Here is a 54668-nt window from a genome sequence, read left to right as displayed (position 1 = left end):
CCGGCCGGCGAGACGCGCGATCCGGAGCGCAATATCCCGCGTGCGCTACTGCTCACCGTTGCCGGCGTCACGCTGCTCTACGTGGCTGTCCAGATGGCCTATTCGGCGTCTGGGCTGGGCGAAAATGATGCGCCGCTCGCGGCGCTTGCGGCAAGGTCGATCGGACCCGTCGGGGCGGTCATCCTCGGTTTCGCGGCGATCGCGTCGGTCCTGGCCAATCAGTTGAGCGCGGTCACCTCGATTTCGCGCATTACATCGAGCTTTGCCGATCAAAGCCTGCTTCCGCGATGGTTCGGCAAGATCTCGCCGCGCTTCGCAACTCCGGTGAACTCGATCCTTGCCGTCGGCGGCATCGGGCTGGCGCTGGCATTGTCCGGTTCGTTCATCTCGCTGGCGGTCATCAGCACCGTTTCCCGGCTGTTTGCCTACTTCGCCTCGATTGCCGCGATCCCGCGGCTGGATTATCTTGAGGGTAAGATGCGATGGGGCCGAGGCATTATCTTGCCGCTGGTTGCCGGCGCGCTGATCCTGTGGGCGTCATCCCATTCCAACCTGGCCGAATGGCAGGCGTTTGGGGCGTTCCTGGCGATTGGCGCCCTGCTCTACCTGATCGCCGGAAAGGGCCGGAGATCGGCACAATGACCCTGGTAGTTGCCGAAACGGCCCGTCTGCGGCTGCGCGAATGGGGTCCGGGTGACGGTGAGCGCTTTTATGCGATCATGAACAAGCCGGCAGTCATGCGGCACCTCGGTGGGCTTCAGGACCGGGCAAGCTGGGACGCTGCGGTCGATCGGCTGACTGGGTATCAGCGTGACTTCGGCCACACATTCTGGCTGGTCGAGCGCCGGTCGGACGATGAGCTGCTCGGCTTCTGCGGCCTGAAACGGGTCAATTCGCCCGGCGGAGAAGGGCTGAGCGGCCAGTTCGAGGTCGGCTGGAGATTGCGCGAGAGCGCCTGGGGGCAGGGCTATGCCAAGGAGGCGGCGATAGCGTCGCTGGACCTGGCCTTCGATCGTTTGGGGGCGCCGCATGTGGTGGCCCTTACCATCAGCGCCAATGTCGAAAGCCAGGGGCTGATGAAACGGCTTGGCATGACTCGCCGCGAGGATCTCGATTTCATCGACACGCGCTTCGGCCCGGAAATGAACCCGTCGATCGTCTATCGCATCGATGCGGCGGAATGGCCGGCCGCGCGCGCCGCCGCGCTCAGCTAGCGTTCGAGCTGGGCTTTAAGGCGATCGATCGCCCCGGATTGTTCATCACTGATCGCCGCCACTTCGCCGGCGGCGCTGGCGATCGCTTGCTGGTCCGCCGGACCGATCCAGTGCTGGCGTTCAAGCTGGCCGGCACTAATTGCATCGATGTTGGCGGCGACCTGCGTCGTCACTCCATATTGCTCGATCAGTCGCGACAGCGCCTGCTGCGCCGCGATCCAGCTTTCACTGGCCATTGGGCCGGCAGCGGCGGCAAGCCGATCGGCTTCAGCCTGCCTCGCATTGAACTGGGACGTACCGGCCTGGGCCTGCCTGACCAGTTCGGCCAGCTGCGCGACGAGCGCCGCATCGACCGCGCCCGGCGGCGCATCGCTCGGTATTGGAACGCGGGGATCGATTGCCTCCGCCGATCGGGGCGCCAAGCTCGGCTCCGTCCCTGCGTTTGGGGTCGAACAAGCCGTGGCGAGGGAGGCGGCGACAAGGGGAGCAACGATCCGCATGGCTTTCCGTCTAGGGGGCCGGCGCGCCCGGCGCAATTGTCGGCAAGGGGGTTGCGTGCCGCCGCCCCGGCCCCTAAGGGACGCCCCGGCACGCGCCCGTAGCTCAGCTGGATAGAGCATCAGACTACGAATCTGAGGGTCGGACGTTCGAATCGTTCCGGGCGCGCCATTCTTTTCGCAGATTTCTGCCACGAATCAGGGCGCTTTTTGTCGGGGGTGACAAGAAAGTGTGCCATCAATGATTTCAATGACTTAGCGAACGCACAAGTTCCGAGCCAATCGCTTCGAATTGGCGGGTGAAGTGCCATTTGACCCCAATGGCAGCTTCCGACCCATTGCGGTCATTAGAACCAAGGCCCAAAAAGGCTTTATGCTGGACAATGACACGACGCGCAGGCTGAAATGCTGGTTACCAGTCGTTGTTGTCGGCATCCTGTCCATCGCAGTCGCGGCCGCGACTTTCCATTGGCCCGATGGTCCGGTCTTTCTCCTAATGGGTTTCGCAGGTCTGGTGACCATTGTGGTAGCCGTACTTTTTCTAGCCACGAGCCGGGGAAGACGGAGTGCGGAAAGCCTCGGCTTTGAACGATTAAGGGACGCCGTTGCCTACGCGGCATCCTTTCGTGGGATTCACCCGCTAGTGTTCTTCCTCTCGCTGGGCGCTCTCGCCGTTTTTCTATTCGCTGGAATGGGGACTGCACCTTCGATGTTGGCACTATTTTCTTTGCCGCTAATCGGAATCTATCAAGCAGTTACGAGGATATACCCGGCCGACAGAGCCTGACTGGTAGCGTCCGCTTTCCACCCATTGCGGACATTGAGCATGGTCGGCAAACATATGGCATGAACTCAAGACAAGCGTTCGAGGCTATCGAGAATAAGATAGCAGCCGACCCAGAGAAGCGGATTGTCGATAGCTTTTACGACAACGAGCACTTTGGAAATTTCTGGATAACCTACGACCAAGCCGGGGATCGGCTGTCCGTTGTCAACGACCGCAGCCAGCTGTTCCTCCACAGTGGTCCGCCGGACCAACATTGCCTGACGATGCTCGTGAAACATCTTGAGAGCGCCGACGAGCAAGCAATTCTCGACGTCGTTCCATAACGACCGCTTTCCATCCATTGCGGACATTAAGAGCAGTGCTAGAACATCGAGATGATACGCTGGGCGCTCCGCATTATCGCAGCCGCATTTATTCTTGTCGGCCTCTATCAACAATTCTTCGGCTGGAATTACGCATCTACGGGCTCCGCGGAAGGATACCTGAGGGTCTGGCTGCCTATCTTTCTGGGAGTGCTCTATTTCGCTTTAGACTTCCGGCTGAAATGGCGCGCTGACCAGCGGGCTGATCGAGCGGAAGCAAGGGAAATTGAATTTCACAGGCGGCGAATGGATGATCGAGACTAGTAGCGCCGGCACACCACCCTCTTTTCGCGGGAGGGGTGCCAAGCTTTAGGCCTCGATGTGTGCCTAAAAGGGTGACAAAGTGTGCCAACGACATCGCCAACAGGGGTGCCAGCTGTCACCCCCGCGTTTTGGCTTGTTTTGTGGCGGATTACTGCCGATAATCTGGCACCGGGCGCGCCATTTCCCGTCTTGTCTGGCTTCACTTGAAGAGCCGCGCCTTCCGGCGCTAGTTTGCCGGGCGCAACTGCGGACAGGACCCGACATGCGGACCTTCAAGAGCCTGCTCGTACTACTGATCGGCCTAACCGCTCTGATGTACGCACTTCAGAATCTGTCTAACGTCGGCGAAATGCGCGGGCAGATGGAGGTGTTGCGGCCGCCCCCTAATTCACCCGCCCTGGCATGGACCGGTTTCGCGCTGATCGTCCTTTGCCAGCTTGCGATTGTGGCAGCCGCCGGGAAAGGCGCGTGGGACCTGTTCGCGGCCCGGAAAGGCTCGGCCGAGGAATTCAGGCAAGCGAAGACGCCCGCGGTCTGGGCCGGAGCATTGTCGCTGCTTTTATGGTTCGCCATGTCGCTTTTCGTTGGCGCCGGTCTTTTCCAATGGGGGACCGACAGCGGCACGATCGCGCTGGCGAAGGCCTTTTCCTTCGCGACCACATCGGCGCTGACCATCCTCTTCGTCTGGGGCACCACGGACTAGGCTAGCCGATGATATTGGCGCGGAGCGGCCCCCGCTGCCCACGCAAAACGGCCCGGGAATTTCTTCCCGGGCCGTTCCTGCCCCCAGAGCGGCGAAGCTGGCTGGCCGCCGCTCTTTGCAGTTGGTTACTTAACCCCGTTCCGGCTCCGGCGGAGGCGGCGGCGGAGGTGGCGGCGGTGGCGGTGGCGGACAGGCGTCCGTCGCCAGGATCACCGAACCATCCGGGCACGTCTGCGTCGCCGGTGGAGGCGGCGGCGGCGGCGGCGGTGGTGGCGGAGGCGGAGGCGGCGGCGGCGTGTAGAAGTTGTACGTCAGCGTCGCCAACAGCGAGTGCGAGTGGAACCGGCTTTCGAAGAATTCGTCGTCGGTGCCGAACACTTCCTGCTTGATCTTATGCGGATGGAAGTAGCGATACTTCAGGCCGAGATCGACATTCGGGTTGAGGGCATAGCGAACGCCGGCAACCAGCTGCCAGGCGAACCCGCCCTGGGTGAAGGATTCGTCGAACTCACTGTTGCAGCACTCGAAATTATACTTGCCCCAGGCGAAGCCGGCGCCAGGGCCTGCATAGAAGCTGAAACCATCTTCATTGCCGAGATCGAGCAACAGGTTCGTCATGATCGCGATATAACGGGTATGGCCACCGCCTTCGTCAGGATCAGCGCAAGGCCCGCCTTCGCATTCGAACGTATATTCGTCGTGCGAAGCCCGCTTGTAGGACAGATCCAGCTCGGCACGGACGATGCCCGCATCATAGCCGAAGATCACTCCGACATCGTATCCCATATTATGGTCGACATCCATAAAATCGACGTCGAATGACCCTTCGCTATCTTCCCCGGCCAGGTCGACATCCATGTCCTTGGCCCACATCGGGCCTGCTTCAATTCCCAAATAGAGTGTCTTGTCGCGAGCGACCGCCGGAGAGGCGATCATCGCGGATGCCAGCAATGCAGCGGCACAAGTTCGACGTAGCATGGTAACCCCCGTTCTTCGTGACGAACCCCGTTTATTTAACAGAGTTAAACTAGGACCGCTATAGGGACTTTTAATGACCCAAAAATGTCAAATTTCCGGGACAAATCGGCCCGGCCATCGCGATGGATAATTTGGCGAAATTCGGCGGTCAGGCGTTGAGCGCGACCGCTCCGCTGTTGGCACCGCATTCAATGGCGCGTTGGGCGAAGTCCTGGGCTAGCTTGCTGTGCCATTCCCGGGCCTGCGGCGTAATTGCGCGCTGGGCAGCCGTCCGTTCTTCTGCTGCACGGCGCAGATAGAAACGCTGGTTGGACACCATCCGTCGCACTCCCCCGACCATCACTTCGGCGGCAGCTACACTGCGCGCAAAAAGTAAAGCGATGGTTAATATCCACAGGGAGCTGCCCGTCCCCCGGTGGGACATCAGGTTTGCCCTGTGGTGACACCCAAGGCGAATCGACTTATCGTTGAAACCTAACGACTCGTCGCACGTTCATGCCGGTTATTGGAGAGTGATCATGCTGAGTTCCAAGGTAACGGAGTTTAATCCGGCCCGGCGCGGGTACCACGCCGTGTACCGCGACAATGAGGTCAATCATTGTCCAGGTTGCGGCCGGACCCACTGGTATGTTGGCCGGACCCTTGCCGAATGCGGCTTTTGCTCAACAGCCTTGCCGCTCAACGAGAGTTTCCGGCAGCCGGCGGCCGCGGTGTTCATCAGCCGGTCGCGGCCGCACAGCCCTTCGGCCTTCGCGGCCTAGCTGCGAGGCTCTGGCGCGCGCCCGACGAGCGGGGAGGGCGCGCGCCAACCGTTTGAATAGCGAGAGCATCCCGATTATATTGCGCATATGAAGAGCATCATCGCCCCGTTGCTTGCCGCGGCGATTTTCGCCGCACCGGTCCCCGCTGCGGCGGCGGCAGGCAATTTCACCCTGGTAAATCGCACGGGTGCGGCCATCGCGTCGCTCCAGATCAGGCGGGTCGGAACGAGCGCGTGGCAATCCCTAGGTGGAAACCCTGCCAGCGGGTCGCGGGTCGCCGTAGCCTTCGCCAACCCCGACTGCGCATTTGATATCAAGGCCAATCTGGCGGACGGCCAGTCGGCAACCTTCACCGGAGTCAATCTGTGTGATGTGACGACGGTAACGCTGAACCGTGGACCGAGCGGGGATGTCTGGGTCGATTACGATTGATCCCGCGTGTCGAATGACGCGGCGCTAATTTCAATTCAGCTACCGAGCCGGCCGTGATCGGGCGGACGCTGTCGAGCAGCTTTGCTCCGGCGACAAAAGGCACACCCAGGCAGGCGGCGGCAAGCAGCCAGCCGCCGTTGCCGGGATATTGCTGAAGATAGTGGACGCCGCGCTCGACCGAGCCGACGGCGATCGCGTAGGTGACAAGATAGGCCTCAAGGCGCGTCTTGATGACAAACAGTCGGCCGATCTTGCGAATCTTCATCATGATTAACCCAACGCCACTGGAATGGCGCCGTTCCGCCCTTTCCCGATTAAGGACAATGGTTACCTGTCCTTTAACTCTGCATTGCTAACCGAGAAAATGAGTCGGGTCGAATGGCCTTGTCACGGCTGTCCCAAAACGGACTAGCCGAGTTCCGATAGCTCCAGCGCATCCAGCAGCGCCGCACGCGCCTGGACAACCGCACCGACGAGCGATTGAGACTGGATCTCGTCTGACGCGATTTCATTCGGCCAACGGTCGCCGATTACCTTGGCGAGGCGATCCAGCTTGGCATCGTCGACCAGGAAGCGAGGGTCGACATCGGCCGGGTCGCACTGGACCCGAAGGCGAAGGCATGCCGGCCCGCCGCCATTGGCCATCGACTGGCGGACATCGACGAAATTGACCTGGCGGATGGCGCCATTGGAGGCGAGGTGCCGCTCGATCCAGGACGCCACCGATGGCGTATCGCGGCATTCGGTCGGCGCGACCAGCGTCATGGCTCCATCAGGCGGGGTGACCAGCTGGGCGTTGAACAAATAGCTTTTGACCGCGTCGGCCAGCGGCACTTCCGCATCGGGCACTTCGACCAGCTCGAAATGAGGCAGGCTGGCTGACAATTGGGCGACCAGCTCGTCGCGATCCGCAAATGCCTTCTCGTGAGCGAACAGGACGGGCCCATTGGCGACTGCGACGACGTCGTTGTGGAAGGCACCGGCCGCGATCGCTTCCTCGCTCTGCGCGGCGAAGATCGTCCGTCCGGGATCGAGCCGGTGGAGGCGAGCGATCGCCTTCGACGCTTCGACATGCTGGCGGGCGGGGAAGGGGCCGCCGGATACGCCAAAAACGAATACCTCGACGCCCGGTTCGCCATGCGACGGCGCTAGCCGCATGTGATTGGCCGCGCCTTCATCGCCGAACGCCGGCGGGACCGGTCCGTGGACCGCGAACGCATCGCCGGCAAAGGCGAGACGCAACTGCGCCAGCGTCGCTGGCCATTCGTGGCTGCGGTGCGGCATGGTCTTCAAATTGGCGACCGTCAGGTGGCACTTGCCGTCGGCGGTATCGGGCGAGGGGCTGACCGTCGCGGCGTTGGCCGCCCACATTGACGATGCGCTCATCGCATTGGCCGCAATGTGCCGATCGGCGCCTTCGATGGTCGTACCCAGATCGGATAGCCATTCGCCGGCCGGGCGCGGTTGCGGCACGAAGAGGCCCTGAACCAGCCCCAACGCCAGGTTCGACCTCATCTTGTCGATGCCCTGCAGCGCGGCGGCGCGGGGCCGCGACACATGACCGGCGTTGCGGGTCGCGGCGAGATTGCCGAGGCTGAGGCCCGAGTAATTGTGGCTTGGCCCGACGATTCCGTCGAAGTTGATCTCTCGGATCATCGACTGACTGCCAGCACGCGGTCGCCTGGCCCGACGCCGAGCATTTCCATTGCTTCGGCATCGATGATCAGCTCGCCGTTTTCGTTCTGGGACGCGTGGCTGTAGCAACAGACGAAATCGTGCATCACGCCGGTGGCCAGCATCATTGTATTGTCGCCGCCGCCGTTGGTGCCGCCGACCAAGAGCCAATCGCCTTCGACAACCGTCTTGATCTTGTCGGTCCGCGCCGTGACCGTCGGCCCGCCGTCGAATATGTCGACGTAGCCGTCCCAGTCGAAATTCTCATTCTCCAGCATCTTGAGCGCAGCCCGGCCGGTCGGGTGCGGCTGGCCGATGACGGCCTTGGCGCTTTCCGGAAGCATGGAGACGTAGATTGGCGACTTCGGGAAAAGGTCAGCGATGAATTGGGTCCCGTGTACCGCGTTGAATTCGTCAGCCTCGGGAAAGGTCATGCCGAAAAAGCGCCCGCCGAGCGCATCCCAGAAGGGCGAATGGCCGGCCTGGTCCATCACTCCGCGCAACTCCGCCAATACGGAGTCGCCGAACCGCGGACGGTGCTGCTTGATGAACAGGTAACGCGACCGGGCGAGCAGCATGCCGAGGCCGCCGGCACGTTCCTGCGGATGAAGGAACAGCCCGCCGACTTCGCTGAACCCTTCAAGGTCGGTGGTAAGGTTGAGCGTCTGGTTGCGAAAGATCCGCCCCAGCTCTTCGCTCTTTTGTGTGAGGGTCGAAATCAAATAGCTGTAGAATGGCCGGTCAGTGCCGACCGCACCGAAAATCTGGCACGTGCCGCGGATCGCACCGGTGCGGAAATCCTCGAGCATGAAGACATAGAGATCGTCCGACGGATTTTCGCCGACGCGGCTGAAACCGGCTTCGGACCGCTCCAGCTTGGCCTCGAGTGTCGCCTTTTCGGCGGGCAGGTTGGTGAACCCGCCGCCGGTCAGCTTGGCGAGGTCGTAGAAGGCGCGAAAATCGTCGGGCCCGGCGGCGCGGATGCGATAGCTCATGCGCCCTCCGCCAATCGCAGGATCGTAAGCGCCGACAGGGCTGCGCGCTCGGCAAGGCTGTCGACGATCAGATATTCCTCCATCGAATGAATGCTTCCACCGCGCACGCCCATGGTGTCGATCACGGGCACGCCGCAGGCGGCGATATTATTGCCATCGCATACCCCGCCGGTCGACTTCCACCCTATCGATTGACCGAGGTCGGCGCCGGCCTGCTTCACCAGGCCGAACAAAGACTCCATCTCGGGGGTCATCGGCTTGGGCGGCCGGGCGAAATGGCCGTGGGAACTGATGGTGAGATCATGCTCCTTCGCAATGGCGGCAACGGCAGCATCAATCAGCTGCTGCGCCCGGGCCTGGTCATCGAGCGTTTCGGGTCGAACATTGACGCGCAAGATGGCGAGGTCCGGGACCACATTGTTGGGCGACCCGCCGTCGATCCTGGCCGGGTTGACGTTGAGGCCCGGACCGACCGCCGCCTTCAAGCGCATGGCGAGGTCCGCCGCGGCGATCAGCGCGTTGCGGCCATCTTCGGGATTGCGGCCGGCATGGGCCGACTTGCCGTGCACCGTGAACGAGAAATTGCCGCTGCCCGGACGCGCGCCGGCCAATGTGCCATCCGGCAGGGCGGAAGGTTCATAGGTCAGTGCCGCGCGCTTTCCGCGAGCGGACTCGGCGATGAGGGCGGCGGAGCCCAGCGAGCCGACCTCCTCGTCCGAATTGATCACCACTTCATAGCCGAGCACGCTTGCTGCCGGGCTTGCCTCGATCGCCTTCAGCGCCGCTAGCATGACTGCGATTCCGCCCTTCATGTCGGCCACGCCGGGGCCGCCCAGCACCTTGCCCGGCTCCAGCCAGCGCAGCGATTGGAACGGGTGATCGATGGCGAACACCGTGTCCATGTGGCCGGTGAAAAGCAGCTGGACCGGCGCGTCCGGGCGGACCTTTAGGTGGAGGTTCTTGCCGTGGGGAACGTCATAGGCCTTGCCCGACGCATCGATCGCCTCGACCTGTGCCGGATCGCGCATGGCGATTTCGCCCGGCAGATCGGCAAAGGCGCCGGCGAGGCGCGCGCCGATCGTCCCGAGACCCTCGATATTGCGCGAGCCCGAATTGACGTTGGCCCAATTCTCGACCTGCGCGAGCATGTCCGCGGCAGATGCCGCGTCGACGCAATCGCGTTCCTGGCTTGTCAGCGCCCCCATGGGCTGCGCTCTAGCGTGGCAAAATGCGCTTTACCACCCGTCGCCCCAGCGCCGGCTGGGGCCCATGTCGGACTCGGCGTTCAACAGGTATTGCTGCTTCCACATGGATGCCAGCCTTCGCTGGCATGACGGGCAACGGTCTTGCAGGAGGGGGTCTGTGTATTATATATATAATACAGAAATAGGAGGCTCGACGATGTTGGAGAATCCATTGGCCAAACGCACAGCCATCGCCGCAGCGATCGGCGCGGTGGTCGCCATTCCGCTGCCCTTTATCGGCCCGATCCTGGGCGCCATCGTCGGTGGCGGAATCGGTTACTTCACCGCCGATCAGAAGCGAGCCTAGCTCAAAGATATTCGGCGAAGCCGCGCAATAGCTCGCGGTAAAGGTCGCGCTTGAACGGCACGATCAACTCCGGGAGCAAATGAGGCTCGGCCCATTTCCAGTGGCTGAACTCGGGATGCTTGGTGGCGATGTCGATGTCGTCGTCGGTGCCGAGGAAGCGGGCAAGGTACCAGTCCTGGAGCTGTCCTATCCACTTGCCGTCCCACAGACGCAAGGCGATCGCGTCGGGAATTTCGTAGCGCAACGGCTGGGGATGGCTGGCGATTTTCTCGACCAGCCTGGGCCTGATGCCGGTCTCTTCTTGCAGCTCGCGTAGCGCGGCCGGCCAAGGCTTCTCGCCCTTGTCGATCCCGCCCTGCGGCATCTGCCATGCCTCGTCGCGATTATCGATCCGCCGTCCGACGAACACGAGGTTGTCGGCATTCAGCAGCATTACGCCGACCCCGCGGCGATAGAGATGGTCGTCGGTCATCCGGATTGCTTAGCGAAGGAGCCAAGCTACGGCCACCGGTCAAGCGGACTTATGTTCGATCCGGTACAGCAAGTCCCGGGTCAGCGCCTCAACAGCGCCCATGTCGGCGAGGAACCCCGCGACGCTGGATTGATGCCAGCGGAGGTCCCCGGCCAGTTCGGGGCGGGTTCGGAGCTCAGCCGCTGCTGCGGCAAAGCGCGCGGGTTGCAGGTCGAGGTCGCAACTCGCCGGCAACTGGACGTTTAGCGGCTGGTTCGGGATTGGCCTGTCGCCGCAATGCGACCGGATCGCGTCCTGGATGTCCTCCGGGATGACCTGCCGCACATGTTCGCGATAGACCGTCGAAAGCTCCGCTTCGATCGACTGGTAATTGAGCGTCATCAGCGAGGCGAGCTCGTCGCGCACCTCGCCATCGTCAATGTTGGGAAGTCGTTCACTACCGAAAATGGCCGTCCAGCTGCTGCCATTGAGTCCCAGAACATAGATTTGGCTGGCCTGATAGGCGGCGATGACGAACTGCTTGTCGCTGACGCTGGGATCACGGCGCCATCCGCCGAAAGCGACGTCTGCATAGCGGCGCGTGGTCTCATAATAGGGTTTGGCTGTATCGAAATAGTTCACGAAATTGTGGAGAGCAGGCTTTAATTCGCCCAGCAGGCGCTCGGCCTCGCGCTTTTCTGCTCGGGACTGATTCCAGTTGGCGGCTTGAATGCCGACGAACACGCCGATGATGACGATCGCAAGTTCGATTGCGATTGCCACCCAGTCTTGCGCGCGAAGCTTCGCGACGGCGCGTTTGAAGATCATTGCCTTCGCCCCACCCGGAAATATTGATTTAACTCCATTCACCCGCTGGAGGGAAGCATGGCGGCGGCGTACGGGGCGGACGATAAATTAGCGGATCGGGAGGGATAGGATGACCTTTGAAGAAATGCGCCTCGACTTCATCACCCGCCGCAATGGCTCGCTGGCGCTGCCGATCACCGGCATCATTGCTTACTCGGCGGCAGCGCTGCTGAGCCTGCTAGTCGATCCGCGTTGGCACAATCTGGTCCTGACTCTGTGCTTTTGGTCGATCATGCCGATCGGTGCGCTGATGATGAAGCTGCGCGGCGAGGAATTGGGCGATCCGGTTGCCAACCCGCTGTTCGGCCTGGCGGCCAAAGGGCGTTGGATGGCACTGGCAACCTGGTCGGTGCACATCATGGTGTGGATCTACGCGCCAGAGCTCTTCCCGGTCACGATCGGGATCTGCTTCGCGCTGCACTGGGTGATCTTCTCCTGGACCCTCAACCACCCCGTCGGATACATCCACCTCGCCATGCGGATCATGTTCGTGATCGCCGCCTGGCATCTGGTCCCCTCGAACCGCATGGGCGCGGTCGCGGCAGGGATTGCGCTGGCTTATGCGATTTCGGTTATGATGTTGAGCCGGATCGACTGGAAGGCCCGGCTGGCGGTAGCCTGATTCTATCTCACAAGCCTGATTCTCTCTCACAAGAAGGTGGCGGAATCACCCGCGCAGTCCTATTGTGGAAACAAAGCCAGACATCTGAAGGACTAGCATGGCCACGGCCACCCACAACGTTACCGACGAAGAAGCACGATCCCATCCGCCACAGGAAGCGGTCGTTGTCCGCTTTGCCGGGGATTCCGGCGACGGAATGCAGCTAACCGGTGGTCAGTTCACGCTCTCGACCGCACTTGCCGGCAACGACCTCGCGACCTTCCCCGACTTCCCGGCGGAAATCCGAGCGCCGCAGGGCACGACTTTCGGCGTTTCCGCCTTCCAGATCAATTTTGGCTCGTCGGCGATCGATACGGCAGGCGATGCGCCCGACGTCCTGATCGCGATGAACCCGGCCGCGCTCAAGATGAATGCCAACGCGCTGCGTGAGGGCGGGTTGATCATCGCCGATGAAGGCGAGTTCACGCCCCGCAACCTGACCAAGGCGGGCTATGAGCAAAATCCGCTCGAGGACGGCAGCCTCGCCAAATGGCAGCTGGTCCATTTCAATATCTCACAGCTGACCCTCGATGCGGTGAAACCGTTCGGCCTTGGCAACAAGGAGGCGCTGCGCTGCAAGAATATGTGGACGCTTGGCCTGGCGCTGTGGATGTTCGACCGCGACCGCCAGCCGATCGTCGACTGGCTCATCTCGAAGTTCGCGAAGAGCCCCGAACTGGCCGAAGCCAATATCGCGGCGCTCAATGCCGGCCATGCCTATGGAGAAACCGCCGAGATTGGCGGCCAGGTTCGCCAGCGGCACGTCGATCCGGCACCGGCGGAACCGGGCCTTTATCGCACGGTAACCGGCGCGGAATCGCTGTCGCTGGGCCTGATTGCGGGCGCGCAGCTCGCCGGACTCAAAATGTTCTTCGGCGGCTATCCGATCACGCCGGCCTCGGCGATCCTGCATCATCTGTCGCGGCTCAAGGAATATGGCATCACCACCTTCCAGGCGGAGGATGAGATTGCCGCGATCTGCGCGACGATCGGCGCCAGCTACGCCGGGCAGTTGGGCGTCACGTCGTCGTCCGGGCCGGGCATTGCCTTGAAGGGCGAAGCGATGGGGCTGGCGGTGATGACCGAGCTGCCGCTGGTGATCGTCAATTCGCAGCGCGGGGGGCCGTCGACCGGCCTTCCGACCAAGACCGAACAGAGCGACCTTTACCAGGCGGTCTATGGTCGCAACGGCGACGCGCCGATGCCCGTGATCGCCGCCCGTTCGCCGGCCGATGCGTTCGATTGCGCGATCGAAGCCGTTCGGATCGCCACCCGCTACATGACGCCGGTGATGCTGCTGACCGACGGCTATATCGCCAATGCGGCCGAGCCGTGGAAGGTGCCGGACATGAGCGGCTATACGCCGTTCCCGGTCAAATATGCCGCCGCTCCCGCCGCGGACAACGACCAGGTCCTGCCCTATGAGCGGAACGATGACCTGGCGCGGCCGTGGATCAAGCCCGGCACGCCCGGCCTTGAGCATCGCATCGGCGGGATTGAGAAGAACCCCGGCAGCGGCAATATCGACTATTCGCCGGAGGCCCATGCCGAGATGACCCGGCTGCGCGCGGCCAAGGTCGCGGGGGTGGCCAACTCGATTCCGGACCAGGACATCTGCCTCGGCAACGAAGGCGGCAAGCTGGCGGTGGTCGGCTGGGGCTCGACCTTCGGCCCGATCCACCAGGCGGTTCGCCGGGCGCGGGCGCGCGGGGCGGACGTCGCGCACATCCACATCCGCTACATCGCGCCCTTCCCGAAAAATCTCGCTGTCCTACTCAAGGGATTTGAGCGCATTATCGTGCCCGAAATGAACAGCGGCCAGTTGAAGACCGTGCTGCGCGACCAGTTTCTGGTCGACGCTCGGCCGGTAAACAAAGTGTCGGGACAGCCCTTCACCATCGCCGAGATCGAAGCGGCGATCGAGGAGGCGCTGGCATGACTCGCGCGCGCACGCCTAGCGCGCGCGTCGTGAGCGCGACTTTTGCGACGTTTGATCGGGACGCACGGCAATGAAACCGATCAATCCCTGGCCGCTGATCGCCATGCTGCTGCTGGTGGTGTTCCTCTATCTCTGGCTCAACGGTTATTTGGTATGAACGAAGTCACAAAAGTTACCACCGCCAAGGATTGGGCCAGCGATCAGGAAGTGCGCTGGTGCCCGGGCTGCGGCGACTATGCCGTGTTGAAGGCCGTGCAGCGGACCATGCCGGACCTCGGCTCGGCGCGCGAGAAGACGGTGTTCATCTCCGGCATCGGCTGCTCGAGCCGCTTTCCTTATTATATGGCGAGCTACGGCTTCCACACGATTCACGGCCGTGCCTGTGCGGTGGCGACCGGGACCAAGCTCGCTAATCCAGAGCTCGATGTGTGGATCATCACCGGCGATGGCGACGCGCTGTCGATCGGCGGCAACCACACCATGCACCTGCTGCGCCGCAACCTCGATTGCCAGCTGCTCCTGTTCAACAATGAGATCTACGGCCTGACCAAGGGCCAATATTCGCCGACCTCGCGGATCGGAACGCGATCGCCCTCGACTCCGTTCGGATCGGTCGACCGGCCGGTCAATCCATGTTCCTACGCGCTGGGTTCGGGCGCGCGGTTCGTTGCCCGCGGCATCGACGTTCACAAGAATCTGGTCGACGTATTGAAGGCTGCGCATGCGCATCGCGGCGCCAGCTTCGTTGAAATCTACCAGAATTGCGTCGTCTACAATGATGATGTGTTCGCGCCTTTCACCTCGAAGGAGGTCGCGGCGGAAAAGCAGCTGTGGCTGGCTGCGGGTGAAAAGATGCTGTTCGCCGGCGGCACAAAGGGCATCGCGCTCGACATGGAACACCATCGGCTGAAGGTGGTTGAAGGCGACAGCCACGAGGTGATTGTCCACGACCCAAGGAATCGCTCGGTGGCCTATATGCTGGCCGAGCTCCCGCCGGTCGGATTCCCGGTCGCGCTCGGCGTGCTCTACGAAGACCCGGCACCGACCTTCGACAGCGCGGTGATCGAGCAGAATGAAGGCGCGGCGAAGGGCAAGGCCGCTGACCTCCAGGCATTGGTCAGCAAGGGCCAGACCTGGATGGTCGAGAAAGAACCGAGAGCCGAATAACCCAATCGACAGGAGCGACAAGCATGGCGAAAGCGACGACGAAGACGCCGAAGGCGAAAAAGAAAGTTGCCAAGGCGGTGAAGGCCGTCGCCAAGGTCGCTCCCAAATCCAAGCGCAAGACCGTCAAGAAGGCGGCGGGCAATGCCGCTGACGCGCTGTGGAAGCTGGCCGATCACCCGCTTGTCGGGGAACTGCTCGCCCTCGGCGCCACTGCGGCAGTCGTCGCGCTTGCCGATGGAGGGTTGTCGGGCAAGAAGAAGGTTTCGTCAAAGTCGGTGAAATCCGCCGGGAAGGCTGCCGCTGCGGCAATTGGCGCTCGGCTGATCAGCGAGTTCACCGACGTCAAGAGGCCCTCGAAGCCGTCGAAGCCGTCGAAACCCTCGAAGCCGGCCAAATCGGCGAAGCCCGCCAGGCCTGCGAAGTCGGCCAAGCCCGCTAGGCGCGCAAAAGCGTAAGCCGCGCCCGGCCGACATCGCGCTCGGCATCGATCTCCCAGCCCTTGGGCGGCGCGACTGCGTCGCCTCGCTGGGTCTCGATCGCCATCAAGCCACCGGATGCGAGCCAATCGGCCCGGGCCACTGCCTGGGCCACCGCGCTGCCCGATCCTGCTTCGTAAGGCGGGTCGGCGAACACAACATCATAGGCCTGGCCGGTCGGAAGGGCCGCAGCAGACATTGCCCGCATCGAAATGCGCGCGGCGGCGCCTAATGCCATGACATTGGCATCGATCGCCTTCAGCGCGGCCCGGTCATTTTCTACAAATGTGGCGTGCGCCGCGCCGCGCGACAGGGCCTCCAGCCCCAATGCGCCACTTCCGGCGTAGAGGTCGGCGACCCGCAATCCTTCGAAACTGCCGAGCCGGCTGGCGAGCATCGAGAACAAAGTCTCGCGGGTGCGGTCCGCGGTCGGACGGGTCTGGCGCCCTTCCGGCGCGACCAGCTTACGGCCGCGCCATTCGCCAGCGACGATTCTCATTTCAGGGTCTGGCGGAAACGAAACAGATCCTCGCGCTGCACTTCGCCGACCTGGCCGGGCGCCAGTCCTTCAACGGTGAAAGGGCCATAGCTGGTGCGGATCAGCCGGGAGACCTGCAGGCCTAGATAGGCCAGGACGTTACGCACCTCGCGGTTCTTGCCTTCGGTCAGCGACAGCTCAATCCAGCAATTGCGGCCGGTCCGCCGCTCAAGATTGGCATCGATCGATCCGTAGCGGATCCCCTCGATCGTGACGCCTTCGGACAAATCCTCGAGCTGGGCCTGGGTCACATCTCCGAACGCGCGCGCCCGGTATCGCCTGACCACGCCCGTGCTTGGAAGCTCAAGCTGCCGCTTCAGCTCCCCGTCGTTGGTGAGGAGGAGCAACCCTTCCGTATTATAGTCGAGCCGTCCGACCGGCATCAGCCGCGGCAGGCCGGGCGGCAGCTTGTCGTAGATCGTCGGCCGCCCTTTCGGATCCCGCGCCGCGGTCAGGCTGCCCGACGGCTTGTAAAACAGGAACAGTCGCGCTGCGCCGGGAGCCTTTACCGGCTGCCCGTCGACCGTCACACCCTTCAGATCGTCGAGCAGCGTGGCCGGCGTGGTGAGCTTCTCTCCGTTGAGCGCGATCCGCCCCTCAGCGATCATACGCTCGACGTCTCGGCGCGACGCGATGCCCGCACGTGCCAGCAGCTTGGCAATGCGCTGCGGCCCTTCTTCGCGCGCCGGGCCTGGCTTGGGACCCCGAGGTTTGGCCGGCCGCCGTCCATGCGGCACCGGTCCACGTTTCGTTCGTTGCGGAGGAGGATTGTTTTTCATACGGGGTCTGAATGCTGTTCGGGAAGCGCAAGCGCGTCGTCAATAGAATCCTGATCGTCGAGGACGAGCCGCTGACCGCGTTCGACAGTGAAAATCTGATCAGCGGCGAAGGTTACGAAGTGGTCGCCACGCTCGATCGCTATGCCGATGCGATCGCGACTCTCGATCGGGAAACGGTCGACCTCATCCTGTGCGACGTTCGGCTGACCGGGCAGCGCACCGGCATTGATCTCGCCAGGGAAGCGCGTCGGCGCGGAATACCGGTGCTGTTCGTAACCGGCGCGGCTCCCGACAATGCCGAAGAGCTGGTGATCGGCGTTCTGATGAAGCCCTATAACCACCGCACCTTGAGATCGGCGCTGAGCTGTATCGACTGCTATTTGGCCGGAGAGAAGGCGCGACCGCCGAAGGGCCTGACGCTCTACCCCAAGGCGACGGTTTAGAGCGCTGCTTCGACCTTGCGGTGGAAGTCGGCGATCCCCGCTTCCAATGTTCCGAGGACGATATGGTCGATCCGGCCCGATGCCAGCCCCTTGTGGCACAAGGCAGCGGCGTAGAAATCCTCCGCTCCGAACGTGCCGCCGTCGAGCAGGTCCCAGCTGCGTTGCCAATGTGCCTCGGCTTCATTGGTGGCCGGCTTTTCCGGGATCAGCATGAAATCCTCGACCAGCGTACGATCGACCGACTGCGGCATGCCGACCAGCAAATTAATATAGTCGGGACTGACGATAATCACCGAGGCCGGGAACAGCTGATAGGTATAGGTTAGCGCGGCACGAAGCTGGGTCCAATCGTCTCGGTCGATGTCCGCCAGATAGGATTCGCGCCCGACCACGGCCCGTTGGTGCTTGCCGACAAAATCGGCGGCGGTGATCCCGTCGGTGAAGAATGGCGCGATCGTATGCGCGTGAAGCCGCTGGACGTGATAGCTTTCGAGGAAGGCGTCGACGAACAGCTTCCAATTGCCGGCAACTTCATGGGTCTTGCGCTTGTAGAGGTAGTGATCGCCCAGCCCGAAGGCGTCCAGATCGGGACCCAGCGCCTCGGCGTCGCTGAAATCGGCACTGTCGTCCTTGGCCCACCAGATCAGCCCCCCCGCCTCGACGCACGGAAACTCGCTAAGGCCATGGGTCGATTTGTCGAAGCCGGGGAAACAGTCGGCGCGCGGCATGCCGGTTAGCTGGCCGTCGGGTTTGTAGGCCCAGGCATGATAGGGGCAGACGATCCGCTTGGCGGGCGCAACTTCATAGCTATCGATCAGCCGCGTGCCTCGATGGCGGCAGACATTGGCGAAAACATGGGGGCGGCCATCATCGTCGCGGGCCAGGATCAGCGGCGTGCCATAGCCGTCATGCGCCACCGCCGTCCGCGGTTCCGGCAGCAGGGCCGACGGCGCCAAAAGGTGAGGGACTCGATCGAAGATGCGGCTTTGCTCGGCCTCGTACCGCTGCGGGTCGATGTAGATGCTCGCGGGGAGGGTCTCGACGCGCTCGCCAAGGATTGCGTCGCCGTGAGCCAGAGCCTCGGCCAGGGCGCGCTGTCCCGGCGTTGGCCGGCGAGGCGTTCGGGGCATGTCCATGGCAATGGAGTCTGCGCTTCCACACGGTGCGTTTCAAGGGCGAACCGAGTGTAGATTGCCCTTTCCCTTGGGATCGAGGCTGCTAGGCTTTGCTCTTCGACCAAAGCCGGGGGAGAATGGCGTGAGCGAGACAGCAGCAGTCCCGACCGATGGCCAGGCACGCAACTGGTGGGATGGGATAAAGCCTTATTTTGAAAAGGCGCCGCTGGCCGCGCTGTTCCTCGGCATTTCATCGGGTTTTCCATATGCGATGATCGGCGCGACGCTGACCACTCGGCTGAAGCAGGATGGCATCGACAAGTCGACGATCACCGCCTTCACGCTGATATTCCTCGCTTATAACTTCAAATTCCTCTGGGCGTGGATCATTGACGGCGTGAGATTGCCGGTAATCGGCCGGCTAGGTCAGCGTGTCTCCTGGATGCTGGTTACCGGCCTGCTAGTCATGGCGGCGGTGGCCAACCTGGCAATCGTTGATCCGACCACGGACGGCATTGGTGCGGTGGTGACCGCTGCAATCCTGCTCGGCGTGGCTGGAGCCAGCTTCGACATTGTGATCGACGCCTATCGAATCGAGGCGCTGGAGCCGCGCCAGCTGGGTGTCGGATCGGGCATGAGCCAATATGGCTGGAGGATCGGCTCGGCCGGCGCCGGTGCCCTGGCTTTGGTCGTGGCTGCGCGGCAAGGCTGGGAAGCAGCTTATCTCGCCTGCGCGATGCTGGCGTTGCCGGCGATGCTGACTGCGCTGTTGTTCGGCGAACCCGAACGGCATCGCCAAGCAGCAACAAAACCCGGCTTTGCCGGCACCATGGATGCGGTGTGGAAGCCCTTCGTCGAGTTCTTCTCGCGGCAGGGCGCGTGGCTCGTCCTGCTGTTCATCCTGCTCCACAAGATCGGCGACACGCTCGCCAATCTTACTTTCCGCCTGTTGTTCGACGACCTCAAATTCACCAACGATGAGATTGCGCTATGGGATGTCGGTGTCGGCTTCTGGGCCTATCTGATCGGCATCTTCATCGGGGGCCTCCTCTATTCACGCCTCGGCCTGAAGCGGTCGGTGATGATCAGCCTGATCCTGATGGCGATCAGCAATTTCAGTTTCGCGTTGCTCGCTATGTCGGGCCATTCGAACATCGGCATGGCCGCGGCGATCGGCTTTGAAAATACCGCGAGCGGCATCGGCGGCGTATGCGTTGTCGCCTATTTTTCGGCGCTCTGCGACCTGCGCTTCACCGCCGCTCAATATGCCCTGATTTCCGCGGCCGCGAGCATCGTCGGCAGGTTCCTGACCGGCACCACGGCCGGAGCGCTGATTGACGCATTCGGCTATGTGAACTTCTATCTGCTGACGACGGCTGCGGCGCTGCCTGGCATCCTGCTGTTCTGGATCATGATGCGCAGTGGCCTGGTCGATTCCTCGATCGGCACTGCCGGAACCCAGGCTGAGGACGGCTAATCCGGCAGCGGGCCGTTAAGCGCCAGCAGTTCTCCGGCAAGGTACAGCGATCCAAACACCAGGACGCGGGCGGGCTTGCGCAGCGTTGTCATGGAGTCGGCCAGGCCCGAGCGCGCTCGCGCCGGAAGTCCCATGCTTTCGGCCATGTGCGCCAGATCTTGCGGAGAACGGCACTCGTGACCGTCAATCGGCACCGTCAGCACTTCGGCCGCGATGCCCTTGAATGGCCTTAGCGTTCCAGCCGCATCCTTGCTGGCCAGGCTTGCGAACAGCAGCACCAGCGGGAGGCCGTCGTTCCAATGCTGCCTGGCATAGTCGGCCACAAGCCGGGCCGCGCTGGGGTTGTGCCCCCCGTCGACCCATAGCTCGCTGCCCCTGGGAAGCATGTTGAACAAGGGGCCGTTATGCAGCTGCTGGAGCCGTGCGGGCCAGTTCGCCCAGCCCATCGCGGCGGTCAGGGCCGAATGGGGGATCGCGATCGTCGACTGATGCCGCAACATCGCCACGGCCAGGGCAGCGTTCAGCGCCTGATGCTTGCCGGGCAGGCGGGGGAGCGGCAGCTCCAGCTCGCCATGGATATCGCGATAGCGCAGCCTTTCCCGGCGAGCCGAGGCGTGCCAGTTGAGCCCGCGCGGCTCCCAAATCGCTTTGGCCGACTTCGCAATCGCGCCGATCCGGTCGGCGACGGCAGGTGGATAGAGCTGCGTCACCAAGGGAACGCCGCGCTTGGCGATGCCTGCCTTTTCCGCGCCGACTTCAACCATGGTCTTGCCGAGGAATGCCTGGTGATCGAGCCCCAGGCTTGCGATCCCGCACACCAAAGGCTTTTCCACCAAATTGGTCGCGTCGAGCCGCCCGCCCAGCCCGACTTCAAGGATGCAGGCGTCGGCCGGCGTCTCGGCAAAGGCAAGGAATGCGACGGCGGTGTTGACCTCAAACAGGCTGGCGCCGACCTCGTCATTGGCGTCGACCACCATGCCCATCAGCTCGGCCAATTTCGTATCGCCGATTAGTTGGCCCGCAATACGGATCCGTTCATTGTAGCGGACCAGGTGCGGGCTGGTGAACGCATGAACACGCTTGCCCGCCGCCTCCAGCGCGGCGCGCAGGAAGGCACAAGTCGAACCTTTGCCGTTGGTTCCGGCGACATGGATTATTGGCGGCAGGCCGTCCTGCGGGCGGCCGAGTTTGTCGAGTAGCGCCGCAATCCGATCGAGGCTCAAATAGTCGCTGTCGACATATTGGGTCGCCTGCCGCGCGATCAATGCGGCGATCCGCGGATCCGCCGAGCGGATCACTTCCTTCATGCTATGCGGCTTTCTTCTTGTCCCTCTCGGGCGCCAGATAGCCGATCAGCCTGCCGATCCTGTCTTTCAACGCATGGCGGTGGACGACCATGTCGATCATCCCATGCTCGAGCAGATATTCCGCCCGCTGGAAGCCTTCCGGCAGCTTTTCACGAATGGTCTGTTCGATGACCCGCTGGCCGGCGAATCCAATCAGCGCTCCAGGCTCGGCGATCTGGACATCCCCGAGCATCGCATAGCTGGCGGTTACGCCGCCCGTGGTCGGGTCGGTCAGCACGACGATGTAGGGCAGGCGACACTCACGCAGCTTGGCCAGCGCGACCGTCGTCCGCGGCATCTGCATCAGCGACAAAATGCCTTCCTGCATGCGCGCGCCGCCTGCCGCCGTGAACAAGATATATGGGCAGTTTTTCGCAATCGCCTTGTCGACTCCGGCGACGAACGCCGCGCCAACCGCCACGCCCATCGACCCGCCCATGAAGGCGAAGTCCTGGACGCCGACGACGGCCTGATGGCCCTCGATCTTGCCGATTGCATTGATCAGTGCGTCGCGCTCGTCAGTCGCCGAGCGGGCAGCCTTGATGCGGTCGGTATAGCGCTTGGTATCGCGGAACTTGAGCGGGTCCTCGCGCACCTCCGGGCTGGGCAGTACCTCATATTTCTTGCGGTCGAACAGCGCATCGAACCGCACGGCCGGACCCACCCGGTCATGATGGTCGCAGCGCGGGCAGACATATTGGTTGTCCTCCCACTCCTTGGTGAAGACCATCGATCCGCACTTCTTGCACTTGTGCCACAAATTGTCGGCCGACTGCCGCTTGGTCAGCGACTGAATGCCTTTGCGGACGCTGCTCAACCAGCTCATTCTTACCTCATGGATGTTCGGCGCGGGAGGTAGGTCCGCCGCGAACCGATGTCTACCTAAAGCGTCGCCGCGATTGCCCTCAGGGCCTCGTCAGGATGTTCCGCGGCGGTCACCGGCCGACCGATCACCAGGATAGACGCCCCAGCATCGATCGCGCCGCGCGGGGTCATCACGCGCTTCTGGTCGCCCACAGCGGAGTCCGCCGGACGGATTCCGGGAACGACGAAGAAGCCGTCCTTCCATTGCTTGCGGGCGGCCTTAACTTCGTTGCCGGAGCAAACGATTCCATCGAGCCCGGCTTCCCTTGCCAGTCCCGCCAACCGCTCGACCTGGCTGTGGCTGTTGCCGTTGATCCCGATCGAATTGAGGTCGTCGCCGTCGAGACTGGTCAGGACGGTGACCGCGACCACCTTGGTACCGGCAGGCGCCGCCGCCTTTGCATCTTCCAGCATCGCACGGCCACCTGCGGCGTGGACGGTCAGAACCGCCGGCGTGATCGGCGCCAGTGCCTGCACCGCCTTGGCCACGGTGTTGGGAATGTCGTGAAGCTTCAGGTCGAGGAAGATCGGCAGCCCAAGGTCGGCCAGTTCGAGCACCCCTTGGCGCCCGTTATGGCAGAAGAACTCCAGTCCCAGCTTCAACCCGCCGGCATGTCGCTTGACCGCCGCCGCAATTGCCCTGGCACGTTCCATGTCGGGTGTATCGATGGCGACGAAGATCGGGCTACTCATATCTCGTCTTCTTCGGACGCGGTCGCCGGTAACGGTGCGGCGGGGATCGGCGCCACCGCAGGCCGCTCGGCCAGCGCGAGCTTGCGGCGCAAATTCCATATCCGTCCGCGCAGGATCAGATAAATGGGCAGGAAACCGATCAGGAAGGTTACCAACAGCAGAATCGGTACCTTCACGTCGGCCTGAAGGTTGCCCCACAAACTGATGGTGACGTCGTTCCAGTTGCGGTTTGCGAAGATCGCCAAGGACACCGCAACGACCACCCAGAATAACGTCTTCAGAAATTGCATTTCTGTCTCCCCGCCGAGGCCTTTAAGCGACTGTGGCGACGCTGACCAGACGCTAAGAGCCCGAGCATAAGGGAGCAATTGCGCCAGCAATCGTGAGCTCATGCCGAAGAGTGCGCGCAAGCCGGCCAGCGGGTAGTCATTCACCGCTGGAAAGAGTCAGCTTGCCGCATGGAGATTCCCCGGGCAGTTGAGCGTTGTCGGCTGGTGCGCCACACCGAGCTGGGGAGGTCGCGTCAAGCTTTGGAACGACAGTTAAAGATTGGCTTGGGCGTTTTCGCGCTGGCACTTGCAGCGCTTGCACTGGCCCAGCCACATGGAAAATCCGACGCGTCCGGAACCGACCAGGCACAGGCGCGCGTAACCGCCCGGTTGGCGACAGTTGACCCCGCGGCGCGCAGCCGGATCGACTATGGCAGGCTCGACGCGCGGCTGCAGCGGATGGTCGCAAAGCCGACCATGGTCGGAATGGCGGTCGGCATTGTCGAAAACGGCCGCATCACCTTCCTCAATGGCTATGGCGAAACGCTCGAAGGCTCGGGCGAGAAAGTCACTCCCGAAACCGTGTTCAGATGGGCCTCGGTCTCGAAAGGCGTCGCCGCGACGATGGTCGCCAAGCTGGCGGAAGAGGGCAAGTTGAGCCTAAACGAGCCGGTCGCAGAGGCCGCACCGTCGCTGCACTTGCCCGGCCGCAATGAATTCAAAGCAACCGTCGGCGATGTGCTTAGCCATCGCCTCGGCCTTTATCGCAACGCTTTCGACAACAAGCTTGAAGAGGGACAGGATGTCACGTTCCTCCGTGGAACGCTGGCGACACTGAACAGTATCTGCCCTCCGGGGAGCTGCTGGAGCTATCAGAATGTCGCTTATGACGCCGCCAGCGAGATGGTCACGCGCGTCAGCGGCATGCGCTACCAGGAGGCCGTCGAGCGCGATCTGTTCGCGCCGCTTGGCATGACTTCGGCCAGCCTCACGATGAACGGCCTGACCAGATCGAAAAGCTGGGCCAGGCCGCACAGCGTCGGGCGGCGGCCGCTCGAGCTCAACGATGATTATTACCGGGTTCCCGCTGCCGGCGGCGTCAACAGCGATATCAAGGACATGGCAATGTGGATGCTCGCCCAGATGGGCGAGATGCCACAGGTGTTGAGCCCGCAATTGCTGGAGACGATTCACCAGCCGCGGGTCAAGACCCCCGGCGAGCGAGCACGGATGCGCAAGTTCCTCGAGCGGCTGGGTGACGCCGAATATGGCTATGGGTGGCGCAGCTACGATTATGCCGGGCATCATATCATCGGTCATCGTGGGGGCGTGGCCGGATATCGTTCGCTGATCTTGTTCGATCCACGGATGAAGAGTGGGGTGGTGGCCCTGTGGAACAGCAACACTTCCCAGCCGGGCGGACTGGAGTTCGAAGTGATGGACATGCTCTATGGTCTCGACTTCCGTGACTGGATGGAGCTGGACAAATCCGGACCGCGCGCGCCCGATCCCAGCGAAGTGGCCGAACGACGGGGCGGCACCCGGCGCGGCTGAGCTGGACTCATCAGCGGCCCATTTTCATGGTATTGAGCAAACTGCGAGGCGGCATCGTCGCCAAGCGGGGGGACGGACATGGGTATTGAAGACGACCGTGCGTTCCACTTGGAACGCGCCCGGCAATGCCGGAGGATGGCGGAGGAGGCGGGCGACCCGGCGGTTCGCAGCCTTCACGAGCAGCTGGCCCAATTCCACGATGCCGAAGCACTCCGAGAGATTGGCGAATTGGTTGACGATGAGGACGGCGCCTAACCAGGCGGAACTAGCGCCACCTCGCCTCGTTGAGCCTCCAGTCGCGTAACAGGAGGCCTAAATGGCGGAATTCAAAGCAAAAGATGCGGTGGCGCTGCTCAAGGAAGACCATCGCGCAGTGAAGGAATTGTTCGCCGAGTTCGAAAAAGCGAGCGGCGAGGGACGCAAGCAAAAGCTGGCCACCCAGATCTGCCTCGAGCTTTCAGTTCATGCCAAGATCGAGGAAGAAATCTTCTACCCGGCCTGCGAGGGCAAGGTCGAGGAAGACCTGCTCAAGGAAGCTTATGTCGAGCATGACGGCGCCAAGCTGCTGATCGCCGAGATCGTCGCGGGCGATCCGAGCGACGATTTCTATGATGCCAAGGTGAAAGTGCTCCAGGAACAGATCGAGCATCACGTCGAAGAAGAGGAGAAACGGCTTGAAGGCCTGTTTGCCCAAGCGCGCAAGGCGGATCTCGACATGGACGCTCTTGGCGAGAAGCTCGCCGCCCGGAAACAGGAATTGATCGCGGAATATCAGGCCAATGGCATTCCCGCGCCCGAGCTCACGACCATGGAGGAGGTCTCCGCCAAGTAGCGTGAGGCGTGAAGGCTTGGGCGGTCGATCCGTCCAAGCCTTTCCTTTTGGAATTTGGGGATCAGTGGCGCCCAACAGAAATGGGGGCCGGTATTGCTACCAGCCCCCACCTGCACCGACCTAGGATCTGCCGGTGTTCGCTAGCTTGACGGGCCGAAGCCCCTCCGCTCCTCGATCCTGGCTCACCAGATCAGGCGTCGCTTCCAGTTTCTGGTCCTACCCGAAGGTAGGTTCAGAGACCTTCCGCGGCCCTTCTTGGGTTGGTTCCTTCGCGTCGCCTGCCCCCAGGGGGAGCCGCGAACTGCGACTGGAAGACCAACTCTTCCGGCGCCTCTTCCGGTGGTCCGACTTGGGCCGAAACCCTCCTCATCGCCATCCGGTGGAGATCGGTCCTTCGGCCACCTGCCGCCTTTCGGAGGCGGGGACTTCCGTCCCGATCACCCATGTAACTTGGCGGACTTTTTCGAGTCGCGAAAGCGAAAAAATCGAGTCTTTGCCTGTGGATAACGGGGATATCGTGCACAACTCGTCGCAATCGAAACGAATCGACTCGAATGCGCTCGACCGGGACAGCGTTCGAAAGCCCGAATTGCTCGACTCCTGCATGCAGTCGCCGGGTAGCCTGAGCCGGTTTTATCGGCACCGGCCAACGGTTGCCGTTTCGTTCGCTTCGCCCTAGCTCCGATCCGTGCCCGAATCCGCTTCTCCAATGGCCGAACCTGCCTATTTGCAAGGCCTTAACCCGCCGCAACGCGAGGCCGTCCTGACGACCGAAGGGCCTGTGCTTGTGTTGGCCGGCGCAGGAACCGGCAAGACCGCCGCGCTGACCGCCCGGCTTGCGCACCTGATTGCTACTCGAAAGGCATGGCCAAGCCAGATCCTCGCGGTGACCTTCACCAACAAGGCAGCGCGCGAAATGAAGCAGCGGGTGTCGGCCATCTCGGGCGGCGCGATCGAGGGGATGCCATGGCTCGGTACGTTCCATTCGATCGGCGCGCGAATGCTGCGCAGCCACGCCGAGCTGGTCGGCTTGCAGTCGAACTTCACAATCCTGGACACCGATGACCAGCTGAGGTTGCTCAAGCAGCAGATCAGTGCTTCGAACCTGGACGAGAAGCGCTGGCCGGCACGGCAGCTGGCAGGCCTCATCGACCAGTGGAAGAACCGCGGACTGACGCCGGCCCAGCTTGGCGCCGCCGATGCGGAGGCTTTCGCCAATGGGAGAGGGCAGGAACTCTATCGCGCCTACCAGGATCGCCTGCGCGCGCTAAACGCCTGTGACTTCGGCGACTTGCTGTTGCACATGCTGACCATTTTCCGCGCACATGCCGATGTGCTCGAAGCCTATCGTGACCGGTTCAAATATATCCTCGTCGACGAATATCAGGACACCAATGCATCGCAGTATGATTGGTTGAAGCTGCTTGCTGAACCGCGACGCAACCTCTGCTGCGTCGGGGATGACGACCAGTCGATCTATTCGTGGCGCGGGGCCGAGGTCGCCAATATCCTTCGCTTCGAGAAGGATTTTCCCGGAGCGAAGATCGTCAGGCTGGAGCAGAACTACCGCTCCACGCCGCACATCCTCGCGGCCGCGACGGGCCTGATCGCGCACAACGCCGGGCGCCTCGGCAAGACGCTTTGGACCGAAGTCAACGAAGGCGATCGGGTCAAGGTTATCGGCGTGTGGGACGGACCGGAGGAAGCCCGCCGGATTGGCGAGGAGATCGAGGCACACGAACGGCGTGGCGGATCCCTGAACGATGCCGCAATCCTGGTGCGTGCCCAGTTCCAGACGCGCGAATTCGAGGAACGATTCATCGCCATCGGCCTGGCCTATCAGATCGTCGGCGGGTTCCGCTTCTACGAACGGGCCGAGATCCGCGACGCGCTGGCTTATCTTCGGCTTGTAGCGCAACCGGCCGACGATCTGGCGTTCGAGCGGATCGTCAATCAGCCCAAGCGCGGCCTCGGCGACAAGGCGCTCGCTTCTATCCACGCGTGCGCGCGCGCGACGGGTCAACCGCTGCTGCTGGCAGCTGCCTCGATGCTCGACAGCGACGAGCTTCAGTCCCGCGCCCGCAACAGCCTTGCCCGCTTCGTCGCCGATGTCGCCCGGTGGCGGCAGATGGCCGGCGAAATTTCGCATCCGGAGCTGGCCCGCATCCTGCTCGATGAAAGCGGCTATACCGCCGTGCTCCAGGCCGAGCGCAGCGCCGAGGCAGCCGGACGGCTCGAGAATCTCACCGAACTGACCCGGGCGATGGAGGAGTATGAAAGCCTCGGCGCGTTCCTTGAACACGTCAGCCTGGTGATGGACAATGACGCCCAACAGTCGGGCGAGAAGGTCACCATCATGACCATCCACGCCGCCAAGGGCCTGGAATTTCCAATCGTGTTCCTCGCCGGGTGGGAGGAAGGCGTGTTTCCGTCACAGCGCGCGCTCGACGAGGGGGGCCTCGCCAGCCTCGAGGAAGAGCGGCGGCTGGCCTATGTGGCCATCACCCGCGCGCGCCGGAAGGCAACCATCCTTCACGCCGCCAATCGCCGCATCTACGGTCAATGGACCAGCAGCATTCCATCCCGGTTCGTCGCCGAGCTTCCAAAGGACCACACCGAAGAAGAGACTACGATGAGCGGCGGCGAGAGCCTGTGGCGGGCGCAGTGGAGCGAACGGGGCGATCCCTTTGCCCATGTCGCCAGGCCATCGCGCGGGCCCGGCTGGCAGCGCGCCGCGGGCGGCAACTTCAATGCCCAGCCTCAACGGGTGGTTGAAGCCCGCGCTTCCGCCGTCAGCCTTGGCAACAAAGGGCGCGATGATTTGTCGGTCGGCCAGCGCGTCTTTCATGGAAAGTTCGGCTACGGCACGATCGAAGCAATCGAGGGCAACAAGCTGGAGATCGAATTCGAAAAGGCCGGGCGTAAGCGAGTGCTGGATAGCTTCGTTTCGCTATCCTGATCCCGGGTCGCTAGAAAATACGATCCTTTGCCGGCCCGGCGGCCGACCAGGACGCAGACTGTGTCGCCGCCTTAGGCCGAGATGGCGTAAACCAAGGCTCCTCCAACCACGCAAACTGTCATCAGCAGGGCCATTAACTGCGTCTTCTTTGCGCTTGCGTCGTCCATCATGCTTCCCCTCGATGGGCGATTATCGCCCGCTTCCATCATATCATCGCGGAGTCGGCCAGACTCGGTGAGATATTCGACAGAAGACAAGGGATTCTAGGCGGTTAGTAGACGTGGGTGGTGCAGTCATCGCAGCGTGACTAAGCAGTGACGGTGAATTCGGCGCCAATCATCAATGACAATGCTGCACGACACCGTTTCGAGATCGACCTCGGCAACGGGGAGTTCGCTTATGCCGAGTATGACCTGCCGCCGGGGGCAATTCGTTTCTATCATACCCTCGTTCCGGCAAGTCACGGCGGCCAGGGGCTAGGGACCGCCCTTATCAAAGCCGGACTTTCCGCGGCCCGGAATCGCGGACTCAAGGTCATTCCGACCTGCCCTTTCTTCCGCGACTATCTGAAGAAACATGTCGATGAGCAGGACATTGTCGATCCCGCTCATCTCTACCTGCTGTTGGATTAGGGGGCATTTTCTTACCGAAAGGCTCTCTTTTCCCTAAACAAAGTTGGACTTTGCGGCCGGGCCAGGTCCCGCCGTGTATTGGCGAAAGGGCAGGCGGATGATGGACTGGTTTGAAGGTGCGGCGTCAAATGTGGCTACCGCGGCAGGCCGGCCAAGGGCCTTTCTGCTGGCAGTGCTGATCATCATTATATGGGCTACCAGCGGGCCGGTGTTTCACTGGTCCGATACCTGGCAGTTGGTGATCAACACCGGGACGACGATCGTCACCTTCCTGATGGTGTTCCTCATTCAGAACGCACAGAACCGCGATGGAGCGGCGATCCAGGCCAAGCTCGACGAGCTGATCCGTGCTGTTGGGCATGCGCGCAACGAGTTTATCGGCATCGAACATCTGACGGAGCTTGAGCTCGACCATATTCGTGAAGAGCTCGAGGCGTCGGCAGGGGATGAACCGACCCGCCATGCCGCGGTCGTCCGACTGATCCAGCGAACGCGTTAGAGAAAAGAGGCAGCGGGCCGGCCAGCCCGCCGCCTCAGGTCCCGCCGGGAACGATCGGTCGGCAGGATCATGACCTGCCAACGCATCTGGTCCCTCTTGGATGCGCGCCCCGGCCCGAAAGCTGCGCGGCTAGTCGCTATACGCCTGGCAGACGAGCAGCGATCGCGGCCCAATCGGCGCCACTCCAGAACACGGCAAGCGGGATAGCGATCGATATCAGCAGCATCGAAAAGCCGAGCTTGGTCGCCGGGTGGACATGGCCGAGGCTGCGGCGATCCCACAGGAACAGCGGCACAAACAGGAGCAGGCCAAGCAGGAAAACGATCGTAAATCCAACGATGGTCGGCGGCGCGATCGGCAGGCGGCCGATCGATGGTCCGGCGACGACCAGGATTGCCGCGCTCAACATCGATCGCTTGTGCCACTGCGAGGTCCGACGATGCGTCCAGCCGTTCCAGATCATCACTGCGTAGGGAATAATCACCGCCAGCGGGACGATGGTCCAGGTCAGCGGATCGGTGAATGGCGGCTGGTTGGCTCGCGCGACCTGCCACACCGCGACCATGTACATCACGGGAACAAGCGCGACGGCCAACACCATGCTGGCCTTGCCCAGCTTCATATGGATGTCGCGCCGGCCGGCGGCGACCAGCTGGGTTTGGACGACGAAGGCCAGCATCCACAATGTGAACAAACCGCCATGGACCAATACCGAAGGCGGCAGCGTCGGATTTGGCCTTGGATACTGCGGGACTACATCCCTCAGGTAGAAGCTTGGCGCGAAGCCGAGGAATACCAGCGCCACCAAGAACAATGCCATTCGACAGTAGAATCTGCGTTCCGCCAATGCCCGGTCGGCGGGACGGTCTGCGATAGTCGCCATAGCTGCGCCTCCACTTGTGAACCGCCGCCCTACCATTCGTCGAAAGGCCCGGGCAATCCACTGGCGGAGACGAGGTTACATCGATAAGTCATGCAGCCGAAACGAACGACGGAGGCGAGCATGCGGGCGATGATATTGGCGATACTATTGGCAGGCGCGGTTCCGATGGCGGCTTACGCCGTTCCCGCGGACGTGAAGGCAAGCGTTGCCGCGACAGCAGCCCGAAGCCCCGAAAACGTCAAGCTGGATGAATCGCGCAAGCCTGCCGAAGTGTTGAAGTTTCTTGGCCTGCAGCAAGGGATGTGGGTGGCCGATCCCTTCGGCAGCAACCTTTATTGGGCGGAGATCACCGCGCCCGCGGTAGGGCCCAAGGGACGCGTGACGATTTGGGAGCCAAAGCAATTCTACGACCAGAAGGGCTACGACCGGTTGACCGCTTATGCGGCAAAGCAGCCGAACGTATTCATGCGCGTCAGCCCGATGGAGACGCCGGACCTGCCCGGAAAATACGACTTCATGTTGATCAACCTCGACTATCACGACGTCTATTGGGAGAGCGCCAAATATGGGATCGTGAAGATGGATCCCGACCAATGGCTGAAGGTCATTTATGACTCGATGAAGCCGGGCGCCGTGGTCGGGGTCATCGACCATGTCGCCAACCCGGGCGACACTCGCGACACTGTCCAGAAACTCCATCGGATCGACCCGAACACCGTCAAGGCTGACTTTAAGAAGGCCGGTTTCGTCCTGGAGGCGGAGAGCAAGATCCTGCGCAATCCGGGCGACGATCACAGCCTGTTGGTGTTTGACCCCAAAATCCGCGGCAAGACCGACCGCTTCATCTTCAAGTTCCGCAAGCCGCGATAGGCGCGGCCCGCGGAGCTTGTGTCTGGCGCGTGCGTCGCGCATCGTGACTTTATGAGCGTATCTCTATCAGACAAGAAGGCGCGCCGGGCGACCTGGCTCGTGCTGAGCGCACTGCTCGGCGGTTTGTTGCTCGGCGTATTGTCGAACAGGGCAGGAACCATCCGGGAGCCCTTGATTACCATTGCCTCGACCGTCGGCGGGCTGTGGCTCGATGGCCTGAAGATGACGGTGATCCCACTGATCATCGCGCTGCTGGTCACCGGTGTGGTGTCGGGCGCAGACCAGGCCAAGGCAGGCCGCATTGCCGCCCGATCGGTGATCTGGTTCGTGATCGTGCTAACGCTCTCTGCCGCGTTCGGAACGCTGTTGATGCCGGTGTTGCTGGAAGCGTTTCCGCTGCCGGCCAGTTCGGCCGAAGCGCTTCGGGCCGGACTGGCGAGCGTCGACAGCACCGCGACCGCAGCCTCCGTGCCGAGCGTCCAGGATTGGCTGAGAAGCCTGATACCGACCAACGTCTTTGCGGCGGCGGCGGAAGACAAGGTGCTCGCGCTGGTGGTGTTTACGTCGATATTCGCCTTCGCGGTGACGCAGATCGACAAATGGGGACGGCAATCGATCGCCGTGTTCTTCAAGGCGATTCAGGATGCGATGCTTGTAGTGGTTGGCTGGGTACTGTGGCTTGCGCCGATCGGCGTGTTCGGCCTGGCCTTCGCGGTCGGTGCGGGTGCTGGAGGCGCGGCGTTCGGGGCGGTGCTGCACTATGTCGTGCTGGTGTCGCTGGTTGGCGTCTTGGTGACGCTGGCCGCCTATGTGGTCGCCGTGGGCTTCGCCAAATGGAAGCTGTCCGATTTCGCGCGCGCGATGATACCGCCGCAAGCGGTAGCGATTTCGACCCAATCGAGCCTGGCTTCGCTCCCGGCCATGCTGGAGGCTTCAACGAGCCTGCGTGTGCCGGCGCGCAATGCCGACGTCAGCCTACCGCTCGCCGTGGCGCTGTTCCGGGCGACCGGTCCGGCCATGAATGTCTCGGTGGCGATCTACGTCGCTTACATGATGGGCGTCGAGCTGCATGCCGGAAACTTGATTGCCGGTTTCGCGGTCGCCGCGGTCGCCAGCTATTGGGCGGTAAGCCTCCCGGGAGCGCTGTCGTTCGTTACTTCGATCGCTCCGATTGCATTGGCGATGGGAGTGCCGATCGAGCCGCTGGCCCTGTTGATCGCGGTCGAGGTTCTGCCCGACATTACGCGCACCCTCGGCAATGTGACCTGGGACGTTGCAGTGACGGGCGCCGCCTCCGGCGGCGAGCGTGCCGAGAACTAATCCCGCCGTTCGTCGGCGGTAGGATGTCGTTCGTCCATTGGGCACCTTGTCGGTCGAGCGGATCGGAAGTCCGGTCGAGCGGCGGGTGCAAAGGCGTAAACATTGCGCTTCAAGGTGAGGGCGACGCGGAGGGGGAAGACCCCTGACATCCCGACCTCCTTCGCGCCGCAACTTCCCCGCGAAGCAGCCTAGCGTCCAGCGATGGCCCGAACCTGGTCGGCGTAAAGCCGGCCAACCGGCTGCTCATTCCCGTCCGCTAGCCGGGCAATCCACCGCCCAGACGCATTGCGGGTAAATCCCGAAATGAAGTCGCGCCGCACGATCGCCGAGCGATGGAGCCGGACGAACAGCTCCGGATTGAGGCCCTCTTCGAGAGCGCTCATCGAATGATGGATGAGCCAGCTGCGCTTGGCGACATGAAGCCGCATATAGTCGCGTTCCGCCGTCACCCTGTCGATGTCCCGGGACGCAATCCGGACCAGACCCGACAGGTCCGAAGCCCAGAATTCCTCAAGCCACGGTGACGCCGGTGCCGGGGCCTTTTCAGCCGGCGTTTCCGCTCGCGTGCGAAGATAGGCGCGTGCACGTTCGATGGAACGGGTCAGCCTCTCGGCGTCGACCGGCTTCATCAGATAGTCGATTGCCGCGACGTCGAATGCCGCAACGGCGAATTGGTCGAACGCGGTAATGAAGACGACTGCTGGAGATTCGCCCTGGCCCGACAGCGCGCGAGCAACTTCGATGCCATCAAGGCCTGGCATGGCGATATCGAGCAGGACCAGGTCCGGCAGCAGCGCTTCGGCCATCCGTACGGCGCTTTCGCCGTCGTGCGCGGTGCCCACGAGATGGACGTCGGCCACCCGGGCCAAAAGCATCTGCAGGCGCTCGGCCGCTAGCGGCTCGTCGTCGGCGATAAGTATCTTCAGATCGTTACCGTCAGTCATCTTCGTCGACCGGCATGGCGAGCGACACTTCGTAGCCACCCGGGATCGGGCCATAGCGAACATCGGCCCTGGTGCCAAAATGCGCCTGCAGCCGTTGCGAAACATTGGCCAGCCCCAGGCCGGTACCCTCATGCGTCGGCGACGGCGGCTTCTTTGATTTGGCGCCGATGGAACGGTTGGTCACGTCGAGCTGCATTCGGCTTCCGTCAAGTTGGCGGGCGCGGATCGACAGCTCGACCCGCGCGGTGCTCGACGAAACACCATATTTGATCGCATTTTCAACCAATGGTTGAAGGATCAGCGCCGGAACGCGCGCCTCCATCAGGTCTTCGGGGATGTCGATGTTGACGTCCAGCCGGTCTGGGAAGCGGACCTGCTCAATGTCGAGGTAAAGCCGTTGGAGGGCGATTTCCTCGGCGAGGCTGACGTCGACCGATGGATCCATCGAAAGGCTGGTCCGGAAGAATGTCGAAAGCGCCATCAGCATTTCTTCGGCACGATCGGAACGACCGGACATGACCAGCGACGACAGGCTGTTGAGGGTGTTAAAAAGAAAGTGCGGATTCACTTGGTAGCGAAGGGCACGGACCTGGGCAGCGTGGGCCGCGGTCTCGGCCTCGGCGAGCCGGCGCTCGGTGATGCGGGTGCGATGCTGCTGGGTCATGGCGATGAAGAAGGCGCACCAGGCAGCCAGCAGGAAGTACCAGGTGACTGTCCCGTCCGCGATCAGGCGAGGCATTTTCGAAGCGATAATGTCCTCGACGGGCGGTAGATTGACCTCCAGCTCGTCGCCGCCCTGCTTGATGATCCGGACATTCTGGCCGCGCTGGACGATCGCAATGCCTTCCTGCGTGGTAATCTTCGACTGCTCGTTCATCTGATCCGACCAGGTCGCCATCTTCAAGCTGGCGGCGGACATGATCACGGCTGCGGGCAAGGCGGCCGCCGCGGCCACGATCGCCATCCGCCGGATACTGCCTTCTCGCGCGAACAGCCGGATCGTGACGTAAATCAGAAAGGTCAGGATCAGGCCAAGGGCGGCGTTGATCCCACGATACCCGATCGCCGACATTGCTTCCGGGCCCAGCAGCCCGCGAAGAAGTACGGTGACGAGATAGAACGCCCAAAAGCCGATGATCGACTGGGTAGCCAATCTCCAGTCGGCAAAGCGCCCTAATGGCGAAAATGGTGAAGCTGCGGACATTTGCGAGTTTCATTAGGGACTTTGGCCTGAAAACAACAATTGCACGCTTGTCCGTTGGCAGACGAGCCGGGCCTATCGGTCGAACAAATTGGCTTGTGCGACGGGAACGCCACGGGACGGCGCTCGTTTTGGAGGTGTAACCGAATAGGGAATCGTTGTGATGGAAGGCCGCAAGGTGGACAAGAAGAAGGACGGCGACCTGCCGGCGCCGACACTTTCTGGTGCGCCGGATCGAGCATTAGAGCTCAAGGTCAAGAAGCATCCCGACGACGATGATGCCAAGGTTGATCTTGGCAGTGACGAATCAATGGATGCGTCGGATCCCATTTCGACGACCCAGCCCGGATCGTCCGAACCGGCGCCGTCTTCCGGCTTCCCCGAGAAAAATTCTGGGGATTAATTTCACATAGCGCTGAAATCCTTGAATATCGTGTTCTGAAAAACACAGCTTTCATAAAGATGAAGCGGTGGTGAGGATTTCATGTTGCGGGCAGGACTCCCCTTTGATTCAATGTGAACGGGGGGTGGGATTTTGGTTAAGAGATTGGCAACCCAATCGGCCGCATGATCCTACCTGAGGTTTAGTGGAGTCGGGGATCATGGCGACCAGAACTAGCCAGCCTGCCGGTGGCGCGCTGCTGATTTCGGAGATGAAGGAATTCGCTTCCTTCCCGAAAGCGACGCAGCGCTACATTCGCCGCTCGCTGGATGTCGCCTACGGCCGTTCCGACCCGATCGAGACTTGGGCCCGCGACGAGATCGAAGCCGCCGCAATCGCCGCCCAGGCCCGCTTCTACAAGCAGATCGATCATCTGCGGGTGCAGATCCCGGATGACAGCGGTCTCGACATGATCGAACCGTTCCTGGGCATGTTGGTGACGCTCGCCGCGTTCGACCTCGGTCAGGACCGCATCCAGAATTTCGCGGCCTTCCGGTTCCTCTACGAACGGCTGATGGGCGCGAATGTCCGGCCGTGGCTGCCCGCCGCTTTCTGTGCCGCCGCCGCCTTGCCGCACCTTCACCCGGATCGTCGGCGGGTGCTGCTGCAGTCGATCAGTGAAAGCGCGGCCACTGCGCCCGGCTGGTCAACCCGGGAGCCGGTGTTCTGGCCCGAGTGGGTCGAGAAGGTCGACCAGGCCGCAGCCGCCTAAACATTCAGCTTTATTGTCGGGTAATATTCAGCGAGCTGCTTGAGGCTGCTGCGCGCATCCTTGTGATGCACGAACACGCCTCCGGCCGCCTCCCATTTGTCGCGGTGGTCCGAGCGGTCGTCGACCAGCACGTCGGCGCCCTTCATGTGACGGTATTTATCGCGGGCCATGCAAGTGATGATGCGGGTACCCGGGAAGTGCAATTCGGCCCAGCGGACCTTTTGCGGCGCCGCCCAGTTTCCGAGCGGCAATCCAGTCAGAATGATCGGATCGAGGTGCGCGACCGCATCGAACAGCATTCGTGCATCGGCCATCAGCGGCAGTCGAAAGTAAAAATCCTTGGTCCGGGCAACTTCCCGCCAAAACCCACGCTTGCCATGGCGCTCCTCAAATGCGGCCGGCGGCATGCCGAGCATTTTGACCGACCCCGTTTCGAAGTCTGCGAGGACGCCGTCGCAATCGAGGAACAGTTGCCGCATGGACGTTGAATGAGGCGACGGCACTCAGGTTCCGAGCCGCTCAACCAGCTCGCGTGCGAATTCGCTCAAACTGTCGTCGCGCGCGCCGAGGATGGCGATGCGGTCACCGGGCAGCGCTTCGGCCAGTAGCTTCTTGCCGATTTCGGTACGTTCGGGGACGTGCTCGACATCCCCGCCTGCGTTCCGAATCGCTTCGGCCAGCCATTCCGAACCCCGCGAGCGATCCACCGTGCCGCCTTGGTAGACCGGATCAGGCAGGAACAGCCGGTCGCCGTCACGCATGCCACTGGCGAAAGTTTGCGCCAATTCCTCGCCCATCTTGGCGATCGGCCCGTATCCATGCGGCTGGAACATCATCAGCAGTCGACCGGGTTGCGCGGTCAGCGTCGCCAGCGTTGCCGCGATCTTGTCCGGATTATGAGCGAAGTCGTCGATAACCGTGACCCCGCCGGCAGTTCCCACTGTTTCAAGCCGGCGCTTCAGGCCTGCGAACCGGGCGAGAGCCGGCGCCGCTTCGGCCAGCGAAATGCCGAGCGCATGGATTGCGCCAAGCGCCGCCAGGGCATTCATCGCATTGTGGCGGCCCGGCACGTGGAGGTCGATTTCCTGGCGCTCGCCACCAAAGTCGGCGGTGAAACGAACGCCGTCGGGGGACAGCTCCAGATTGCGTCCGACCAACGTCGCACCGGGGCTGTCGAAACCGTAACTGATCAATTTGTCGGTTGGCATCGTTTCGGCGAGCGCGCGGGTCTCGGGGTCGTCGAGGTTAAGCACGGCCTTGTCCGAGCGATTGAGAAATCCAGCGAAAAGCGCCCGAAGCTCGTCCATCGTCATATGGTCGAGACTGATGTTCGTCAGCACCGCCACGGTCGGATGATAGAGCGCGATCGAGCCATCGCTTTCGTCGACTTCGCTAACGAACATTTCCGGATCGCCAACCAGCGCGGAAGAAAAAGGCGCGCTCGGCGACACGAAATTCTTCATTACCGCGCCATTCATGACCGTCGGTTGGCGATGGAGCGCATGCAATATCCATCCGATCATCCCGGTGACAGTCGACTTGCCGCTGGTGCCCCCGACCGCGACGCTTTTGTGCGCGGCATTTAGCAATTTCGCGAGCAGCTGTGGGCGCGTCAGGTGCTGAAGCCCGAGTTCGCGCGCCCGAACCACGTCGGGGATCGTCTCTTCGACCGCGGCCGAAGTGACGAGAGTCATGCCGTCTGCCAGGCCGGACCCGTCCTGCGGTGCCAGCGCAATCCCCAGTGACTTGAGATAGTCGAACTTGTTGGCCAGGCGGCCGGCATCGAGCGAACGATCGGAACCGGCAACGCGTGCTCCGCCGGCGCGAACGATGGCAGCGAGCGGAAGCATGCCGCTGCCGCCGATTCCGCAGAAGAAAAATTGCTCCGTCATTGCGCGCGGCCCTATGCGGTCGCGCAGCCATGTGCAATTCATCGCACCGATGAAGATTGCCGTGGTTGCGCCAAGCTGCACGTTAAAGCCGGAAGCGGCCGAGGCTGTGGTTGCCATCGCCGCGGCACGTGACGACTGCGAGTTGGTCATTCATCCCCAATGCTTCCTGTCAGATGGGCATTTTGCGGGGCCTGACAACGCTAGGCTGGCTGCGCTGCGCGAAGTGATGGCGGATGAAGGTTACGACGCCGTCTGGTTCGCGCGCGGCGGATACGGTTCCAATCGGATTGCAGAATCAGCCGTCGAAGATTTGCCCGCGGCTGCACGCGCAAAAACCTATCTCGGCTATTCGGACTCCGGTTTCCTGCTGGCGGCATTCGACAAGGCCGGACTCGATGTCGCTCATGGCCCGATGGTACAGGATGTCGTCCGGCCGGGCGGCGAAGCGGCAATTCACCGCGCGCTGGACTGGCTGGTCCGGCGCGAGCCGGCGGCGCTGGAACCAGGGTTGCAGCCAGGGCGCCGCGCGATGGCGTTCAACCTGACCGTATTGTCGAACCTGCTCGGTACGTCGCTTGAGCCCGACTTCGACGGTGTCGAATTGCTGATCGAAGATGTCGCCGAACATGAATATCGAATCGACCGGACCATGTTTCACGTCACTGGAAGCCCGGCGATCCGCCGGCTTGGCTCTTTGAGAATGGGACGGATGAGCGAAATTCCAGACAATGATCCGGTGTTCGGCAATGACGCCGAATCCATCGTCCGGGACTGGTGCGAACGGTCGGGAATCGCGTTCGGAGGCCGGGCTGATATCGGCCACGATGCCGCCAATCGGGTCGTGCCTTTCAATATTCGGTCTGGTTGACCAATTTGACTGGGCATGAGAATTTTAGCAGATATCTGCCATTTTTACGCCTTTGGTGCGACGATTTCGCGTCGCTTCGTGCGACAAGGTTCCGCAAGTTCATTTGTTGGTCAAATATGCCAGAAACAGGTGGAAAGCGGACAATTGGGTGGAAGGCGGTCATTGCGTGACGTCGACCGGTGTTCAGCCTATGTTGAAGCTCATTAGAAGAGGACCTAGCCCGATGGTCGCGGAGACTGCGCCCAACGCGGCGTTCACACAGAGCGGTACGCCGATCCCGCACCGGGTGCGGGCGAAACAGATTCTCGCCACACACCCAGAGGTGCGCGAGCTGTTCGAGCGCGACCAGTGGTCGGCACTGTGGACTGTGCTGCTGGTTGCGTTGCAGGTCGCCATTGGCATCGGGCTGGCCGTGTTCGACGCGCCGTGGTGGGCGATCGTTATCGCGGCCTATGTGTTCGGCGCCTTCGCCAATCATGCACTCTTCGTGCTGATCCACGACTACACCCACAACGTGGTGTTCAAGACCGCGAATGCCAATCGGCTGGGCTCGATCTTCGCCAACATCGCTATCGTCTTCCCGGCGGCGATTGGCTTTCGCAACTTTCACATGCTGCACCACAAGTGTCTCGGTATCCCCGGCCTCGACGCCGACGTGCCGACGCCCAACGAGGCGCGCTGGGTGGGCAACAGCTGGTGGCGCAAGACGTGCTGGCTCATCATGTTCTGGGCGGTGCAGGGCCTCCTGCGGCCGACCACGGTGAAGGCGGTCCGCACCGTCGACCGTTGGGTCATATTCAACGCCGTCGCGATGGCCGCGGCGATGGTGCCGATCGTCTGGTTCTTCGGTTGGTGGCCGGTAGCCTATCTCTTCATTTCGACGCTGTTCTCGCTCGGCGTGCATCCGGTGGGCGCGCGCTGGATCCAGGAACATTATGTTTTCAAAGAAGGGCAGGAGACCAATTCTTATTACGGTCCGTTGAACAAACTGTCGTTCAACATGGGCTATCACAACGAACACCACGACTTCCCCCAGGTGCCGTGGTCGCGCCTCCCGGCGGTGCGCGCCGCTGCGCCGGAGTTCTACGATCACCTCTATCACCACCGGTCATGGACCAGGTTGCTGTTCCATGTCCTTTTCAGCCGCAAGTTCCAGCTGCACAACCGCATCGTACGGCCGATGCCCGAGAGCATGACCAAGGTGGCCGCGGCATAGGGCTTCAGGCACCGATTCCGGCCATTCGGCCAATAGCCGGTATGCTCGAAACCGCTTATTCGAGTCGTGCGGTAAAACCTCGCAAAAGGCCCAATGTCGCATGCGTTTTCGCGCTCAAGGCGCGGAAAAATGACATTCAGCCGCAAGTTAACCATTTTGATGCCCGTCTCCCTCTTGCGCACAGAGGGGAATCGCGCTCTATCTCTCTCAGAACAACAGGAGGGCCAAATGGCAAAAGGGACTGGTCGTAAAGCAGGGGGCGGACTTGCCCGCCCGGTAACCCCGTCGGCAGATCTCGCCGCAATTGTGGGTTCGGCCCCGCTGCCGCGTAGCGAAGTCGTTTCCAAGGTGTGGGACCATATTCGCAAGAACAACTTGCAAAACCCGAATAACAAGCGGGAAATCCTGGCCGACGACAAGCTCCGCAAGGTGTTTGGCACCGACAAGTGCACCATGTTCGAAATGAACAAGCACCTGTCGAAGCATCTCAGCTAGTTCGCTGGCCGCCACTAGCCGCGGTAAGCGAATGAGGAGGGGCCCCGGCATTGCCGGGGCCCCTTTCATTTTGGGGTGAGTCGCCGTTTAGGCGCGAAAGGCGGTGGCCAGCGGCTCCGAAATCACCGGATAGCCGCGATCTTCCGGTATGCGCACATGCGTTTCGCCGCCAATCTCTTCGATCCACGGGATGATGGTGTCCAACGAATGGCTTCGCGCGTCATCAATCGCCGCATCCAGACTCGCCAGCCGGGCAAGCCGTTCCAGGTTGCGTTTGGTCGGAAAGATAGCGCTGGATTCGCCTCGCTCTATGCGCTCCAGCAGGTCTTCCGCGCTGGCCCATTCGGCAGCTTCGCATTCTCCCGGTTGGGGCACTGGCAGCCATTGGCCCTCTGGCGCGCGGGCCAAATAGAATAATGTGTCGAATTTCCGCGCATGCTTGAACGCGGGCATCCAGCGCGCGAAAGGAGTCAATGCGTCGAGGTCGAGCGCGAGTTCTCGGTCAGTCAGCAGTCTGCCGAAGTCTTCGCCTTCGATCAGTGCTCGCTGCAGCTCGAGCCCAATTCCGGGACTGACCAACTGCTGCATGGCAGGCACGACAGCGGTCTCTTCGATCGTTTCGCGGATTGCGGTTACTTTGGCCGCCTCGTCGGGTCGGCCGAGTGCCGCAGCGAGGCTGCGGTCCACATCGTCGATTCGGCCGCCCGGGAAAACAACCGCTCCAGCTGCAAAAGCCATCCGCGCCGACCGCTCGACCACCAATATTTGCGGCTTCTCGCCGGTGCTGGTGACGGGGTCGCGCCACACGACAAGAGTCGCCGCGGGGATGGCATCGTCGCTCATGATTTGCCCCTAGCAGGATATCGTCCGCAAAAAAGGGCCGGCAACCTTTCGGCGCCGGCCCTCGCTTTCCACCCCGCTGGGGGCGGAGCCTAGCTACATGGCGTTAACGGCGGCCGCGTTGACGTCGGCCTTGTCGATCGCATCTTCCTTGGCTTCGCCTTCCTCGCGGAGTGCGTCGGCCTGGTTCTCAAGTGCGTCAGCTTCGGCCGCGTTGGCAGTGCTGTCGGCTGCCGCATCCAGGTTCTCGGCGGCATTTTCATAGTTTTCCTGGACGTTCTCACCCAAGCTGTCGTCGCCCTTGCCGCCACACGCAGCGAGCGCGAGAGCGGCGGCACCGACAACAGCAAAAGAAACCTTCTTCATCAATAATCCCCTTGTTCCAGCGTGATGGCGCAATGCCAGCCCACGTGACCGGTTCCAACGCTACCACTCGCTCGACGGTTCCGAAACGGCTGGCATTTTGTCAATTGGTTGCATCAAAACGGCCGGTCACCTATCTTAGACGGGCCGGGAAACCGGCTATGTCGGTAGAGTATCGGGTGGAATAGGCATTTCGGACCCGGGGGGCAGTACCCCGGCGCCTCCACCACCAGCGGCGAAGTGCGCAACATGCAGATTGCGCCGCTGCTGATGGGGGCGAAATAGGATCGACGAGTGCAATAAAGTCCCGGTTGCCGATCGGTATGAGACCACCGTGACGGCTCATTCACACAAGTGCCAACGATAACGAGGCGCTCGCTCTTGCTGCGTAACTGAGGGCCTAACGGTCTAAGGTTATAAAGCTTAAGCGCGGTCGGACCCCACCGGGCAACAGAAGGGGATTCCAGCGGCACGGGAGGCGCCGGGCAACAGAAGCCTCCCACTTTCCATTCTTCCATTTGTGCGTTGGTCGAACCGTGACTTGCGGCGCGTCGGGCACCGTCGCAGGGTGCGCCCGTTCGAAACCGGGGGAGTCGCCTGATGACCGTTCGCCGTGCGCTGGTTGCGCTTTGTCTTGCAGTTTCGCCCGTCGCCTTGGCCGCGGCGCCCGTTCCCAAGGAGCAATTGCTCGTCCCGCCGGCTGGTGCAGACCATTATGTTGTTGTCTCCGAGGCCGGCAAGCATGGCGACGAATGGCGCTGGACCTTGCCTGACGGAGGCATTGCCTATCGCGAATCCATCCTCCTTCGAGGCCTGGTGTTCGAGCAGGACGAAGTGGTGAAGCTCGATGCGACTGGAAAGCCGGTCAGCTTCACCGTCCGCGGCGTGACTCCCAGTGGCGATTCGGCAGAGACATTCGCAATCGACCAGGCAACGGCCCACTGGAAAACGACCGTAGACGAGGGACAGGCGCCCGCGGGACAGGGCACCTACAACACGTTCGGCGGTACCTTCCTGGCAGGCGACGCGACAATTCCGCTGTTCCTAAAGGCGGGTGCGGCAGGTGTCGCTTTGCTTCCATCCGGCCACGGTACGCTCGAACGGTCGGCCACGGCCTTTAGTGCCGTGGGCCCGAACGGCCCGCGGACCGCGAACCTGTATTTTTTCAAGGGTATCGGCCAGTCACCGGCACCGGTGTGGTTGTTCGACGACGGAAAGATTTTCGGGTTCGTCGGCGCTCTCGCGCTGATGCCCGAAGGGTATGAAGCAAATCTCAAGCCGATGATCGCGGCACAAGAGGCGGCGATTGCGGAGCTCGCTCCGGCCATCGCCAAACGGTTGCTAACTGCGGAGACAATGCGGCCAGTGCTGTTCCGCAATGTCAAAATATACGATGCCGACAAGGAGCGTTTCGTTACCGGCCAGAATGTGGTGGTATCGGACGGCAAGATCGCCAGCGTCGGCACCGCGCTGCCGAAGCTCGCTGCAGGCGCTCGCGTCATCGACGGCGCCGGCAAGACGCTGGTTCCCGGCCTGTGGGACAGCCACATGCACGTGTCGGACGACTTCAACGCGCTTAGCGAAGTAGCCCTCGGGGTCACGTCCGCACGCAATCCGGGCGGGAGCATCGAGCTGGCGGTGTCTCAGCGCGAGCGCCGGGCCAAGGGCCTGATGGTCGGCCCGGAGCAGTTCAATTCGGTTATCATCGATCAGAAGGGACCGCTGGCCGCCCAGGGCAGTCTCACGGTTTCGAGTCTCGAGGAAACCCTCGCGGCAGTGCGCAAGATCAAGGCCGCGAACCTGACTGCCGTGAAATTCTACACGTCGATGAATCCGGCGTGGATACCGCCGGCGGCAAAGCTTGCGCACGAGCTAGGGCTGCATGTCCACGGCCATATCCCGGCGGGAATGCGGACGCTGGATGCGGTCAACGCCGGCTATGATGAAATCACACACATCTATTTCGCGACAATGCAGGCGATGCCCGACGAGATCGTCGCCAAGTCGAACACGACGCTGCGGATGACCGGTCCCGGCAAATATTTCAAGGACGTCGACTTCAACGCCGAACCCACGCGGACGGTCATCAGGACGTTGGCCGAAAGGAAAATCACGGTCGACCCGACTCTGGTCGTTGTCGAGGGCACGCTGACCTCGGAGGCGGGAAAGGTCTCGCCGGCCTACAGCGCATATGTCGGCACTCTCCCTCCGGCGGTTGAGCGCGGCTTCAAGTCGGGACCGATCCCCCTGCCTGAAGGAACGACGCGCGACGAAGCGCGCGCCAGCGTCAAGCATATGCTGGAATATGTCGCGGTCATGCGTAAGGCCGGCGTTCCGATCGTCGCCGGGACCGATGGGCAGGGCACGGAGCTGGTTCGCGAGCTCGAGCTTTACGTGGCGGGTGGAATGACGCCCGCGGAAGCATTGGCGACTGCCACCATTGACGCTGCTCGCAACGTCAAGGCCGACAAGCGTACCGGTTCGATCGCGGTCGGCAAGGAAGCCGACCTGCTGCTGGTCGACGGCGACCCGGAGGCGAACATCGGCGACCTAAGGCACGTCGACAAGGTCGTGCTTGACGGCGCACTGCTGGACGGCGACGAATTGCGAAAGGAAGCTGGTTTCAGCGGCCGCCCGAAATAGGGTTCACGCCGAAAGGGGTACGGGATGCGCTATTGGGGGAAAATGTTCGCGGCTGCGGCCGCGCCATTGCTGCTCTGCGGATGCCTCTGGGGGCCGGGCAAGTTTTCGTCAAACCTGGCACTCAACAAGTCGGGCGGATTCGTCCTCGACTACAAGGGCGAGGTGGTCTTGCAGATTCCGGACGACAGGACGCATCCGGCGCCGTGGAGCGATGAATTGGCGCAATGTTTCGCGGACGGGTCGGCCAAGGCCGATGGCGGCGTCGTTTCGGTCACGCTGGAACAGTCCCAGGACAATGCCGACGAGGGATCGACCGACGAACAGCGCAACTGCAGCCCCGCCGAAATCGCCAAGCTGAAATCCGACTATGAGAAAAGGGCAGCTGAGAAGCTGGCCGAGCAACGCCAGGAAGCCGAGAATATGGCCAAGATGTTTGGCCTGACCGGATTGGACGACGCCTCGAACCGCCGCTTCGCCGCCAATCTTATGAAATATCAGGGCTGGCGGTCAGTCACATACAAGGGAAAGGGCGTCTTCGACGTCGACTATCATGTCGAGGGGCGGCTGACGCAGGACTATGCCTTTCCGCTAATGCCCGACACCGACCTCATTATCCCGTTCATCACGCTGCGCCGCCGTACCGATGGTTCGGTGATGGTCACGGCGCCGGCGCTGACCGGCGGCTCTGGCCCGTTCAGTGCCCGGGCCAAGATGCTCGGCTTGCCCGACAAGGGCAGCGACGGACCGGTTTCACGGGCCGAGGGGCGCTTCACCGTCACTACCGACGGAGAGATACTGACCAACAACAGCGAGGACGGCCCGGTAGCGGGTTCGTCCGGCCGCCAGGTCCATTGGGACGTCGGTCCGGGATCGACCAAGATCCCCGAGATGCTGGTTAAGCTCTAGCGCTTTCTAAGCTCGTCCCGGATTTCGGTGAGGAGGTCGACTTCGCTTGGCCCGGCGGGCGCATCCTCGCCCTTCTTCACCGCCTTGTTGGCGCTGCGGACAAGCAGAAAGATGATGAACGCCAGGATGATGAAGTTAATCAGCACGGTGACGAACTGTCCCCAGCCGAGCACCGGGACGCCGGCAGCCTTCAACTCCGCGTAACTCGCTGGATTGCCTGCGAAAGTATCGGGAATAGCGCCAAGCACGACAAAGTGGCTGCTGAAGTCGAGCCCACCGAAGAGCGCGCCGACGATCGGCATGATGATGTCGCCGGTGAGGCTGGTGGCGATGGTTCCGAATGCGGCGCCGATGATCACGGCAACCGCGAGGTCGAGGACATTTCCCTTGGCGATGAAGGCTTTGAATTCCGACAGCATGGCGTTTCCCCTCTGGTGCGTCGCGACTGCGAGACTAACGAACGCGGGCCGAAAGGAAAGCGATCCGGGCCAATGTGTGTTGCCATGCTAAAACAGCCGATTGAATTTTGCGCGCGGCCCTCTACTTTTCCGGTTACGCAACGAAGGGGTGTGGAACGATGAATCTGGTACGCCGACTGAAACTGCTTGCTCCGCTGGCCGCTCTCAGCCTCGCCGGCTGCGGCCTTAACTCGGTTCCGACGGCCGAGGAGAATGTGAATGCAAAGTGGGGTAATCTGCAGAGCGAGTATCAGCGCCGCTCCGACCTGGTTCCCAATTTGGTCGAGACGGTGAAGGGCTATGCCAAGCAGGAAAGCAGCGTGTTGATCGCGGTGACGCAGGCACGGGCCGATGCCGGCAAGGTTACGCTGAGTGCCGAGGACCTGGATGATCCGGCCAAGGTCCGCGCGTTCAATGACGCGCAGAGCCGCCTGAGCCAGGCGATCATTCCGCTCCAGCGGCTGCAGGAAGCTTATCCCGACCTCAAGTCCAACCAGAATTTCCTGACGCTGCAAAGCCAGATCGAGGGGACCGAGAATTCGATCCTGGTCGCGCGGCGCGACTACAATGAATCAGTGCAGGCCTATAACACCCGCATTCGTACCTTCCCCGACGCGATCGGCGCCAAGATCTTCTACGGCGCCAAGCCGAAGGTCCCCTTCGAGGCGGCGTCGGGCGCGCAGGAAGCGCCCAAGGTCGACTTCAACACCGCGGGCTAGGCAAGACCGATGAACTCCTCACTCGTCATTCCCGCGAAAGCGGGGACCCGGAGGCATTCGCCGGGCTGGGTTCCCGCTTTCGCGGGAATGACGAAGTGGGTCTTGATGGCAGCTCTGCTGCTATTCATTTCCGCTGCGGCCTATGCGCAGACCTTTCCCAAGCTGACCGGCCGGGTGGTCGACCAGGCCGGGCTGCTGACCCCGGCACAGGTCGTTGATATTGGTTCGAAATCCGAAGCGCTGGAGCAGCGGACCGGACGTCAGTTCGTCGTCGCGACGGTCAACAGCCTGGAGGGCCGGACGATCGAGGATTATGGCTATCGGCTCGGCCGCGCCTGGGGCATCGGCAATGAGCAGAAGGATGACGGCGTCATCCTGCTGGTCGCACCCAAGGAGCGAAAGGTCCGCATCGAGACGGGCTATGGCGCGCGCGTGTTCCTGACCGACGCAGTGTCGAGCGTGATCATTCGCGAGAGCATCGTGCCGCGCTTCAAGGAGGGCGACTTCGGCGGCGGGATCACCGCCGGCGCCGACCGGATCATCGAGACGATGGAGCTGCCTGCGGCCGAAGCAGCCAAGCGGGCACAGGAGGTCGGCGCTCAGGAGGCAAAGCGTAGCGACAGGAGCGTCAATCCATTCCCGGTGCTGTTCATCGTCGTCATATTCTTCGTCATCATCGGATCGATCGCCAGGCGGGCCGGCGGACGTCGCTATCGTCGCCGCGAAGGAATCAGCCCCTGGGTCATCCTGTGGGGCCTCAACGAACTCAGCCGCGGCTCGCGCGGCGGCTGGGGCGGCGGCGGCGGCGGCTGGGGCGGTGGCGGCGGAGGCGGAGGCTTCTCAGGCGGCGGCGGCTCGTTCGGTGGCGGCGGCGCTTCGGGGGGATGGTGATGCTGAAACTGTCGGCCGAGGATCACGCGCGCGTCAGCAAAGCCATTGCCGCTGCGGAGGCCAAGAGCGACGGCGAAATCATCGCCATCGCCGCCGATCAATCCGATTCCTATCACGATGTCGGTCTGCACTATGCGGTGCTGGTGCTGTTCCTGGTGCTGGGCTTCTTTGCGGCCTGGCCGCACCAGCTCGAAGCCTGGTGGACTCGGCTCATGGGCTGGACCGCCGAACCAAGCCAGCGCGAGCTGCTGACGCTTTTGCTCGGATTCGCCCTGTTCAAATTCCTGGTTGCGCTGTTCCTCATGAAGTGGATGCCGCTTCGGCTGTTGCTGACCCCGGGCTCGACCAAGACGCGGCGCGTGCGGCGACGTGCGGTCATGCTGTTCAAAACCGGCGGCGAGCGGCGGACCATCGGCCGCACCGGAATTCTCATTTACCTGTCGATGGGCGAGCACCGCGCCGAGATCATCGGCGACGAAGCGATAACCGCGGTGACCACGCCCGAAACCTGGGGCGAAGCGATGGCCGCGCTGATCACCGATGTGAAGGCAGGGCGGCCCGGCGACGGCATTGTCGCCGCGGTGGAGCGGATCGGCGACGTACTGGCCGAGCATTTCCCCAAGAGCAGTACCGACACCAATGAAATTCCCGACAAGCTTATCCAGCTATGAGCGGATTGGTCGAGTGGCAGGGCAAGTACATCCGCATCGTCCGCGACGGGACATGGGAATATGTCGAGCGCTGTGGCGGAGTGCATGCCGTCGTCATCCTGGCGGAACATGATGGCAATGTGGTGCTGATCGAACAGGTGCGGGTGCCGCTGGGCAATCGCAAATGTCTGGAGCTTCCCGCCGGCCTGGTCGGCGACGAGGACCCCAACGCCACGGTCGAAGGAACGGCCGTCAAGGAGCTGGAAGAGGAAACCGGCTTCACCGCCGAGCGGATCGAGGTGATCGGTCAATTCTACAGCTCGCCCGGCATGGTCGCCGAAGGCTTTACGCTCGTGACGGCACATGGCCTCAGGCGTATCGGCGAGGGCGGTGGCACCGAACATGAGCAGATCGAGGTCCACCTGGTGCCGCGGGCCGATATCCCGGCCTTTGTTGAAGCCAAGCGGGCCGAAGGCGTCGCGATCGACGTCAAGCTGCTGTTGTTGCTGGCAAGCAGCATCCTCGGCTAACTCATTTCATCGACCCTGTCCGCCGCTTGTCGAAATGGTTGCCGCGGGTTCAGGGCTTGGCCGCTAGGGCGCGGACAAATCTTTGATTTGGGAGGGTGTCTTGAAGTTCATGCTACTGGGCGGCGCGGCCGCAATCGCGCTGTGTGCAGCCGTGCCTGCTACCGCGGCGACGAGCGACGCAGCCGCAACCGCAACGGTTTCCAATAACGTGCTGCTCAAGGATTGGACCGGACCCTATGACGGCGTGCCGCCGTGGGACCAGGTCAAGCCGGAGCTGTTTCCGCAAGCGTTCGAGACGGGAATTGCTCAGCTGCTGGCCGAGACCGATGCGATCGCCAACAACCCCGAAGCGCCGACCTTCGCCAACACGATCGAGGCAAGCGAGAAGACCGGCCGGACGCTCGACCGGGTCCAGGCGCTGTTCGGTGTGATGACCGATAATATGTCGACCCCGGCTTATCAGGAGCTCGACAAGGAATGGGCGCCGAAATTTTCGGCCGCCTATGACAAGATCAATCTCAACGGCAAGCTTTTCGCAAGGATTTCAAATCTTTACGACCGGCGCGATAGCCTCGGCCTGGATGCCAAGCAAATGCGCCTGCTGACCCGCACTTATGAAGGCTTCGTGCGGCGTGGCGCCAAGCTCGACGAGGCGCAGAAGGCCCAGCTGTCCGGCTACAACCAGGAGCTGGCGACCGCCTTTTCCGAGTTCAACTCGCATCTCCTCGCCGACGAAGCGACCTTCATCCAGGCAAGCGAGGCCGACATGGCCGGCGTCACACCGGACGTGAAGGATGCAGCCGCCGCGGTTGCCAAGGCCAAGGGCCTTCCGGCCGGGACCTACGCAATCCGCAACACCCGTTCGGCGGTCGATCCGGTGCTGAGTTCAGCCAGCAACCGCGCGCTTCGCGAGAAGGTGTGGCGGGCGTTCGTCAATCGCGGCGACAACGGCGATGCCAACGACAATAATGCGATCATCGCCAAGATCGTGAAGCTGCGCGCCGACCGCGCCAAGCTGCTCGGCTATGCCAACCATGCCGAATGGCGGATGCAGGACACGATGGCCAAGACCCCGGCGCGGGCGATGGACCTGATGATGCGGGTGTGGAAGCCGGCCGTGGCGCGGGTTCATGAAGAGGTCGCCGACATGCAGCCGTTCGCGGCCAAGGATGGCGTCACGACCGTCGAGCCGTGGGACTATCGCTATTACCAGGAGAAGGTCAGGAAGGCGAAATACGACCTCAGCGAGGACGAGATTAAGCCTTATTTCGAGCAGTCCAACCTGCTCAAGGGCATGCACTGGGCGGCCGAGCAGCTTTACGACCTGCACTTCGAGGAAAACACCGGCAAGGTCCCGACCTTCAATCCCGATGTCCGCACTTTCGAGGTGACCAACAAGAAGACCGGCGAGGTAGTCGGCCTTTGGTACCTCGACACCTACGCCCGCGAGGGCAAGCGTTCGGGCGCCTGGATGAATACCTACAAGGCCCGGGCGCGGCTCACCAACGACAACATCGTGCTCGCGTCGAACAATAATAATTTCACCAAGCCCGAGGCCGGCAAGCCGGTGCTGCTCAGCCTCGACGATGCCGAGACCATGTTCCATGAGTTCGGCCACGCGATCCACTATCTGCTGGTCGACGTGAAATATCCGTCGCTCGGCGGCTCGCAGCGCGACTTTGTGGAATATCCGAGCCAGGTGAACGAGAATTGGCTGCTGACCCGGCCGGTGCTCGAGAAGTTTGCCCGCCACTATAAGACCGGCGAGCCGATGCCTGCCGCGCTGGTCGACAAGATCAACAAGGCCAACACTTTCAACCAGGGCTATGACACAGTCCAATACCTGTCCTCGGCGCTGGTCGACATGAAGCTGCACCTGGACCCGACCGGAGTGGTCGATCCCGATGCGTTCGAAAAGAAGACGCTGGCGGAGCTTGGAATGCCGAAGGAGACGGTGATGCGTCACCGACTGCCGCAGTTCGGTCACCTATTCTCGTCGGACAGCTATTCGGCGGGCTATTACAGCTATCTGTGGTCGGAGACGATGGACGCGGACACCTGGGCGGCGTTCGAGGAATCGGGCGATCCGTTCAACCGCAAGATCGCTGACAGCTTCCGCATCAACTTGCTGTCGACCGGCAACGAGACCGACCGGGCCGAGGCGTACCGCAAGTTCCGCGGCCGCGACCCGGACGTCACCGCGCTGCTCAAGCGGCGTGGATTTCCGACGAACTGATCGGGCTGGCCAGGTATGAAGCTGAGGCGCGGTTCGCCCCGCCCAGCTTCTGTCGGCCGTTGCTCTCGCTAATGGCAGCTTTCGACCCATTGCGGTCATTAGCTGCGGCGCCCGAATCCTTCGATCCCCTTGCCGACCCAAGCCATAGCGGGCACCTTCGACTACGAGCGACAGGAACGCGTAGCGGCCGAGGGGAAACGAGAATGTCTGCCAAGCTCAAGGTTCTCTGGGCGTCGTGCGTCGCGTTGATTGTTGGTGTCGTGATCGGAGCCTCCCTCTTCGAAAGGGCTGTTTCGTCGAGTAGAGGCGTTACCCGATCTAGCGGTGGCGAACGGATCGTCATGATTTCCCACGGCCAAGCCGCCGATCCCTATTGGAATATCGTTCGCAACGGAGCCCTCGAAGCGGCTCGGCAACTGGGAGTCAGACTGGAATATCGGGCTCCCGAAACGTTCGACATGATCCGCATGGCAGAGCTCATCGCCTCGGCAACCAATCAGCGACCGGCAGGCATGATTGTGACTATCCCTGATGCCGAGGCACTTGGCCCCTCAATCCAGGCTGCTGTGCGAGCGGGCATTCCAGTCGTTTCAATCAATTCGGGGTCCGACGTCGCGAGCGGACTTGGTTCGATGATTCATGTTGGCCAAGACGAATATCAAACCGGGAAACGCGTTGGCGAAAGGCTGAGACAATCGGGAGCCAAAAAGGTCGCCTGCGTCAATCATGAGGTTGGCAACACAGCTTTGGACGCCCGTTGCAAAGGACTCGACGATGGCTTCGAAGGCCCGTCGGTCGTCCTGCCGACGTCCAATGACTATCAGGAGATAAAGTCGAAAATCGCGGCGGCGCTTGCCGGCGATCGCGCGATCGACGCCCTCGTCACGCTTAGCGCCCCGCTCGCGGGGGATCCTGCGGTTGAGGCAGCGCGCGAGGCGGGGCGCCCCATGATGGTCGCATCATTCGACCTCTCGCCCGGATTCCTGGAAGCGCTTAGCCGTGGCGAAGCCTCTTTCGCAGTCGATCCGCAAGCATTCCTGCAGGGCTATCTAGGGACCGTATTTGTCACGAACCAGATTCGCTACGGCCTGATTCCGGCGAACGCTCTGATCGAGAGCGGCCCCCGCTTCGTAACTCGGGCAGAGGCCGCCAAGGTTCTCGAGCTGTCCAAAAAGGCGATTCGCTGATGGTAGGCGCAGCAGAGCCCGAGACCCCAGCTCTAGGTCGATCGCGCTCCCATTTTCTAGAGATTGCAAAAAGGCCTGAGCTGGGCGCCGTTGGCGGTCTGCTCGTCGTCCTCCTTTACTTTCTGTTCACGGCAGACCCGGCAATGTTTACCGTAGCGGGCTTCATCAATGTCATGAGCCCGGCGGCCCAGCTAGGTATCCTCGCAGTCGGCGCCGCGCTTCTGATGATCGCGGGAGAATTCGACCTATCGATCGGCTCGATGGTCGCCTTCGCTGGCCTCGTTTTCGGGGCCATCTTGGTCGTTTGGCAGGCACCGCTCGCTGTTGCGATTCTGATCACCTTTGCCTTTGCCATCTCCATCGGAGCACTCAACGCGCAGATCGTCCTAAAGACTGGTCTGCCCTCCTTCATCGTTACCCTGGCATTGTTGTTCATCCTTCGGGGGATGAGCCTAGTCGGGCTGAAATGGGCAACAGGGGGCTCGACGCAGCTACGGGGTGTGCGGGAATCCGTCGCCGACAGCGGGCTCCTTCCGCTGTTTTCGGGCGACGTCTACGGAGTTCCGGTCGAACTATTGTGGTTCGCGGCCGTTACGGCAGTGGCCGCCTTCATCCTTGCCCAAACCCGCTTCGGGAACTGGATCCTTGCATCCGGCGGCGATGCGAATGCTGCCCGCAACTCCGGCGTCCCCGTCGCGGACGTCAAAGCCATCTTGTTCATCGTAACCGCCTGTTGCGCAGCGCTGGTGGCGATCCTTACCGTGCTCGATTCCGGATCGACTGATGCGCGGCGGGGCTTTCAGAAGGAGTTTGAAGCGATCATCGCTGCTGTCATCGGCGGATGTTTGTTGACGGGTGGATTTGGCTCCGTGATCGGGGCCTTTTTCGGCTCGATTATCTTCGGACTGGTCGTGATCGGCCTGACCTACACGCGCATCGACCAGGATTGGTACCAGGTCTTCCTCGGCGCGATGCTGTTGATGGCAGTGCTGTTCAACAACTTCGTTCGCAAGCGGGTAGCCGGGGAAAAAGCATGAGCGCTGGATCGCTGCTTGCAGTCCGCAATGTCGGCAAGAGCTTCGGGTCGGTCGTCGCGCTTTCCGACGTGTCATTCGATGTCATGCCAAGTGAGGTCCACTGCCTGCTGGGCGACAATGGCGCCGGAAAATCGACGCTGATCAAAATCCTGTCAGGCGTCCATCAGCCATCGCAGGGGGCATTATTCGTCGATGGCGAGCCTGCCGTATTCGACAGTCCGCGCGAGGCGTTGGATCGCGGAATTGCGACCGTCTTCCAGGACCTGGCGATGATCCCGCTCATGTCGGTGGCCCGCAACTTTTTTCTAGGGCGAGAGCCGATAAAGCGTCTCGGCCCCATCCGCATGTTCGATGCCGAGCAAGCCGAATCTGTTACTCGGGATGAAATGAGCAAGATGGGTATCATGCTGCGCGATCCTCGACAGCCGGTGGGAACGCTATCGGGCGGCGAACGGCAATGTGTTGCCATCTCCCGGGCCGTCTATTTCGGCGCTAAGGTCCTGATCCTCGACGAGCCGACGTCGGCGCTAGGCGTGACGCAAACGGCGATGGTCCTCCAATGTATCGGCGAAGTTAGATCGCGTGGTCTGGGGGTAATCTTTATCACCCATAATGTTCGTCACGCGCTTCAGGTCGGCGACCGCTTCACCGTTCTCAACAGGGGTCGGACGCTTGGTTTTCGGACCAATGCCGAGGCTACGGCTGATGAGCTGCAGTCACTTATGGGCGGGGCCGTTCCGGCCTAGTTGCTCGCTGGGCTGTTCGATCAATAGCAGATCGGAACAGCCTCGGATCGCAAATGGCTCTCCAGTGCAGCCTCGGCGATGGCGAGCGCTGCTATCCCGTCATGATAGCCAACGAGCGGTTGAGCCCCGTCCAAAATATCGGCGAAGTGGGTCATCTCCGAGCGGTAGGCTCCGGCATAGCGGTCGAGGAAGAAATTTTGAAGTGCGGCGCTCTGCGAGCCGCCCTCGCTCCAGGCTTCGACTGTGGACGAATAGACATTGCCTGCACGAAGCAGCCCCTTGGCGCAGAAGGCTTCGATCCGCTGATCGTAGCCATATCCGCTGCGGCGGCTGTTGCTGATGACACAGATCTTGCCGCTGCCGGTGCGAAGCAGGAGCTTCGCCGTGTCGACATCGCCTGCCTCACCGATCGCTGGATCCACTACGGAAGTGGCGGCGGCATAGACTTCAACCGGGTCCTCGCCAAGCATCCACCGAGCCATGTCGAAATCATGGATGGTCATGTCCTTGAACATGCCGCCAGAGATGCGGACATAGTCAATCGGCGGCGGCGAGGGATCGTGACTGATGATGTGAAGCGTTTCGAGTGCCCCCATCTGGCCCGAGCCAATTAGCTCGTGCAATTCTTGAAAATTGGAATCAAATCGGCGGTTGAAGCCGAGGAACAGCCGAGCGGAGTCAGCGCCGAACGATGACGCCGCAGCACGAGCCTTCTGGAGATCGAGATCGAGCGGCTTTTCGCAGAAGACGGCCTTTCCGGCTTTAATCGCGGCCATGCTGAATTCGAGGTGCGTATCCGTTGAGCTGGCGACGACAATGCCTTTCACTGACGAATCCACG

At 62.1% G+C, this 54668-nt stretch carries 61 protein-coding genes, 1 tRNA gene and 1 other RNA gene (2 of these 63 only partly in view); 38 read left to right on the top strand and 25 right to left on the bottom strand.

Annotation, left to right across the window (positions count from 1 at the left end; translation table 11 throughout):
* Window positions 1-642, top strand: partial view of an APC family permease gene (locus LZ518_RS06905; RefSeq protein ID WP_249915267.1) — the 3' portion only. 621 nt of this gene lie to the left of the window's left edge; the window shows 642 of its 1263 coding nt (coding positions 622-1263); the start codon falls outside the window, past its left edge; its stop codon occupies window positions 640-642.
* Window positions 639-1214 (top strand): GNAT family N-acetyltransferase, encoded by a 576-nt coding sequence (locus LZ518_RS06900; RefSeq protein WP_249915266.1) that lies wholly within the window; start codon window positions 639-641, stop codon window positions 1212-1214. The genes LZ518_RS06905 and LZ518_RS06900 overlap by 4 nt, the downstream gene beginning before the upstream one ends.
* Here LZ518_RS06900 and LZ518_RS06895 read toward each other — a convergent pair.
* Entirely contained in the window at window positions 1211-1636 is a 426-nt protein-coding gene (locus tag LZ518_RS06895) for a hypothetical protein (protein WP_249915265.1), read from the bottom strand. The two genes, LZ518_RS06900 and LZ518_RS06895, sit on opposite strands and share 4 nt — an antisense overlap.
* A 170-nt stretch (window positions 1637-1806) precedes the next feature.
* Here LZ518_RS06895 and LZ518_RS06890 point away from each other — a divergent pair.
* The 3 genes from LZ518_RS06890 (at window position 1807) to LZ518_RS06880 (ending at window position 3827) form a co-directional block, all read left to right on the top strand.
* Window positions 1807-1883, top strand: a tRNA-Arg gene (locus tag LZ518_RS06890).
* Between the two features lie 674 nt (window positions 1884-2557).
* Entirely contained in the window at window positions 2558-2821 is a 264-nt protein-coding gene (locus LZ518_RS06885) for a hypothetical protein (protein ID WP_249915264.1), read from the top strand.
* A gap of 565 nt (window positions 2822-3386) precedes the next feature.
* Window positions 3387-3827, top strand: a complete 441-nt coding sequence (locus tag LZ518_RS06880) for a DUF2165 family protein (RefSeq protein WP_249915263.1) — start codon at window positions 3387-3389, stop codon at window positions 3825-3827.
* Window positions 3828-3956: 129 nt separating this feature from the next.
* Here LZ518_RS06880 and LZ518_RS06870 read toward each other — a convergent pair whose 3' ends face one another.
* Window positions 3957-4805, bottom strand: a complete 849-nt coding sequence (locus tag LZ518_RS06870) for an outer membrane protein (protein WP_283938168.1) — start codon at window positions 4803-4805, stop codon at window positions 3957-3959.
* Between the two features lie 148 nt (window positions 4806-4953).
* Window positions 4954-5145 carry a hypothetical protein gene (locus LZ518_RS06865; RefSeq protein ID WP_249915262.1) on the bottom strand — a complete coding sequence of 64 codons (192 nt, stop codon included), beginning with the start codon at window positions 5143-5145 and terminating at the stop codon, window positions 4954-4956.
* Between the two features lie 178 nt (window positions 5146-5323).
* On the opposite strand from LZ518_RS06865, the gene LZ518_RS06860 reads away from it, so the two are divergent.
* A complete protein-coding gene (locus LZ518_RS06860) occupies window positions 5324-5566 on the top strand; it encodes a hypothetical protein (protein WP_249915261.1) in 243 nt (80 codons plus the stop codon).
* Between the two features lie 87 nt (window positions 5567-5653).
* Entirely contained in the window at window positions 5654-5998 is a 345-nt protein-coding gene (locus tag LZ518_RS06855; RefSeq protein WP_249915260.1) for a hypothetical protein, read from the top strand.
* Here LZ518_RS06855 and LZ518_RS13545 read toward each other — a convergent pair.
* From LZ518_RS13545 to LZ518_RS06835, 4 genes are all read right to left on the bottom strand, one after another.
* Window positions 5925-6266 carry a hypothetical protein gene (locus tag LZ518_RS13545; protein ID WP_348538672.1) on the bottom strand — a complete coding sequence of 114 codons (342 nt, stop codon included), beginning with the start codon at window positions 6264-6266 and terminating at the stop codon, window positions 5925-5927. The two genes, LZ518_RS06855 and LZ518_RS13545, sit on opposite strands and share 74 nt — an antisense overlap.
* A 140-nt stretch (window positions 6267-6406) precedes the next feature.
* On the bottom strand, window positions 6407-7654 hold the full coding sequence (locus tag LZ518_RS06845; RefSeq protein ID WP_249915259.1) for an N-succinylarginine dihydrolase: 1248 nt from the start codon (window positions 7652-7654) through the stop codon (window positions 6407-6409).
* Complete coding sequence (locus LZ518_RS06840; protein WP_249915258.1) at window positions 7651-8667, bottom strand: arginine N-succinyltransferase; 1017 nt, start codon at window positions 8665-8667, stop codon at window positions 7651-7653. The genes LZ518_RS06845 and LZ518_RS06840 overlap by 4 nt, the downstream gene beginning before the upstream one ends.
* Window positions 8664-9872 (bottom strand): hydrolase, encoded by a 1209-nt coding sequence (locus tag LZ518_RS06835; RefSeq protein WP_249915257.1) that lies wholly within the window; start codon window positions 9870-9872, stop codon window positions 8664-8666. The genes LZ518_RS06840 and LZ518_RS06835 overlap by 4 nt, the downstream gene beginning before the upstream one ends.
* 196 nt (window positions 9873-10068) lie before the next feature.
* On the opposite strand from LZ518_RS06835, the gene LZ518_RS06830 reads away from it, so the two are divergent.
* Window positions 10069-10218, top strand: coding sequence for a hypothetical protein (locus tag LZ518_RS06830; RefSeq protein WP_249915256.1), 150 nt, complete (start codon window positions 10069-10071; stop codon window positions 10216-10218).
* A 1-nt stretch (window position 10219) separates the two neighbouring features.
* Here LZ518_RS06830 and LZ518_RS06825 read toward each other — a convergent pair whose 3' ends face one another.
* Together LZ518_RS06825 and LZ518_RS06820 are read right to left on the bottom strand one after the other, a co-directional pair.
* The gene (locus tag LZ518_RS06825; RefSeq protein ID WP_249915255.1) at window positions 10220-10690 is read right to left on the bottom strand and encodes an RNA pyrophosphohydrolase; all 471 of its coding nucleotides are present in this window, start codon (window positions 10688-10690) and stop codon (window positions 10220-10222) included.
* Window positions 10691-10729: 39 nt separating this feature from the next.
* On the bottom strand, window positions 10730-11497 hold the full coding sequence (locus LZ518_RS06820) for a hypothetical protein (protein WP_249915254.1): 768 nt from the start codon (window positions 11495-11497) through the stop codon (window positions 10730-10732).
* A 109-nt stretch (window positions 11498-11606) separates the two neighbouring features.
* On the opposite strand from LZ518_RS06820, the gene LZ518_RS06815 reads away from it, so the two are divergent.
* From LZ518_RS06815 to LZ518_RS06800, 4 genes are all read left to right on the top strand, one after another.
* A complete protein-coding gene (locus LZ518_RS06815) occupies window positions 11607-12158 on the top strand; it encodes a DUF7010 family protein (RefSeq protein WP_249915253.1) in 552 nt (183 codons plus the stop codon).
* Window positions 12159-12255: 97 nt separating this feature from the next.
* Window positions 12256-14136: a 2-oxoacid:acceptor oxidoreductase subunit alpha gene (locus LZ518_RS06810; RefSeq protein ID WP_249915252.1), complete on the top strand. Its 1881-nt coding sequence runs from the start codon at window positions 12256-12258 to the stop codon at window positions 14134-14136.
* A gap of 153 nt (window positions 14137-14289) precedes the next feature.
* Window positions 14290-15303, top strand: a complete 1014-nt coding sequence (locus LZ518_RS06805) for a 2-oxoacid:ferredoxin oxidoreductase subunit beta (RefSeq protein ID WP_249915251.1) — start codon at window positions 14290-14292, stop codon at window positions 15301-15303.
* Between the two features lie 23 nt (window positions 15304-15326).
* A complete protein-coding gene (locus tag LZ518_RS06800; protein WP_249915250.1) occupies window positions 15327-15758 on the top strand; it encodes a hypothetical protein in 432 nt (143 codons plus the stop codon).
* Here the strand turns inward: LZ518_RS06800 and rsmD are convergent.
* Both rsmD and LZ518_RS06790 read right to left on the bottom strand, forming a co-directional pair.
* Window positions 15739-16278 (bottom strand): 16S rRNA (guanine(966)-N(2))-methyltransferase RsmD, encoded by a 540-nt coding sequence (gene rsmD, locus LZ518_RS06795; RefSeq protein WP_249915249.1) that lies wholly within the window; start codon window positions 16276-16278, stop codon window positions 15739-15741. The genes LZ518_RS06800 and rsmD overlap by 20 nt on opposite strands.
* Complete coding sequence (locus tag LZ518_RS06790) at window positions 16275-17096, bottom strand: pseudouridine synthase (RefSeq protein ID WP_249915248.1); 822 nt, start codon at window positions 17094-17096, stop codon at window positions 16275-16277. The genes rsmD and LZ518_RS06790 overlap by 4 nt, the downstream gene beginning before the upstream one ends.
* Window positions 17097-17107: 11 nt before the next feature.
* On the opposite strand from LZ518_RS06790, the gene LZ518_RS06785 reads away from it, so the two are divergent.
* The gene (locus LZ518_RS06785) at window positions 17108-17539 is read left to right on the top strand and encodes a response regulator (RefSeq protein ID WP_249915247.1); all 432 of its coding nucleotides are present in this window, start codon (window positions 17108-17110) and stop codon (window positions 17537-17539) included.
* Here LZ518_RS06785 and LZ518_RS06780 read toward each other — a convergent pair.
* Window positions 17536-18675, bottom strand: coding sequence for an aromatic ring-hydroxylating oxygenase subunit alpha (locus LZ518_RS06780; RefSeq protein WP_249915246.1), 1140 nt, complete (start codon window positions 18673-18675; stop codon window positions 17536-17538). The genes LZ518_RS06785 and LZ518_RS06780 overlap by 4 nt on opposite strands.
* A gap of 121 nt (window positions 18676-18796) precedes the next feature.
* Between LZ518_RS06780 and LZ518_RS06775 the strand changes: the two genes are divergently transcribed.
* On the top strand, window positions 18797-20131 hold the full coding sequence (locus tag LZ518_RS06775; protein ID WP_249915245.1) for an AmpG family muropeptide MFS transporter: 1335 nt from the start codon (window positions 18797-18799) through the stop codon (window positions 20129-20131).
* On the opposite strand, the gene LZ518_RS06770 is transcribed toward LZ518_RS06775, so the two are convergent.
* Genes LZ518_RS06770 through LZ518_RS06755 form a run of 4 tightly spaced genes read right to left on the bottom strand, consistent with a single transcriptional unit; the run spans window position 20128 to window position 23324 of the window.
* Window positions 20128-21438 (bottom strand): bifunctional folylpolyglutamate synthase/dihydrofolate synthase, encoded by a 1311-nt coding sequence (locus tag LZ518_RS06770; RefSeq protein WP_249915244.1) that lies wholly within the window; start codon window positions 21436-21438, stop codon window positions 20128-20130. The genes LZ518_RS06775 and LZ518_RS06770 overlap by 4 nt on opposite strands.
* A 1-nt stretch (window position 21439) precedes the next feature.
* Entirely contained in the window at window positions 21440-22303 is an 864-nt protein-coding gene (gene accD, locus LZ518_RS06765; RefSeq protein WP_249915243.1) for an acetyl-CoA carboxylase, carboxyltransferase subunit beta, read from the bottom strand.
* 56 nt (window positions 22304-22359) lie between these two features.
* The gene (pyrF, locus tag LZ518_RS06760) at window positions 22360-23034 is read right to left on the bottom strand and encodes an orotidine-5'-phosphate decarboxylase (protein ID WP_249915242.1); all 675 of its coding nucleotides are present in this window, start codon (window positions 23032-23034) and stop codon (window positions 22360-22362) included.
* A complete protein-coding gene (locus LZ518_RS06755) occupies window positions 23031-23324 on the bottom strand; it encodes a LapA family protein (protein ID WP_249915241.1) in 294 nt (97 codons plus the stop codon). Before LZ518_RS06755 ends, pyrF begins: the two co-directional genes overlap by 4 nt.
* A gap of 264 nt (window positions 23325-23588) precedes the next feature.
* On the opposite strand from LZ518_RS06755, the gene LZ518_RS06750 reads away from it, so the two are divergent.
* The 6 genes from LZ518_RS06750 (at window position 23589) to LZ518_RS06725 (ending at window position 29779) form a co-directional block, all read left to right on the top strand.
* Window positions 23589-24857 carry a serine hydrolase domain-containing protein gene (locus tag LZ518_RS06750; RefSeq protein WP_249915240.1) on the top strand — a complete coding sequence of 423 codons (1269 nt, stop codon included), beginning with the start codon at window positions 23589-23591 and terminating at the stop codon, window positions 24855-24857.
* Window positions 24858-24935: 78 nt separating this feature from the next.
* Window positions 24936-25112, top strand: coding sequence for a hypothetical protein (locus LZ518_RS06745; protein ID WP_249915239.1), 177 nt, complete (start codon window positions 24936-24938; stop codon window positions 25110-25112).
* A 61-nt stretch (window positions 25113-25173) separates the two neighbouring features.
* Entirely contained in the window at window positions 25174-25689 is a 516-nt protein-coding gene (locus LZ518_RS06740) for a hemerythrin domain-containing protein (RefSeq protein ID WP_249915238.1), read from the top strand.
* Window positions 25690-26398: 709 nt separating this feature from the next.
* Complete coding sequence (locus LZ518_RS06735; RefSeq protein WP_249916522.1) at window positions 26399-28648, top strand: ATP-dependent helicase; 2250 nt, start codon at window positions 26399-26401, stop codon at window positions 28646-28648.
* 320 nt (window positions 28649-28968) lie between these two features.
* Window positions 28969-29280 carry a GNAT family N-acetyltransferase gene (locus tag LZ518_RS06730; protein ID WP_249915237.1) on the top strand — a complete coding sequence of 104 codons (312 nt, stop codon included), beginning with the start codon at window positions 28969-28971 and terminating at the stop codon, window positions 29278-29280.
* Between the two features lie 97 nt (window positions 29281-29377).
* Entirely contained in the window at window positions 29378-29779 is a 402-nt protein-coding gene (locus LZ518_RS06725) for a low affinity iron permease family protein (RefSeq protein ID WP_249915236.1), read from the top strand.
* A 136-nt stretch (window positions 29780-29915) separates the two neighbouring features.
* Here LZ518_RS06725 and LZ518_RS06720 read toward each other — a convergent pair whose 3' ends face one another.
* The gene (locus LZ518_RS06720; RefSeq protein ID WP_249915235.1) at window positions 29916-30662 is read right to left on the bottom strand and encodes a hypothetical protein; all 747 of its coding nucleotides are present in this window, start codon (window positions 30660-30662) and stop codon (window positions 29916-29918) included.
* A 120-nt stretch (window positions 30663-30782) separates the two neighbouring features.
* Between LZ518_RS06720 and LZ518_RS06715 the strand changes: the two genes are divergently transcribed.
* Both LZ518_RS06715 and LZ518_RS06710 read left to right on the top strand, forming a co-directional pair.
* A complete protein-coding gene (locus LZ518_RS06715) occupies window positions 30783-31532 on the top strand; it encodes a class I SAM-dependent methyltransferase (RefSeq protein WP_249915234.1) in 750 nt (249 codons plus the stop codon).
* 51 nt (window positions 31533-31583) lie between these two features.
* Window positions 31584-32852: a dicarboxylate/amino acid:cation symporter gene (locus LZ518_RS06710; protein ID WP_249915233.1), complete on the top strand. Its 1269-nt coding sequence runs from the start codon at window positions 31584-31586 to the stop codon at window positions 32850-32852.
* Between the two features lie 188 nt (window positions 32853-33040).
* On the opposite strand, the gene LZ518_RS06705 is transcribed toward LZ518_RS06710, so the two are convergent.
* On the bottom strand, window positions 33041-33796 hold the full coding sequence (locus tag LZ518_RS06705) for a LytR/AlgR family response regulator transcription factor (protein WP_249915232.1): 756 nt from the start codon (window positions 33794-33796) through the stop codon (window positions 33041-33043).
* Window positions 33789-35000, bottom strand: a complete 1212-nt coding sequence (locus tag LZ518_RS06700) for a sensor histidine kinase (protein ID WP_249915231.1) — start codon at window positions 34998-35000, stop codon at window positions 33789-33791. The genes LZ518_RS06705 and LZ518_RS06700 overlap by 8 nt, the downstream gene beginning before the upstream one ends.
* Before the next feature lie 160 nt (window positions 35001-35160).
* Between LZ518_RS06700 and LZ518_RS06695 the strand changes: the two genes are divergently transcribed.
* Complete coding sequence (locus LZ518_RS06695; RefSeq protein ID WP_249915230.1) at window positions 35161-35400, top strand: hypothetical protein; 240 nt, start codon at window positions 35161-35163, stop codon at window positions 35398-35400.
* A 199-nt stretch (window positions 35401-35599) separates the two neighbouring features.
* Window positions 35600-36151 carry a hypothetical protein gene (locus tag LZ518_RS06690; RefSeq protein ID WP_249915229.1) on the top strand — a complete coding sequence of 184 codons (552 nt, stop codon included), beginning with the start codon at window positions 35600-35602 and terminating at the stop codon, window positions 36149-36151.
* Here the strand turns inward: LZ518_RS06690 and LZ518_RS06685 are convergent.
* Together LZ518_RS06685 and LZ518_RS06680 are read right to left on the bottom strand one after the other, a co-directional pair.
* Window positions 36148-36630 (bottom strand): HAD family hydrolase, encoded by a 483-nt coding sequence (locus LZ518_RS06685; RefSeq protein WP_249915228.1) that lies wholly within the window; start codon window positions 36628-36630, stop codon window positions 36148-36150. The two genes, LZ518_RS06690 and LZ518_RS06685, sit on opposite strands and share 4 nt — an antisense overlap.
* Before the next feature lie 24 nt (window positions 36631-36654).
* Window positions 36655-38043: a UDP-N-acetylmuramate--L-alanine ligase gene (locus LZ518_RS06680; RefSeq protein WP_249915227.1), complete on the bottom strand. Its 1389-nt coding sequence runs from the start codon at window positions 38041-38043 to the stop codon at window positions 36655-36657.
* A gap of 31 nt (window positions 38044-38074) precedes the next feature.
* On the opposite strand from LZ518_RS06680, the gene LZ518_RS06675 reads away from it, so the two are divergent.
* The 3 genes from LZ518_RS06675 (at window position 38075) to LZ518_RS06665 (ending at window position 40622) form a co-directional block, all read left to right on the top strand.
* Window positions 38075-38911 (top strand): LD-carboxypeptidase, encoded by an 837-nt coding sequence (locus tag LZ518_RS06675; RefSeq protein WP_348538671.1) that lies wholly within the window; start codon window positions 38075-38077, stop codon window positions 38909-38911.
* Window positions 38912-39134: 223 nt separating this feature from the next.
* Window positions 39135-40127, top strand: coding sequence for a fatty acid desaturase (locus tag LZ518_RS06670; RefSeq protein WP_249915226.1), 993 nt, complete (start codon window positions 39135-39137; stop codon window positions 40125-40127).
* Window positions 40128-40355: 228 nt separating this feature from the next.
* A complete protein-coding gene (locus LZ518_RS06665; RefSeq protein ID WP_249916520.1) occupies window positions 40356-40622 on the top strand; it encodes an SWIB/MDM2 domain-containing protein in 267 nt (88 codons plus the stop codon).
* An 87-nt stretch (window positions 40623-40709) separates the two neighbouring features.
* Here the strand turns inward: LZ518_RS06665 and LZ518_RS06660 are convergent, their stop codons facing one another.
* Window positions 40710-41465 carry an NUDIX hydrolase gene (locus LZ518_RS06660; RefSeq protein WP_249915225.1) on the bottom strand — a complete coding sequence of 252 codons (756 nt, stop codon included), beginning with the start codon at window positions 41463-41465 and terminating at the stop codon, window positions 40710-40712.
* 93 nt (window positions 41466-41558) lie between these two features.
* Window positions 41559-41828, bottom strand: coding sequence for a hypothetical protein (locus tag LZ518_RS06655; protein WP_249915224.1), 270 nt, complete (start codon window positions 41826-41828; stop codon window positions 41559-41561).
* 104 nt (window positions 41829-41932) lie between these two features.
* Between LZ518_RS06655 and ssrA the strand changes: the two genes are divergently transcribed.
* From ssrA to LZ518_RS06640, 3 genes are all read left to right on the top strand, one after another.
* Window positions 41933-42290: a transfer-messenger RNA gene (gene ssrA, locus LZ518_RS06650) on the top strand.
* 135 nt (window positions 42291-42425) lie between these two features.
* On the top strand, window positions 42426-44468 hold the full coding sequence (locus tag LZ518_RS06645; RefSeq protein WP_249915223.1) for an amidohydrolase family protein: 2043 nt from the start codon (window positions 42426-42428) through the stop codon (window positions 44466-44468).
* Window positions 44469-44492: 24 nt separating this feature from the next.
* Entirely contained in the window at window positions 44493-45374 is an 882-nt protein-coding gene (locus LZ518_RS06640; protein WP_249915222.1) for a hypothetical protein, read from the top strand.
* On the opposite strand, the gene mscL is transcribed toward LZ518_RS06640, so the two are convergent.
* Window positions 45371-45793, bottom strand: a complete 423-nt coding sequence (mscL, locus tag LZ518_RS06635) for a large conductance mechanosensitive channel protein MscL (RefSeq protein ID WP_249915221.1) — start codon at window positions 45791-45793, stop codon at window positions 45371-45373. The genes LZ518_RS06640 and mscL overlap by 4 nt on opposite strands.
* Before the next feature lie 158 nt (window positions 45794-45951).
* Between mscL and LZ518_RS06630 the strand changes: the two genes are divergently transcribed.
* The 8 genes from LZ518_RS06630 (at window position 45952) to LZ518_RS06595 (ending at window position 53828) form a co-directional block, all read left to right on the top strand.
* The gene (locus tag LZ518_RS06630) at window positions 45952-46551 is read left to right on the top strand and encodes a LemA family protein (RefSeq protein WP_249915220.1); all 600 of its coding nucleotides are present in this window, start codon (window positions 45952-45954) and stop codon (window positions 46549-46551) included.
* A gap of 105 nt (window positions 46552-46656) precedes the next feature.
* Complete coding sequence (locus LZ518_RS06625; RefSeq protein ID WP_249915219.1) at window positions 46657-47442, top strand: TPM domain-containing protein; 786 nt, start codon at window positions 46657-46659, stop codon at window positions 47440-47442.
* Complete coding sequence (locus LZ518_RS06620) at window positions 47439-48113, top strand: TPM domain-containing protein (RefSeq protein ID WP_249916519.1); 675 nt, start codon at window positions 47439-47441, stop codon at window positions 48111-48113. Before LZ518_RS06625 ends, LZ518_RS06620 begins: the two co-directional genes overlap by 4 nt.
* Window positions 48110-48622, top strand: a complete 513-nt coding sequence (locus LZ518_RS06615; protein ID WP_249915218.1) for an NUDIX hydrolase — start codon at window positions 48110-48112, stop codon at window positions 48620-48622. Before LZ518_RS06620 ends, LZ518_RS06615 begins: the two co-directional genes overlap by 4 nt.
* A 109-nt stretch (window positions 48623-48731) precedes the next feature.
* A complete protein-coding gene (locus LZ518_RS06610) occupies window positions 48732-50858 on the top strand; it encodes a M3 family metallopeptidase (RefSeq protein ID WP_249916518.1) in 2127 nt (708 codons plus the stop codon).
* 203 nt (window positions 50859-51061) lie between these two features.
* A complete protein-coding gene (locus LZ518_RS06605; protein WP_249915217.1) occupies window positions 51062-52045 on the top strand; it encodes a sugar ABC transporter substrate-binding protein in 984 nt (327 codons plus the stop codon).
* A gap of 143 nt (window positions 52046-52188) precedes the next feature.
* Window positions 52189-53082 (top strand): ABC transporter permease, encoded by an 894-nt coding sequence (locus LZ518_RS06600; protein WP_249915216.1) that lies wholly within the window; start codon window positions 52189-52191, stop codon window positions 53080-53082.
* On the top strand, window positions 53079-53828 hold the full coding sequence (locus LZ518_RS06595; RefSeq protein WP_249915215.1) for an ATP-binding cassette domain-containing protein: 750 nt from the start codon (window positions 53079-53081) through the stop codon (window positions 53826-53828). The genes LZ518_RS06600 and LZ518_RS06595 overlap by 4 nt, the downstream gene beginning before the upstream one ends.
* A gap of 20 nt (window positions 53829-53848) precedes the next feature.
* Here the strand turns inward: LZ518_RS06595 and iolG are convergent, their stop codons facing one another.
* A protein-coding gene (gene iolG / locus LZ518_RS06590; protein ID WP_249915214.1) for an inositol 2-dehydrogenase crosses the window boundary here: on the bottom strand, window positions 53849-54668 show its 3' portion. 170 nt of this gene lie beyond the right edge of the window; only the last 820 of its 990 coding nucleotides appear in the window; its start codon lies beyond the right edge, outside the window — the gene reads right to left on this strand; its stop codon occupies window positions 53849-53851.

The sequence above is a fragment of the Sphingomonas brevis genome (assembly GCF_023516505.1).
Taxonomy (GTDB): domain Bacteria; phylum Pseudomonadota; class Alphaproteobacteria; order Sphingomonadales; family Sphingomonadaceae; genus Sphingomicrobium; species Sphingomicrobium breve.
This window is presented reverse-complemented; position numbering and strand designations above follow the sequence as displayed.

Coding starts and splice junctions, on each gene's coding strand:
- LZ518_RS06625 (WP_249915219.1), top strand. CDS start 46,657: ATGGCAGCTCTGCTGCTATTCATTTCCGCTGCGGCCTATGCGCAGACC.
- mscL (WP_249915221.1), bottom strand. CDS start 45,793: ATGCTGTCGGAATTCAAAGCCTTCATCGCCAAGGGAAATGTCCTCGAC.
- LZ518_RS06900 (WP_249915266.1), top strand. CDS start 639: ATGACCCTGGTAGTTGCCGAAACGGCCCGTCTGCGGCTGCGCGAATGG.
- pyrF (WP_249915242.1), bottom strand. CDS start 23,034: ATGAGTAGCCCGATCTTCGTCGCCATCGATACACCCGACATGGAACGT.
- accD (WP_249915243.1), bottom strand. CDS start 22,303: ATGAGCTGGTTGAGCAGCGTCCGCAAAGGCATTCAGTCGCTGACCAAG.
- LZ518_RS06870 (WP_283938168.1), bottom strand. CDS start 4,805: ATGCTACGTCGAACTTGTGCCGCTGCATTGCTGGCATCCGCGATGATC.
- LZ518_RS06655 (WP_249915224.1), bottom strand. CDS start 41,828: ATGAAGAAGGTTTCTTTTGCTGTTGTCGGTGCCGCCGCTCTCGCGCTC.
- LZ518_RS06700 (WP_249915231.1), bottom strand. CDS start 35,000: ATGTCCGCAGCTTCACCATTTTCGCCATTAGGGCGCTTTGCCGACTGG.
- LZ518_RS06755 (WP_249915241.1), bottom strand. CDS start 23,324: ATGCAATTTCTGAAGACGTTATTCTGGGTGGTCGTTGCGGTGTCCTTG.
- LZ518_RS06800 (WP_249915250.1), top strand. CDS start 15,327: ATGGCGAAAGCGACGACGAAGACGCCGAAGGCGAAAAAGAAAGTTGCC.
- LZ518_RS06845 (WP_249915259.1), bottom strand. CDS start 7,654: ATGATCCGAGAGATCAACTTCGACGGAATCGTCGGGCCAAGCCACAAT.
- LZ518_RS06830 (WP_249915256.1), top strand. CDS start 10,069: ATGTTGGAGAATCCATTGGCCAAACGCACAGCCATCGCCGCAGCGATC.
- LZ518_RS06610 (WP_249916518.1), top strand. CDS start 48,732: ATGCTACTGGGCGGCGCGGCCGCAATCGCGCTGTGTGCAGCCGTGCCT.
- LZ518_RS06740 (WP_249915238.1), top strand. CDS start 25,174: ATGGCGGAATTCAAAGCAAAAGATGCGGTGGCGCTGCTCAAGGAAGAC.
- LZ518_RS06695 (WP_249915230.1), top strand. CDS start 35,161: ATGGAAGGCCGCAAGGTGGACAAGAAGAAGGACGGCGACCTGCCGGCG.
- LZ518_RS06790 (WP_249915248.1), bottom strand. CDS start 17,096: ATGAAAAACAATCCTCCTCCGCAACGAACGAAACGTGGACCGGTGCCG.
- LZ518_RS06690 (WP_249915229.1), top strand. CDS start 35,600: ATGGCGACCAGAACTAGCCAGCCTGCCGGTGGCGCGCTGCTGATTTCG.
- LZ518_RS06725 (WP_249915236.1), top strand. CDS start 29,378: ATGATGGACTGGTTTGAAGGTGCGGCGTCAAATGTGGCTACCGCGGCA.
- LZ518_RS06840 (WP_249915258.1), bottom strand. CDS start 8,667: ATGAGCTATCGCATCCGCGCCGCCGGGCCCGACGATTTTCGCGCCTTC.
- LZ518_RS06770 (WP_249915244.1), bottom strand. CDS start 21,438: ATGAAGGAAGTGATCCGCTCGGCGGATCCGCGGATCGCCGCATTGATC.
- LZ518_RS06825 (WP_249915255.1), bottom strand. CDS start 10,690: ATGACCGACGACCATCTCTATCGCCGCGGGGTCGGCGTAATGCTGCTG.
- LZ518_RS06820 (WP_249915254.1), bottom strand. CDS start 11,497: ATGATCTTCAAACGCGCCGTCGCGAAGCTTCGCGCGCAAGACTGGGTG.
- LZ518_RS06615 (WP_249915218.1), top strand. CDS start 48,110: ATGAGCGGATTGGTCGAGTGGCAGGGCAAGTACATCCGCATCGTCCGC.
- LZ518_RS06645 (WP_249915223.1), top strand. CDS start 42,426: ATGACCGTTCGCCGTGCGCTGGTTGCGCTTTGTCTTGCAGTTTCGCCC.
- LZ518_RS06640 (WP_249915222.1), top strand. CDS start 44,493: ATGCGCTATTGGGGGAAAATGTTCGCGGCTGCGGCCGCGCCATTGCTG.
- LZ518_RS06680 (WP_249915227.1), bottom strand. CDS start 38,043: ATGACGGAGCAATTTTTCTTCTGCGGAATCGGCGGCAGCGGCATGCTT.
- LZ518_RS06720 (WP_249915235.1), bottom strand. CDS start 30,662: ATGGCGACTATCGCAGACCGTCCCGCCGACCGGGCATTGGCGGAACGC.
- LZ518_RS06780 (WP_249915246.1), bottom strand. CDS start 18,675: ATGGACATGCCCCGAACGCCTCGCCGGCCAACGCCGGGACAGCGCGCC.
- LZ518_RS06860 (WP_249915261.1), top strand. CDS start 5,324: ATGCTGAGTTCCAAGGTAACGGAGTTTAATCCGGCCCGGCGCGGGTAC.
- rsmD (WP_249915249.1), bottom strand. CDS start 16,278: ATGAGAATCGTCGCTGGCGAATGGCGCGGCCGTAAGCTGGTCGCGCCG.
- LZ518_RS06595 (WP_249915215.1), top strand. CDS start 53,079: ATGAGCGCTGGATCGCTGCTTGCAGTCCGCAATGTCGGCAAGAGCTTC.
- LZ518_RS06805 (WP_249915251.1), top strand. CDS start 14,290: ATGAACGAAGTCACAAAAGTTACCACCGCCAAGGATTGGGCCAGCGAT.
- LZ518_RS06785 (WP_249915247.1), top strand. CDS start 17,108: ATGCTGTTCGGGAAGCGCAAGCGCGTCGTCAATAGAATCCTGATCGTC.
- LZ518_RS06885 (WP_249915264.1), top strand. CDS start 2,558: ATGAACTCAAGACAAGCGTTCGAGGCTATCGAGAATAAGATAGCAGCC.
- LZ518_RS06605 (WP_249915217.1), top strand. CDS start 51,062: ATGTCTGCCAAGCTCAAGGTTCTCTGGGCGTCGTGCGTCGCGTTGATT.
- LZ518_RS06710 (WP_249915233.1), top strand. CDS start 31,584: ATGAGCGTATCTCTATCAGACAAGAAGGCGCGCCGGGCGACCTGGCTC.
- LZ518_RS06855 (WP_249915260.1), top strand. CDS start 5,654: ATGAAGAGCATCATCGCCCCGTTGCTTGCCGCGGCGATTTTCGCCGCA.
- LZ518_RS06735 (WP_249916522.1), top strand. CDS start 26,399: ATGGCCGAACCTGCCTATTTGCAAGGCCTTAACCCGCCGCAACGCGAG.
- LZ518_RS06630 (WP_249915220.1), top strand. CDS start 45,952: ATGAATCTGGTACGCCGACTGAAACTGCTTGCTCCGCTGGCCGCTCTC.
- LZ518_RS06705 (WP_249915232.1), bottom strand. CDS start 33,796: ATGACTGACGGTAACGATCTGAAGATACTTATCGCCGACGACGAGCCG.
- LZ518_RS06745 (WP_249915239.1), top strand. CDS start 24,936: ATGGGTATTGAAGACGACCGTGCGTTCCACTTGGAACGCGCCCGGCAA.
- LZ518_RS06815 (WP_249915253.1), top strand. CDS start 11,607: ATGACCTTTGAAGAAATGCGCCTCGACTTCATCACCCGCCGCAATGGC.
- LZ518_RS06660 (WP_249915225.1), bottom strand. CDS start 41,465: ATGAGCGACGATGCCATCCCCGCGGCGACTCTTGTCGTGTGGCGCGAC.
- LZ518_RS06865 (WP_249915262.1), bottom strand. CDS start 5,145: ATGGTCGGGGGAGTGCGACGGATGGTGTCCAACCAGCGTTTCTATCTG.
- LZ518_RS06715 (WP_249915234.1), top strand. CDS start 30,783: ATGCGGGCGATGATATTGGCGATACTATTGGCAGGCGCGGTTCCGATG.
- LZ518_RS06835 (WP_249915257.1), bottom strand. CDS start 9,872: ATGGGGGCGCTGACAAGCCAGGAACGCGATTGCGTCGACGCGGCATCT.
- LZ518_RS06880 (WP_249915263.1), top strand. CDS start 3,387: ATGCGGACCTTCAAGAGCCTGCTCGTACTACTGATCGGCCTAACCGCT.
- LZ518_RS06810 (WP_249915252.1), top strand. CDS start 12,256: ATGGCCACGGCCACCCACAACGTTACCGACGAAGAAGCACGATCCCAT.
- LZ518_RS06600 (WP_249915216.1), top strand. CDS start 52,189: ATGTTTACCGTAGCGGGCTTCATCAATGTCATGAGCCCGGCGGCCCAG.
- LZ518_RS06685 (WP_249915228.1), bottom strand. CDS start 36,630: ATGCGGCAACTGTTCCTCGATTGCGACGGCGTCCTCGCAGACTTCGAA.
- LZ518_RS13545 (WP_348538672.1), bottom strand. CDS start 6,266: ATGATGAAGATTCGCAAGATCGGCCGACTGTTTGTCATCAAGACGCGC.
- LZ518_RS06670 (WP_249915226.1), top strand. CDS start 39,135: ATGGTCGCGGAGACTGCGCCCAACGCGGCGTTCACACAGAGCGGTACG.
- LZ518_RS06665 (WP_249916520.1), top strand. CDS start 40,356: ATGGCAAAAGGGACTGGTCGTAAAGCAGGGGGCGGACTTGCCCGCCCG.